Genomic DNA, 56149 nt, shown 5'->3' with positions numbered 1-56149 from the left:
CTGCCTTCCTCGTCATCGCGAATGCCACGATGCCAACCACCCCAGCGAGCGTCAGGACTTCCTTGACTTGCCTGCTTTCCCGGACCCCGGTTGCCACGTACCTCGCAAAATGTTCACAGTTGTTGAACACGAGGTCATAGCAAGGAAGGCCAAGTGCCTGTTGGAGCCTGGCCACGGCACCCGGGACGTCGGTAATTGGCTCGAACATGTCCCAGTGTCCGGTCGTAGAGAGCCATTCCGCACGCACGTGGGGCGACACCATGTGTATCATCACGGGTTCGCGTGCAGCCTCGTATCCAAGGTGGTTGCCAACGTCGAGGATACCGAAATGATGAACCCCCTTTTCACTTGAGTACCGGCGAGCCAGGAAAAGTCCACGAGTTGGATGTGGCATTGAAGCACCCTCCTAGCGGGAGGAATTGCCGAGGCAGTAGGCGCAGTTGTCGTATCCTTCAAGCTTGGCCAACAAGAGCATCGTGAACGGGCGATCATTCCCAGCGCGAATGATTTCGTCGATCTGACATTCCCACGAGCCAGTCTTCTCGTTGTCCAGATCGTGGACCTCGCGCTTCGATGGGCTGGCATTGGCGAGGTACTGCTCGCCGTTCATGTGGGCTGCATAGCGTCGAGCCATAGGACTTCTCCCTGGACCCCTAGTGAATGACATAAACCTCGTGCAGCCCGCTAGTCTCCCCTGAGCTCCCGAAACGACGCGAACTTCACGGTGAACCGATTGGTGGCGAGGACGGCCAGATCGGCGTCGGCCTCGTCTGCGGTGAGCAAGCCTGCCGCGATGAACCTCAAGTAGAGCTCAACTGTCCCGATCAGTCGATCTTCTCCAAGTCGCGCGATAGCTTCCCGCCGGAAGCGGCGTTTCTCGTCGGATGCGACAGTCCAGCCGTTGATGACGGCTGTCGCCAGGCAGGCCAACTCACCGCTGCCGATCACGTCATGGAGCGCGAGTAACAGCTCCGACGAGTTGATCGCGTCGACCGCAACGCGATCGATGACACCAGCCTCGATCGCCAATGCGAGGACGTCCCGGTGCGCTGGCCATGTGAGTTCTTCCACGACCTCGTCCGGGACGACGAATCGGTGGCCATCGAGGCCACCAAGAAGCGCGAGGCGCCCGGTCACGATCAGATTGATCAGAACCGAGGAGTCGGCCACGACGACGGTGACGCAGGGAGCCGACATCGTGTGCCTAGCTGTCCGCTTCCTGGTCCATCGATGCCGCGTCCGCGAGCAGTGCAGCCATCGCGACCTCTCGCAGTTCGATCAAGTGGCCCAGCTCCACCAGCTTGCCGCGAGAGATGATCTCGCGCCGATACGCTTCAAGCGCCGTCGTCCTGAATCGCTGTTGGAAGGCCGTCAGGTCGCTGGAGCTGGCCCGTGGCTGCTGCTTCTCCTGCTCGATCTCTACCTGCCAGCGTAGTTCCTCTGCCGCACGGAGCGCCTCAAGATGCGGTTGCTTGATGAGACCCAACGTCTTGAAACGATAGATCATGGCGATCCTGCTCACGCCGAAGTACCGGGCCGCAAGCTCGGCATCATAGGTCTGCAGGTCCTGACTTCCTGGGGCGGCGCGCCCTTCGACCCGGAGGGGCGACCCCAGTGATTCGTCAAACACCATGGCGGAGTCGCGACTGCCCCGCCCCTTGCCAAGCTCACGGACGAATTCGATCACGCCGTCCGGAGGCATCAGGAATCCGGCAGCGAAGGAGTTCGCCCGCATCTCGATCAACTCGTCGCGATCGCCCGCGCGACTCACGATGCTGCCACGCTCCCGGTCGATCAGTACGTGGGCGTACTCATGCGCGAACGAGAAGCGGTGTCGCGTCGTTGCGTGGCCCGCGTTCACCAGGATCATCAGGTCCTGAGCCCGTTCCTGCAGCGTCAATCCGGAGATGTCATCGGGGAGGGGTACGAGAGCAGTGCGGACTCCCTGCGATTCAAGCAGCATCGGGAGCTCCGGTGCTGGGGCGCGGCCCAATCCCAATCGGGCCCGCTCCTCCTCTGCAAGGCGCTCACCCTGCTGAATCGCATCCCAACGGGACGACAGCGCGTTGCCGGGGTACTGACCGGCGGTGCAGAGTCGACGCGGGAGCTCGAGCTTTGCTTCGAGGTCGGTGAGGGCCCGCGCCCGGTGGCGCCACGCGAGAAGGATTTGACGGAGCTCATCGTTCAGCTCGAGCGACGGCTGCGCCCGGAACAGTGCTCGGAGCGGGTCGGCCTCAGAGAATGCCGGCGCAAGCAACTCAGTCGCCTCCCGTCCATACAGCTGGGCCAACCGGGCGAGCTCCAGGGAGGACACACGACGTCGCCCCGCCTCCAGCTCCGAGATCGCCGGGCGCGATAGCTCTAGGGCGGCGGCGCTCGACTCCTGAGTCAATCCCACCGCCTCTCTGGCGGAGCGAAGGCGCTGTCCGAGGATTTCTGGGCTAATCGGCATTTGGAATCCTAGTGACCAGGTGTTTGGGGTTGCGAACAATGTAATACTATCTTACCTTGATCGGCAAATAGTGGTTTCATTCACAAAAGGAGTCGACGATGTCCAACAAGCCATGCCCCCCGAATGATGATCCCTCGATGTCCGGTTGTCGGGCCCGAAACGACGGGGACGGCCAGCTCCGCCAGAAGCGCGGCGACACCCTGGCTGGTACGATCGAGCAAGCGTACGGGGTTGATCTGGGGGTGCGCAGCGACGCCCGGCTGGACACCCTTCGCGAGCGGACGGGACAGACCTCGGTGGAAGGTGTGATTAACGCGCTCCGGAATGGACGCTAGGGTCGATTCTACTCAAAGGGGGCGATATGCAGGCGCCTGATGTGGTGACCGAGGTCCGGGATCCAGCGCACAACATGCGGTACCGGTTTCTTGGGTACCGCAAATTGACGAAGCGAGAGATTCAGTTCCATCTCGCCGCCTATCTATCGCAACCGAGGATGCGGCGGAGTAAGCGCCCGGAACGGAACAAGGTGGTCATCTTCCAAACGATCCACGGGGTCTCGCCAGGACTCTGACGTGCCTTGGACCACCGGGGGCGCGACCGTCGGCAGCGCTTGATGAGGAGTGATGGGGTGTGTGTCACCCTGAGCGGAGCGGCGGCGCAGCCGAAGCGCAATCGAAGGACCTCTCCCCCGACTGAGGTCCTTCGACTGCGGAGCCCTACGGGCTCCTTCGCTCAGGATGACAGCTTCTTCGCCGTTCGCCGTTCGCCGGTCGCCGATCGCCGATCGCCTTGTCACGGAATCCACCGCTTGGCGGTGGCCGCCGCCGCGTCCAGCTCCCGACGGAGCACCTTGGCGCGATTCAGCGCATCGAGGCCCACCTTCTGGTCGGCGCCCCCGGTCATGCTGCCGAGGTAGGAGATGTGGGCCTGGAGCCCCGGCTTCCCGTAGCGGACGGCCTCGGTGTTCAGGGTGGCGGCCAGCCCCTGGACGGCCTTGAGGGTGTCGGCGGCGGCCGGCCCGGCGGCCTTGAGGCGGGTCTCGGCGGTGCGGACCTTCCCGACCAGCTGGGTGACCTCGGTGTTCATCGCCCGCATCATCTTGTTGTGCCGGTACTGGGCCACCAGGTCGGCCTCGGTGACGCCACCCGCAGCGACCCGCGGGTCGATCCGCAGCCGAAGAGGCGCGGTCCGGACGGCCGGCTCGACTGTGAGCTTCACCTGATAGCGTCCCGGAGGGGCGCCGAGGCCGTCGCTGGTGCGGGCGTCCCAGGTGAAGCGATTCATGCCGGCGTTGGTGGTCGGCCGGCTGGCCGCCCCGCCACCGCCTCGACCACCGCGGCCCGCCATCATGGCGGCGTCCGGGTCGTCCGGGTCGGCGGGGGCGGCTGCCGGTCGCGGCGCGGCTGCCGGCGCGCCACCGGCCGGCCACACGCTGGCATAGGTGTTCACCACGGTGCCGGCGGAGTCGAGGATCTGGATCTGGACGACGCTGCCGGCCTTCGGCAGCCGGTACTCGATCATCGGTCCGAGGACCTCGGCGTTGGTGCGCGTCTTGTAGCCATCGCGCGGCGTGAAGAGGACGACTGAATCGAGCGAGGTCGTCGGCCGGAGCTGCTGCAGCGACGCGAGGTTGTCGAGGATCCACATGGCGCGGCCCTGGGTCGCCACGATCAGGTCCTTGCGGTAGACCTTGATGTCGTTGATCGGAACGTTCGGCAGGTTGAGCTGCAGCGATTGCCAGTGATCGCCGTCATCGAACGAGACGTACATCCCGAATTCGGTGCCGCCGTAGAGGAGTCCCGGCGCGATCCGGGTCCGCGCGCACGACGCGCGTCGGTTCGTCGCCAGGGATGCCGGTGACGATCTTCGTCCAGCTGCGGCCGTAGTTGGCAGTGCGGTAGAAGTACGGCGCGTAGTCGCCGAGCAGGTAGCGGTAGACCGCGGCATACGCGACGCCAGGGCGCGTCGGCGAGGCCTCGATCCACTGCACGCGGCCGCCGGTCGGGAGATCCTTCGGCGTCACGTTGGTCCACGTCTTTCCATTGTCCCGCGTCACGTGAATCGGGCCATCGTTGGCGCCGGTCCAGATCACGCCGCGTTCGATCGGCGACTCGGTGATCGCGTAGAGCGTACTGTAGAACTCCTCGCCCGTCACGTCGCGCGTGATCGGCTCGCCGCTCGCGCCCTGGCAGCAGGCCGGCTTCGCGGTGAGGTCGGGGGAGAGCGTCTCCCACGTCACGCCGAGGTCGCGGGTGCGGTGCAGATACTGCGAGCCGTAGTAGAGCACCGACGGATCGTGTGGCGACAGCGCCATCGGCGAGACGCGCTGCATCCGCCAGATCAGGTCTGACGCGGGGTTGCCGTAGAGCGACTGCCCGCCGATCCAGTAGTTCTTCGACTGCCCCGTGCGCAGGTCCATCACGGCGTACTGCCCCTTGCACGAGCCGTAGACGATGTTCGGGTCGGCCGGATGCGGAATGATCGGGCCGGTCTCGCACCCCGGCATGTTGCCGAGTTCCTCGCGCGGGCCCGGGACCGACTGCGACGAGAGCCGCAGCGTGCTGTTGTCCTGCTGCGCACCGTAGAGGTTGTACGGGAAGGCGTTGTCCATCCAGACGCCGTAGATCTCGGCGGTCGGCTGGTTGAGCTGCGTCGACCAGGTGCGCCCGCCATCGAACGAGACGTTGGCGCCGCCGTCGTTCGACTGGATCATCGTCTGCCCGCTGGTCGGGTTGATCCAGATGTCGTGGTTGTCGCCGTGCGGCGTGCGCATCGTGGTCAGCGTCTTGCCGCCGTCGACCGACTTGTAGAAGCTCTCCGCGCCGGCGTAGACGATGTCCGCATTGGTCGGATCGGCGCCGAGGGTGGTGTAGTAGAACGGGCGCTGCACGAGGCCGGCATTGGCGTTCATCGGCGACCAGGTGAGGCCGGCGTCGTCGGAGCGGTAGAGTCCGCCGCCCGGCTTGGCCTCGATCAGCGCATAGATGCGCTTCGGGTTCGCGGCGGTCACGGCGAGGTTCCCCTTGCCGATCAGGTCGCTGGGCAATCCGGCGGTGATGTGGGTCCAGGTGGTGCCGCCATCGGTGCTGCGATAGAAGCCGCCTTCGCGCGCGCCGGAGATGATGGTCCACGGCTTCCGCTCGATGCGCGAGAGCCAGGCGTAGACCACGTCCGGATTCCCCGGCTGCAGCTCGACGTCCATCGCACCGCTCGAATCAGTGAGGAAGAGGCTGCGCTTCCAGTTCTTCCCGCCGTCGGTGCTCTTGAAGATGCCGCGATTCGGCGAGGGCTTGAAGGCATCACCATTGGCAGCAACCCAGAGCGTATTCGGGTCGCGCGGGTGGACGCGCACGCCACCGATTTGCCCGACGTCATACAGCCCGGCGAATTGCCAGGTGGCCCCCGCGTCGCCGGAGCGGTAGACGCCGCGACCGGTGGAGACATTGCTGCGCAGCCCATCGGAGCCGGTGCCGACATAGACGACTTTCGGGTCGCTCGGCGCGACCTCGATCGCGCCGGTGGAGCCGACCGGCACCTGGCCGTCGGTGACCGGAACCCAGCGCTCGCCGCCATCCGTCGTCTTGAAGACGCCGCCGCTCGCCACGCCCATGTAGAAGGTGCGCGGTTCCGACGCCACGCCGGTCACGGCGGTGACGCGGCCGCCACGCGAGGGGCCCACCAATCGGTAGCGGAGGCCCTCGAGGAGCGCCGGGTTGACCGCGGCCGCTGCGGAGGGACCAGTCTGGGCGACGAGGCTGGCGGGGAGCATGGCAAGCAGGGCGAGGCCTGCTCGGGTGACGGGATGCAGCATGGTGCGGCCTCGGATCGGGGAGGAGAGGAGATCTCCGAAAGCTACCCCCGACCCGACAGACCGGCCACGTTCAGCGCACGATGAACTGCTGTCGCCACCGCGCCGGCGGCTTGAATGCCGCTTCGAGGCTGTAGCGGCCGGCGACGGTCGGGGTGAACTCGAAGTCGTAGGTCTCGCCGGCATCGACTCGCACCAGCGCTGGCCGCGCCGTGCGCCTCACGACCGGCAGGTCGGCGCCGTCCTTCGCGAGCGCGCGCCAACTGCTGGTGGTGGTGTCCTGGCGCATCGTGAACTGGACGATCCCCGCCGGTCCGATGTTGATGATCCGGATGCGGTGGGTCACGCCGAGCGCCAGCGTCCGGGGCGTATCGGAAAGCGAGTCGCCGTTGATGAGCAGGTTCGGCAGATCGTTGGAGTCGTAGTCGACCCCGTTCCAGTGCGCGAGGAAGATGTGGTCGCGGCTCGGGTCGAAACGCTGCCCCGGCTCGAGGACGACGATCGCGCCGACGGCGCCGCCGGTGACCTGCTCGACATCGTTCATGTGGGTGTGGTACATGAACGTGCCAGCCCGCGGCGTCAGCAAGTGCGCGGTGAAGGTGCCACCCGGCACGATCGGCGGGGCCATCGCGGCGCCCTTGCTGCTCCATCCGACCACGCCGTCGGACCAGCTCTCCAGCTCGATCCCGTGCCAGTGGATGCCGCCCGCCTGCTTCGAGCGATTGTGGACCGTGATGTCGGAGCGTTCTCCCCTGGTCAGGAAGAGCGTCGAGCCGATCCGCTGCATCGAGTCCGCGGCCGGTGCCTTGGGGCCGTTCTTCAGGATGTAGCTGAAGGTCGACGGGGCGCGACCGCGCGGGCCGCCCTGATCGACGTAGAGTGCCAGCTTGCGCACGCGGGTCGGGGCCGGTGGCGTCGCGCGACTCGGGGCGACGGTCATCCCGAGCACGAGTCCCGCCATGTGCGCCATCGGATCGGTGGAGTGCGTCTGATGTTCGTCGGTGGGACCGTAATCGAGGCGCGCCTCCGGAACGACGTGAAAGGTGATGTGGCAATGGAAGAGCCAGTTGCCCGCCCGGTCCGGCGACCAGACGACGTCGCGGGTGCTCCACTTGCGGTAGGAGTCGGTCACTTCAAGCGCCTGCTGATCGGACGGAATCGCCGTACTGGCCAGACCGGTGCCGATGGCCGTCGTCCGGAAATAGAAGCCGTGCATGTGCATCGGGTGCCCGCGGGACGTGCCGTTGACCACGCGCCACCGCAGTGAGTCGCCCACCGACATTGTCAGTCGCTCGGTGTGGGGCCACGACTTGCCGTTGATCGCCAGCGCCTCCTTCACCCGCGTGCTGTCGATCTCCTGAAAGGTGATGTTCATCACGAAGATCCGGTCGGGGGGCGAGCCCCCGACCGGGTCCACGACCAGGGCGCCGCCCGCGGTCTCATGCTCCGCCTCGCGCGTGTCGGGGTCGTTGCCGATCACGGCGCGGTAGAGATAGGTCCCCGGCGCACCAGCCAGGAAGGTGACCACGGTGGAGTCACCCGGCTTCACCTTCACGGTGTCGGTCGTCGCAACGGGGTGCGTGCCGAGCCCGATCAGGGAAGCGGTCGAATCGGGCAACGCGTTCCGCACTGTGGCCCGAATCACGGTCCCTTCGCGCACCCGGATGAGTGGCGCAGGGATCCTCGGTGCCTTGCCCGCCTCTCCGAACGCTTCGACCGTCACGTGCGGGCCGTTCTCCGCCTCCGGATACCACTCGGCACGCTGCAGCACCAGCGCGATGTGCAGCGTGTCGCGGACCAGGTTGCCGCCCGGGACGCGATTGTCGTTGGCGACCACTCGCGGCACCTCGTCGGCCATCGGGGGCGATGCGACGACGACGGTGGCCGCGAGGACGAGCGCGAACGCCGGCACTTTCATGCAGCCTCCAGGGAGGGGCGGGGCACCGCCCGGCCGACGATGATGGTGACGTTGTCGGTACCGCCGCCATCGAGGGCCTCCTGCAACAGGGTGTCGCACGCCTGCTTGGAGGAGGTCATGGTGCGCAGGCACTCGGCGATGCGGTCGTCGCTGACGTGCTTGGTGAGGCCATCGCTGCAGAGGAGGTGGATGTTCTCCCAATCCGAGGCGATGCGCGTGACGACCGGTGCGGTTTGCTGGCCGCCGATGGCGCTCGACAGCACGTTGGCCCACCGCGACGCAAACGCGACCGAGCGGGTCATCACGCCCTGGTCCACCAGCTCCTGCGCCATCGTCTGGTCGCGCGTCACCTGGGTCAGGACACCGCGACGATACTGGTAGTAGCGCGAATCACCGACCTGGATCAGGAAGGTCCACGGCCAGACACCGAGCCAGAGCGTCAGCGTGGTGGCCATCCCCTGCAGGTCGCGATCGGCGGCGGCGCGTGCCAGCAACTCCTCATGGCTGCGCATCACCGCGTCCTGCAACAGGTCGACAAAGTCGTCGGCGTGCGCATCGGCGGAGTAGTAGCACTGCAGGCTCTTCGAGACGTAGCGCGTCACGGACTCGAGGGTCACGCGACTGGCTTCCTCCCCGGCCGACCGGCCGCCGACTCCGTCGGCGATCATCGCAAGGAAGGCAAGTCGCTCGTCGGTCCCGGGGAAATGATGCGCCTGCGGCAACGACGTGGAGAGGATGTCGAGATGCTTGTGCAACGAGCCGAGGAGGAAGTGGTCCTCGTTGGTCGGTCGCACCTTGCCGACATGGGTCACGCCCGCGACGTCGAGTTCGTCGTCGAATGGCTTGCGTGGCGGGGGGGTGGCCTCGGCCATCTGGAACTCCCAAGGGGGGTGGGGCGGCGCGGGCAGGCGGAACGGCTGAATATGCGGGTCGGTGGGCGGTCCGGTAAGGGCCGCGGGTGGGTCAGGGCTCGGTGGCGAAGAGCGCCGGGTAGCGCGCCATCTCCGCGGTGAAGCGGCTGCGGAGTGCGGCCGTGTCGGCGCTGGCGTCGTCGGTTGGCTGAAAGAGGGTGCCGATCTCGATCACCCGGCGGCGGTAGTCGATCGCGACCGGGAGGATCGGGACGCCGGCACCGTGGGCCACACGGTGGTAGCCACTCTTCCACTGCGGGATGCGGCGCCTCGTGCCCTCGGGGGAGATGGCGAGCACCCATTGCGGCCGATCACGGAATCGTTCGATCGCCGCACCGACGACGCCGTGCGGGGCGGATCGATCCACCGGTTCGCCACCGAGCCATCGCAACAGGCCGCGGACGGGGAAGCGGAAGAGGGTGTGCTTGCCGAGCCAGGTGAGCTGCAGGCCGACCGCAAACATCGCCAGGATGCCGAGCGGAAAGTCCCAGTTGGAAGTGTGGGGAGCCACGATCAGGACGAAACGCGGCGCGTCAGGCAGGCTCCCTGCCATCCGCCACCCGAAGATCCCGAGGATGCGCCGCGCAACGGCCTGACTCCGCGCGGACCCTCGTCGTGGGCAGCCGAGGGGCACATCGGTGGGTTGTGTCGGGGATGATCGATCATCGATCATCGACAATCGATCATCCCCGATCGTCATCAGTTGACGATGACCGTCTGCACCATCCCCTTCATCACGTGCGGCACGCCGTCGGCCGTATCCGGGACGAAGCAGGTCAGCAGGTAGGTGCCCTTGGTCAGCGTGATGGTCAGGTAGTTCGATCCGCCGGCGGAGATCGCACCGTTACCGCCGACCGGCTTGCCCGGCGGTGGGCCCTTGGCGCCCGGCGCAAGCGCCGCGAGGAACGACTCGGCCGTTGCCCCATCGTCGAGACGGGTCAGCGCAATTTCGTGCGTCTGCTTGCCGTCGTTGATCACCTTGATGGTGTGGGTGCCTGCGGTGAGCGTCGTCGGCGAGAAGGCGAAGTCGCTCAGGTGGATCTCGAGATCGGCCGTGGGCAGCACGGCGCCATTCGGCGTGCCGGCGACGACGATCTCCTTGAGCATCCCCTTCATGATGTGTGGCTTGCCCCCATCGGTCGGGTCCGGGATGAAGCAGAAGGCGACGTACTTGCCCGGCGCAAGCTCGGTGATGGCGCCGGACGAGTCGGCCGGGAGCGCGCCGCCCGCGCCGCCAACCCAGATCAGACCCTTCGGCTCGCCATTCGGATTCGCCTGCATCTCCGCCATGACCGCTTCCAGCGTGGTGCCGCTGGCGAGCTGGCCGAGAATCCGATGATGCTCCTGCTTGCCGGTGTTCACCATACGAATCGTCGTCACGCCCGGCGCGATGGTGTCCGGACCGGCGAAGGCGAAGTCGCTCGCGGTATAGGTCACGACCGGCGGTGCCACCGCCACTTCGGCCGGCGGTGTTTCGGCGGGCTTGCTACAGGCGGCGAGGAGCAGCAGGGCAGGGAAGGCACGGTGAAGCATCGGGGGCTCCGTGGGTTGGGGAAGCAGGAATGATCGCGTCCGGGCGGACGTTGCGAAAGAGGAGGGGCCGCCCGTGGTCAGATTCGCATCGGCTGTCGCTGCCGATAGGTGATGCTGCGCCAGAGCCACTCCATCGGGCCGAAGCGGTAGCGGGCCAGCCACCATTGGCTGCACAGCGTCTGCGCGATCAGGATCAGCAGGGCGAGCGGCGGGAACCAGGTGGCCCCGAGGCGCATCCCGAGTCCGAAGCCGATCCCGTAGAAGAGGGTGATGCCGATCAGCGTCTGCATCAGGTAGTTGGTGAGCGCCATGCGCCCAGTCGGGGCGAGGAGGGCAAGACGTCGCTGCCAGGCCGGGTGGCGCCAGAGGAGGACGAAGCCGGCGGCATATGCCATGGCCAGCGGGACGACGCCGAGCGCGTAGAGGCTGCTGTCAACGACGACGCCCCACCCGGCAAGACTCTCGCCGTCGGGAAGGTTCGCGACCCAGGCCTGGCCGAGGCATGCGGGGATGCCGATCGCGAGCCCCCACGCCAGGACTCGCCGAAGCAGTGGGGCGTGCGCGTCAAGCTGTTCCCAGGCACGGTGCCGTCCGATCAGGAGCCCGAGCAGGAACATCGCCAGCACCTTGAACGGCCGTCCCGAGTCGAGCAGGTCGCCGTAGCGAAACCAGACGCCGACGAGGTTCCCCTTCATCACCGTCGCCAAGTCGCCATGAATGAAAATGTCCGTGATGAGCGTGGGGGAGTTGAGGTCGAAGCCGAATGCTCTGGCGACGAATTCCGCGGGGAGGAAGAACGGCAGGCCGAGCGTCAACATCGGGCTGATCATCTTGGGCAGCGCGAACAGCACCGGCATCAGCAGCAGCACGACGACCCAGCGCAACAACTGGCGGTCCTGGAGTTGTCGCAAGCGCAGCAGCACCATCCCCATCAACGCATAGAAGAGGAGGATGTCGCCGATCCAGAAGAGCGCCAAGTGGAGGAGGCCGATCACCATCAAGATCCGCAGGCGCCGGCGGTAGAGCGTGAGGGCGCCAGCCTCGTCGCTCCGGCGCGTCAACTGCAGCGCGAAGCCGAGCCCGAAGAGGAGCGAGAAGATCGAGTAGAACTTGCCGTCGACAAAGGCATGGATCAGGAGATACGCCGCGTTGTCGCTGGGGAGCTGCAGCGCCGAGGTGACGGGGGCGTGCTCGGTCGGCGTCCACCATGCAAAACCGGTGAGGATATTGCCGAGACAGACGCCGAAGAGCGCGAAGCCGCGGAGGGCGTCGATCAGCATCGTCCGGTCCTCGGGCCGTGCCGGGGCGGCGGGGGTGCTGGCAGCGACGGGATCGATGGCACGCAGGGGGGTGGCCACGGAGTCTCGGGGTTTTTGGGGTGGAATTGCCTTCAATATGTCGGGGGCGCGCCGCCGCAGTAAGGCGGGCGGGGTCGGGCGGTATATTCCCGGGACCATGTTCCCCTACCGCGACGACAACCCCTCGATCCTCACCCCGGTGGTGACGGTGGCGCTGATCGCCGCCAATCTCGCCGTCTGGGTCGTGGTGCAAGGGCTCGGTGCCCCGGAGCGGCTGGCCGCCTCGGTGTGCGAACTGGGGCTGGTGCCAGGGGATCTGTTGGGGCGCCTGCCGGTGGGGTTCGCCTTCCCCGTGGCCGATGGGATTTCCTGTGTGGTCGAGCCAGGCCGACCGTGGCGGACGGTGGTCACGTCGATGTTCCTTCACGGCGGCTGGCTGCACCTGCTGGGCAACTGCTGGTTCCTCTGGATCTTCGGCAACAACGTCGAGGACGCCATGGGACACCGTCGCTTCCTCGGCTTCTACCTCCTCGCCGGAATCGCGGCGGCGTTGGCGCAGGTCGCGGTCGGACCGGGGAGTGCGGTGCCGATGGTCGGGGCGAGCGGCGCGATCTCCGGCGTGATGGGGGCGTACATCGTGCTCTACCCGCAGGTGCGGGTGCACACCGTGGTCCCGCTGCTGATCATCTTCTTCCGATTGACGGTCCCCGCCTGGCTGATGCTGGGGCTCTGGTTCGTGATGCAGGTGGTGAACGCGCAGTTCGACCAGGTGGGCGGCGTCGCCGTCTGGGCCCACATTGGCGGTTTCGTGACCGGCGCCGTGCTGGTCACGCTCTTTCGTGATCCGAAGCTCTGGGCCCGCCGCGAGGAACTCCTCGCCGCCCGGAGCTGGGGGGAGTCGACACGATGACCAGCATCGATCACCGCGCCCGGAGCGGGCGCACCGCGCCGGAGTACGTGCCGCGCGTCGAGCCACCGGCCGGCACCTTCCCCAGGAACCCCGGGGTGCCGCTCGATCTCGATTGGGTGCGCGACCTGCGCGTCAATCGCAGCGCGGTCGAGCGCCGCGCCGCCACGATTCCCACGCGCCGTTCGGTGAAGAGTGCCTGGCAGGCGGGGTGGCTGCTGCGCGCCATCACCTTGATGGACCTCACGACGCTGCAAGGTGACGACACCGACGGGCGCGTCCGGCGGCTCTGTGCCAAGGCGCGTCGACCGGTGCGCGCCGACCTCCTCGACGCCCTCGGCATGGCCGACACCCCTATCCAGGTCGCCGCCGTCTGTGTCTACCATGCCTTCGTCCGCACCGCCGTCGAGGCACTGGCCGGCAGCGGCATCCCAGTCGCGGCGGTCTCGACCGGCTTCCCGGCGGGACTCTCCCCGTTCCGCACGCGGCTGATGGAGATCGAGGCCTCGGTGGCGGATGGCGCGCACGAAATCGACATCGTGATCACCCGCGCCCACGTGCTGACGGGCAATTGGCAGGCCCTGTACGACGAGGTCCGCGCCTTCCGCGAGGCGTGCGGCGATGCCCACCTCAAGGCGATCCTCGCCACCGGTGAACTGGGAACGTTGCGCGATGTTGCCCGCGCGTCCGCCGTGGCGATGATGGCTGGCGCCGACTTCATCAAGACGAGTACCGGCAAGGAGCCGGTGAATGCCACGCTCCCGGTCGGGATCGTGATGGCGCGCCTGATCCGCGACTACCGCGAGCGCACCGGCCACATCGTCGGCTTCAAGCCCGCGGGCGGCATCCGGAAGGCGAAGGAGTCGCTGGATTGGCTGGCGATGATGAAGGAGGAGCTCGGCGATCGCTGGCTCCGCCCGGACCTGTTCCGCTTCGGGGCGAGCTCGCTGCTGACCGACATTGAACGGCAGCTCGAGCACCACGTGACGGGACGGTACTCGGCGAATCATCGGCATCCGCTCGCCTAACGATGATCGATCATCGATGATCGATCATCGATCATCTGTACACCGAACCCTCGGGTCCTTGCGATGACGACTGTACGTGATGCGTTTGAATCGATGGCGTGGAGCCCGGCACCGGAGTCGGCGGCGCTGGCCAACGAGTGGCTGGAGCGGCATGGGCGCCGGTTCGGGCAATTCGTTGGCGGAGCGTGGACGTCGCCGGTCGACACCTTCGCGGTCGCCAATCCGGCCACGGGTGGGGAGTTGGCGCAGGTGAGTCAGGGCGACGACGCGCTGGTGGCGTCGGCCGTGGCCGCGGCGCGCAACGCGTTGCCGGGGTGGCAAGCCCTTGGCGGCCATGGTCGTGCGCGCTGGCTCTACGCACTCGCGCGCGGCGTGCAGCGGCATGCCCGACTCTTCTCCGTGGTCGAGTCGCTCGACAACGGCAAGCCGATCCGCGAATCGCGCGACATCGACATCCCGCTCGTCGCGCGGCACTTCCTGCACCATGCCGGCTGGGCGCAACTGCTCGACCGCGAGTTCCCGGGGATGGGCGCCGTCGGCGTCGTGGGGCAGGTGATTCCGTGGAACTTCCCGCTGCTGATGCTGTCGTGGAAGATCGCGCCGGCCCTCGCCGCCGGAAACACCGTGGTGCTCAAGCCGGCGGAGTTCACGCCGCTGACCGCACTCTGCTTCGCCTCGATGCTCGAGGAGATCGGCTTTCCCGGCCGGCGTCGTGAACATCATCACCGGCGATGGCCGGACCGGTGCGGCGCTGGTGAACCACCCCGACGTCGACAAGGTCGCCTTCACCGGCTCGACCGAGGTCGGCCGCGCGATTCGCGCCGCCACCGCGGGGAGCGGCAAGAAGTTGTCGCTGGAGCTCGGCGGGAAGTCGCCGTTCATCGTCTTCGAGGACGCGGATCTCGACTCAGTGGTGGAAGGCGTGGTCGACGCCATCTGGTTCAACCAGGGGCAGGTCTGTTGCGCCGGGTCGCGCATTCTCGTCGCCGAGGGGATCGCGGAGCGGCTGACGGAGAAGTTGCGCGCCCGGATGGAGCGGTTGCGCGTCGGCTCGCCGCTCGACAAGTCGGTCGACATCGGCGCGATCGTGGCGCCGGTACAGCTCGAACGGATCGGCGCGATGGTGGAGCAGGGAATCGCGGAGGGGGCGCGCTGCTGGCAGCCGTCGTGGCAGGTGCCCACCGAAGGGCTCTTCTATCCGCCGACGCTGTTCACCAATGTGCAGCCTGCGGCGACGATCGCGCAGGAGGAGATCTTCGGTCCGGTGGTGGTGCTGCTGACCTTCCGCACCCACGACGAGGCGGTCGAGATCGCCAACAACAGCCGCTACGGACTCGCTGCGTCGGTCTGGAGCGACAACCTGAATCTGGCGCTCGACGTGGCGCCGCGCCTGAAGGCCGGCACCGTCTGGGTCAACTGCACCAACCTCTTCGACGCCTCGGCCGGCTTCGGTGGCTACCGAGAAAGCGGGTACGGCCGGGAGGGTGGCAGGGAAGGGATGTACGAATATCTGGCGCCGGTGCATGGTGAGCGAGTTGGACGAGAAGCGAGAAGCGAGAAGCGAGAAGCGAGTGGGGATGCGGCGGCGGTCGGGGCCGATGGGATGCCGCCGATCGACCGGACGCCGAAGCTGTACATCGGCGGGAAGCAGGCGCGGCCGGACTCGGGGTATGTGCTGCCGGTGTTCGGGGCCGATGGCCACCGCGTCGGCGAGGTCGGCCGCGGCAACCGGAAGGACATCCGCAACGCCGTCGAGGCGGCGCACGCCGCGCAGGGCAAGTGGGCCTCCGCAACGGCCCACACGCGGGCGCAGGTGCTCTACTTCCTCGGCGAAAACCTCGCGGCGCGGCAGTCCGAATTCGCTGCCCGGCTTACCGCGCTGACCGGGCAGGATGGCGCCCGGGAAGCAGAGGCCGCGGTGCGGCGCTGCTTCACCTGGGCCGCGTGGGCCGACAAGTACGACGGGGCGGTGCACCATACGCCCCTCCGCAATGTCACCCTGGCGATGCCCGAGGCACTCGGCGTCATGGGCATTCGGTGCCCGGACGAAGCGCCGTTGCTCGGCTTGCTCTCGACGGTCCTCCCCGCGATCGCGATGGGCAATGCGGTGGTGGCGATTCCGTCGACCACCTCGCCGCTGCTGGCGACCGACCTCTACCAGGTGCTCGATACCTCGGACGTACCGGGCGGCGTGATCAACCTTGTCACCGGCACGATCGCGGAACTGCTGGCGCCGTTGGCGAGCCATGATGACGTCGACGCGTGCTGGTGCTTCGGCACGCAGGCGGAGGCGGCGGAGGTCGAGCGACTGTCGACCGGCAACCTGAAGCGGACGTGGACGGAGTCGTGGCTGCGCGACTGGGAAGATGCGGCGATGGCGGAAGGGACGGAGTTCCTGCGCCAGGCGACGCAGGTCAAGAACATCTGGGTGCCGTACGGCGCGTGATCCTGGCGTGCCAGCGGGACTCTCGCCGGCGTGGCGCGCATTCGTCATTGCCGGCATCTAGGTCGTAGCCGGCAGTCTCTGGATTCTCTTTTCCGACCAGGCCGTCGCGGCAGTCTCCAGCGATCCGACTGCGTTGACCCGGCTGCAGAATCTCAAGGGCTGGGCGTTCGTCGCGGTGACTGGGGTGCTGGTCTATGCACTGGTCGCGGCGGCCCTGCGTTCCGAGCGACGGTTGCAGGAGGAGCTGCGCCGGCCGAGCGCTGCGCCACTCCCAGAAGCTGCAGGCCATCGGCGAGCTACCAGCGGCGTGGCCCACGATTTCAAGATGTGCTGTCGTGATCAGGCGAACGGGGACTGGTGCGGGCACCCTGCCCCGGATCGGCCCGCCAGGATGAACGACCTGCTGCTGGCATCGGACCATGCCATCAAGGTGGTGCGCACGCTCCTGGGGATCGCCCGGCAGCGCGACCTCGCCCCGGTCCCCACCGACCTGGCCGCGATGCTGGCCCGCTATGCACCGATGCTCCAACGACTCCTCTCCTCGCGATACGATCTTCAGGTGCAGCAGGAAGGGACGGCGAGCGTGGTGGTCGTCGACCAGGATGCGATCGAGCAGGTGATCCTCAACCTGGTGACCAATGCCCGCGACGCTGCGCCTGAGGGCGGGTTGATCGTGCTCCGTTTGCGCGGCCCGGTCACCGATCTGGACGACGCCCCGGCCGGCGCACCGCCGCTGATCCGCTACGGGGCCGACGAGGCAGACCTCCCGGGGCCCTTCGTCATCCTCGAGGTGGCGGATCGCGGGTGCGGAATTACCGATGCGGTCCGTGAGCGGCTCTTCGAACCATTCCACACCACCAAGCCCGTTGGCCTCGGGACCGGCCTCGGCCTGTCGATGGTGCTGGGGCTGGTCCGACAGCAGGGCGGCTTCGTGACCCTGCGCACGCGCCCGGGCCACGGCAGCACCTTCGGGTTGGTCTTTCCGGCATCGACGGGCGTGCCGGCCATCGCACGCGCGCCTGGTGACGTCCCGTCACGACCCCTCAGCGGGGGTGGCGAGACCATTCTCCTGGTCGAGGACCAACCGGAGCTGCGTCGCACCGCGTCCCGCGTGCTGCGCCGTGTCGGCTATGTCGTGCTCGAAGCGGCGGATGCAACCGAGGCCTTCGTGCACTATCAACGGGAGCGCGAGTCGATCGCGCTCGTGCTGACCGACCTGGTGATGCCGGGGATGGATGGCATGGCGATGATTGCCGCGTTGCGCGCTGCGGGCGCCACGATGCCGATGATCCTGACGAGCGGCCGAACGATGACCCCTGCCGACGGGACGAGCGTCGCGCACGGTCCGGATCGAATTCTCCCGAAGCCGTGGACGATTGCGGAACTGACGAGTGGGGTGCGGGAGGCGATTGATGGTCGTGAGTCGTAAGTCGTAGGTCGTAAGTCGTAAGTCGTATGTCCGGAGTCCTCGACTGCGTCTCCCTCAGGACCCTCGCCCCCCCTGACGCCCCACAACCCTGCCGCCAGCACCACCTCGAGGCCCAGTGCCTTTTCCAGCACGTCAGATTTGCGTGAGGCGCCCCAGACTTCCAGTGAAATGTCCGTGCCCTCGACACGCGGGAAGGCGCGGATGACACAGCGGTCGCCGAGCACCGTGGCGGTGACGCGATCGACGGCCGCGGTGTGTCCACGATCGAGGCCATCCGCGACGCGCAGCAGTCCGCTGATGCGGCGCACGATCGCCTGATCTTCCGGCGGCAGCGCGCTGAATTCCTCGTGCTTCCGCTTCGGCCCCGACTTCCGGTGATAGCGTGAGGCCAGGGCGACCAGCTTGCGGTCGCGTGCGCCGAGGCCGATCCGTTCGGCGTGGGTGATGAGCTGGTAGCTGTGGCGATGATGGCGCGCGTAGGAGACCAGCTGGCCGACGTCATGCAGCAGCGCCGCCGCTTCCAGCAGCCAGCGCTCCTCGGGGGTCGAGCCCAGCGCGGGCGCCAGCTGGTCGTGCAACGAGAGCGCGATCAGCCGCACCTGCTCGACATGCCGACGGTCGGTGCGGCAGCGGTCCATGAACTCGCGGATCAGCCGGAGCGGATCGGCCGGGCGTGCCGGCCCTTCGTGTCCGACCATCTCGAGCAGCAGCCCCTCGCGGAGCCCGAACGCCGAGACGGTCACCTTGCGCCCGTCGATCAGCGCCAGCAACTCGGCGGTGACGGCGAGGCCGGCGAGGATGATGTCGGCGCGATTCGGATTGAGGCCGGTGACCTCGGCGCGCTCGGCCGGCGTCTTGGTGCAGAGCCACTCGAGCAGCGCCTCGACTTCGCCGGTATGCACCGTGGTGCCGTGCACCGTCTCGGTCGAGTGCCCTCGGCGGGCAATCGCCATCCGCGCCATGTTGGTGAAGGAGCCACCGGAGCCGATGAGGGTGGCCTGGATCCAGTCGCGCCACGGGAGCGCCTTCCGGAGCACCTGGCGCACATGCCGGCGCAGCGCGGCGACTTCCTTCTGCGGGTCGCGCTTGCCAGGCAGGTGCGACTCGGTGAGCCGGACGGCGCCGAGGGGGAGCGACGTGGTCACCTCGACGAGGCCATCCACGGCGCCGATGAGCTCCAGCGAGCCGCCACCGATGTCGGCCACCAGCGTGCGGGTATCGGTGAGGGTGAAGTGGTGGGCCACCGAGCGCCACGAGAGGCGGGCCTCCCGATCCTCGTCGATGATCTCCAGCGGGATGTCGAGTTCCCTTCGGATCCGGGCGGCGAAGGCGGGGCCGTTGCTGGCGTCGCGCATGGCGGAGGTGGCGACCGCGGCCAGTCGGGTCACCCCACGCCGTTCGGCGACACCCTTCATCCGGCGTAGCGCCTCGAATGCCTGCTCCATCGCATCGGGGTCGAGGGCGCCCGTCGTCCCGACGCCGCGCGCCAGCCGCGGCATCGCCTTTTCCTCGTCGATGACTTCAATGCCGCTGGACGGGTCGTGCTCCGCGACCAGCAGGCGGATCGAATTGGAGCCGACGTCGATGGCGCCGAGCCGCTCACGTCCTGCGATGGGACCGCTCACGTGGGCGCGTCGCCGCGATCCTCGGCGTGGTGCTTGATCGACTTCCCTTCGACGAGAAAGACCACGTCCTCGCCGATGTTCGTGGCGAGGTCGGCCACCCGTTCGAGGTTCCGGCTGACGAGGAAGAGCTCCATCCCCGCGCCGATCATGTGCGGATCCTCCATCATGTGGGTCAGCAGGATCCGGAAGACCGAGCCGTGCAACGCATCGACCTTGTCGTCGCGGCGACAGACCTCTCGCCCGGCCGAGGCGTCGCCGCGGATGAAGGCCTCGAGGGCGTCGGAAAGCATCCCGCGCGCCAACCGCGCCATCTCGATGATCTCCGGCTCCGGCGTGATCGGGCGGCTCTTGGCAAGGCGTTCAGCGGACTGGGCGATGTTCACGGCGTGATCGCCGACGCGCTCGAGGTCGTTGGCGATCTTGAGGGCGGAGGTCAGCATGCGGAGATCGCGGGCCATCGGCTGCTGCAGGGCGAGGAGGTTGATGCACTGCTCCTCGATCTCGACTTCCATGGCATCGATGGTGCGGTCGCCGTGGATGACGCGCTCGGCCTTGCCGGCATCGCGCTCGAGCAGCGCCTCGACCGCCAGGCCGAGCGCCGCTTCGGCCTCGCCCGACATGGTGAGCAGGCGCACCTTCACGTGGCTCAGCTCTTCGTGAAAGTGGCGGTGGGTCTCGACGCTCATCCGAACCTCCCGGTGATGTAGGCTTCCGTCCGTTCGTGACGGGGGTTGGTGAAGATCTGCCGGCTGTCGCCCAGCTCCACCAGCCGCCCCCGATCGAAGAACCCGGTGAAGTCCGAGATGCGTGCGGCCTGCTGCATGTTATGCGTGACGATCACGATCGTGTAGTCCCGCTTCAGTCCGACGATCAGCTCCTCGACCTTCTGGGTGGCGATCGGGTCGAGGGCGGAGCAGGGCTCGTCCATCAGCAGCACCTCGGGGGCGTTGCCGAGGGCCCGGGCGATGCAGAGCCGCTGCTGCTGGCCGCCGGAGAGCGTCAGGGCACTGCGATCGAGCCGATCCTTGACCTCCTCCCAGAGCGCGGCCTGGCGCAACGAACGCTCCACCAGGTCGGGCATCTCCCCCGCAGGGACGAGGCCGTTCAGCCGGGCCCCGTAGGCGACGTTGTCAAAGATGCTCTTCGGGAAGGGATTCGGCTTCTGGAACACCATCCCGACCCGGCGCCGCAGGGCGACGACGTCGGTCCCCGTGGCGTAGATGTCCTGGCCATCAAGCTCGATGGCTCCCACCCGCCGGGCGCCGGGGACGAGATCGTGCATCCGGTTCACGGCGCGGAGGAAGGTGCTCTTGCCGCACCCCGACGGGCCGATCACCGCGGTCACCTGACGCTGACCGACCGTGAAGTCGAGGTCGGCGAGCGCCTGGGTGGCTCCATACCAGAACGAGAAGCCGCGCACGGCGATGGCCACGGCCGGGGCGTCGGTCATCCGAACCGCCCGGTGATGTAGGCCTCGGTCTGGTCGTGGTTCGGCGCCGTGAACATCTGCTTGGTCGCCCCGCTCTCGATCAGGCGGCCCATGAAGAAGAAGGAGGTCGTGTCCGACGCGCGCGCCGCCTGCTGCAGGTTGTGGGTCACGATCACGATGGTGAACTCCTGCTTCAGCTCGAAGAGCAGCTCCTCGATGTGCTGCGTCGCCTGCGGATCGAGCGCGCTGGTGGGCTCGTCGAGGAGGATCACCTCGGGCCGAGCGGCAATGGTCCGGGCAATGCAGAGCCGCTGCTGTTGCCCGCCGGAGAGGCCCAGGGCGCTCTCGTGCAGCCGATCCTTCACCTCGTCCCAGAGGGCGGCCTGATGCAGTGCCTTCTCGACGATCTCGTCCATCTCGGCCTTGCTGTGCCGCGCGCCGACGCGCAAGCCGGCGGCGACGTTGTCGCGGACCGAGAGCATCGGGAACGGCGTCGGCTTCTGGAAGACCATGCCGACCCGGCGGCGCAGCGCGACCACGTCGACGTCGTCGCTGTAGATGTTCACGCCGTCGAGGAGGACCTTGCCGGCGATCCAGCCGCCACCGCTGATCTCGTGCAGCCGGTTGAGCGTGCGCAGGAAGGTGCTCTTGCCGCACCCCGACGGGCCGATCAGCGCGTGCACCTGATTCGCGGCGAACTGCAGCGAGATGTCGTGCACGGCGGTGAACTTGCCGTACATCGCGGTGAGCTTGTCGGTGGCGATGCGCGCCGGGGTAGCGTCAGCCACGGGTGTCGAACCGCGAACGGGTGGCCCAGCGGGCCAGCAGCGAGAGCACCAGCACCACGAGGATCAGCACCAGCGCCGTGGCCCACGCCAGCGCGTGCCATTCCTCGTAGGGGCCGGTGGCGTAGGAGAAGACCACCAGCGGCAGCGCCGCCATCGGCTGGCTCATGTCCGTGGAGACGAACTGATTGCCGAGCGCGGTGAAGAGCAGCGGCGCCGTCTCGCCGGCGATGCGCGCGACGGCCAGCAGCGAGCCCGTCACGATGCCGGGGAGGCAGGTGCGCAGCACGATCGTGAGCGAGGTGCGCCACCGCGGGTAACCGAGCGCCAGTGCCGCCTCACGCAGGGCATTGGGCACCAGCTTGATCATCTCCTCGGTGGTGCGCATCACCATCGGGATCATCAGCATGCCGAGCGCCGCGCTGCCGGCGAGGGCGGAGAAGTGGCCCTGCTTCGCCACGATCCACGTCCACGCAAAGACGCCGACCACGATCGACGGTGTGCCGTTCATCACGTCCGCCACGAAGCGCGCCACCGTGCTGAGCTTGCTGTGCGGGTACTCGGCGCAATGGATGCCGGCCCCGATGCCGATCGGCAGCCCCGCGAGGCAGGCGACGCCCACCATCATCAGCGTCCCGACCAGGCCGTGCAGCACGCCGCCCCCGACGGAGCCGATCGGCCCGGGCGGCTTGGTGAAGAACGCCAGCGAGAGCGAGCCGGCGCCCTTGGCGATCAGCGTCGCCAGAATCAGCAGCAACGGCAGCACGGCGACCACGACGGCGGCCACGGTCAGGGCGACCATGACATTGCTCACTGCAAAGCGAAGCGTCTGCCGATTCATGCCGTCGTTCCTCCGGCCTTCCGCGAGACGCGCCAGATGAGCAGCCGGGCCGCGGCGTTCACCAACACGGTGACGGCGAAGAGCACCAGCGCCACGTAGGTGAGTGCGGCGAAGTGCAGGTCGGTCGACGCCTCGGTGAATTCATTGGCGATCACCGACGCCATCGTATAGCCGGGCGCAAAGAGCGACATTGAAATCTCGTGCCGGTTGCCGATCAGCATGGTGACCGCCATCGTCTCGCCGAGTGCGCGGCCGAGCCCCAGGATGATCGCGCCGATGATGCCGGAGCGGGCGAAGGGCAGCACCGCCCCCGTCACCGCTTCCCAGCGCGTGGCCCCCAACGCCAGCGCCGCCTCGCGCTGCGCCACCGGCACCGCGAGCAGCACCTCCCGCGAGACCGACATGATGTAGGGCATCACCATGATCGCGAGGATCATCGCCGCGGTCAGCATCGAGGGGCCGTAGATCGGCCCCTGGAAGAACGGCAGGAAGCCGAGCGTCGAGCGGAGGAAGGGGAAGAGCGTGGCCCGGAGCAGCGGAATCAGGAAGAAGATGCCCCAGAGGCCGTAGACCACCGACGGGATGGCCGCGAGCAGTTCGATGACGAAGCCGATCGGTCCGCGGATCGCCTTCGGCGCGAACTCGACCAGGAAGATCGCCACGCCGAGCGAGAGCGGCACGGCGATCAGCAGCGCCAGGAAGGCGGAGAGCAGCGTGCCGACGATCAGCGGCCAGGCGCCGAACTCCCCGGCGACCGGGTCCCAGATGTCGCTGGTGAGGAAGCCGAGGCCGAAGCGGTCGATGGCAGGGGCCGCGCCGACGTAGAGCTCGTAGACGAGGAAGGCCAGGAGAATCGGCACCGACAACGCGGCCAGGGTGACGAAGCCGCGGAAGAGGCGGTCGCCCCAGACCCCGGTCGACGAGTGCGCGCTGCTCACGGGATCGGCCGGCCGTTGGCTCGCAGGGTCGGGAGGCGTGCGGCGACCAGGTCGACTACCACCTTCGGCAACGGCGCATAGTGCAGCCGCGCCGCTTGCGCCTGCGCCGCCGGTGTCAGCATCCAGCGTAGGAAGTCGCGCAGCTGCCGCGCCGTCGCCGGCGACTTGCTGTCGCGGTAGATCAGCAGCCAGGTGAACGAGGAAATCGGATAGGCATCCTTCCCGGGGGCGTTGGTGATCGACACCCGGAAATCAGTGCTCGCGGTCCAGTCGAGCGACGCCGCGGCCGCCTGCGCCGACTGCAGCGTCGGGATCACCCACGCCCCCGCCTGATTCTGCACTTCGGCGAAGGCGAGCTTGTTCGCCAGCGCGTAGCCCATCTCGACGTAGCCGATGCTCCCTTCCAGCAGCTTCACCTGCGCGGTGACGCCCTCGTTGCCCTTGCCGCCGAGGCCCGCCGGCCAGCGCACCGCGGTGCCGCGGCCGACGCGGCGCAGCCACTCGGGGGAAACCTTCGCGAGGTAGTCGGTGAAGACGAAGGTGGTGCCGGAGCCGTCCGAGCGGCCGACCACCACGATGTCGAGCTTGGGGAAGACCATTCCGGGGTTCAGCGCCTTGAGCCGCGGATCCTGCCACGACGTGATCCGTCCGAGGTAGATGTCGGCGATCGTCGGGGCATCAAGCCGCAGGCGCCGCGCGCCGAGCCCCTTCAGGTTGTACGTCAGCACGACCGAGCCGATCACCGTCGGGATCTGCACCACGTTGCCTTGCACGGCGGCGATCTGCTCGTCCTTCATGCTGGCGTCCGATGCACCGAAGTCGACCGTCCCCTTGATGAACTGCCGGATGCCGCCGCCCGATCCGATCGACTGGTAGTTGATGCGCACGCCTGTGAGCTGCTGGTAGGTCGCGAACCAGTTGGAGTAGAGCGGATAGGGGAAGGTCGCTCCCGCCCCGGTCAGGATCTGCTGGGCGGAAGCCCCGCCGGGGAGCAGGAGGGCAAGGGCGGCGAGGAGGCCCCGGAGGCGGCGAGGATGCATCCCCCAAAATTAGCGCCCTCCCGAGGGCGCCGTCACTATCTTCGTCACGATTCCGTCACAACTCGGCCGTCACCTTGGAGCGTACCACGATGCCAACCCGCCTGCGCCTGGTTTTGCTGGCGTCGTTCATCCTTTCGATCCCTCACGCGGCCGCCGCCCAGACCACGCCGGGGGTCGTCGTGGACGGGCGGGGCGTCACCTGGGCCTCGCCCGATGGCGTGAACCGGGTCACCATGCGCTTCCGCATTCAGGAACTGATGACGGTGAGCTCCTCCGAGGACGAGCCATTCAACCCGGAACAGGTGCTCTTTCAGGTCCGTCGGACGCGGCTCCGCTTCGGCGGCACGCTCCTCGACCCCCGGCTCGGCTTCAACCTCCAGCTCTCCTTCACGCGCGGCGACCAGGACTTTGCCGACACCGGCTTTCCCAACGTGCTCCGCGACGCCACGGTCACCTGGCGCTTCACGCCCCACCTGCAGGGGATCGTTGGGCAGACCAAGCTCCCGGGCAACCGGCAGCGGGTGATCTCGTCAAGTGATCTGGAATTCCCGGAGCGGTCGATCGTCAACAATCGCTTCACCTTTGATCGCGACGTGGGGGTGCAACTCTGGTGGGCCGACACGCTCGGTGGCACGCCGGTCCACCTGCGCACCGCGCTCAGCGGTGGCGAGGGCCGCAACCCTGCCGGCAACGACGACGGCGTGGCGTGGACGGCTCGCGCCGAGGTCCAGCCGCTCGGCGCGTTCGCGGATGGCAGCGATGATTTCGAGGGCGACCTGACGCGCCAGCCGGCGCCGCGACTCGCGCTGGCCGTCTCGGCCCAGCAGAACAACCACACCACGAAGGTCGGCGGGCAGTTGGGGCTTCCCCTGCATGCCGCGCGCACGATGCGCACCCTCGAGGCCGACGTGCTCTTCAAGCACCGCGGCGTCGCGTTGTACGGTGAATTCGCCAAGCGCACCGCCGAGGACCCGATCACGACGCACGCAGGGTCGGCCAACCGCTACGTCTACACCGGCACGGGGCGCCTGCTGCAGGCGAGTTACGCGCTCGCGAGCGGCTGGTCCCCGCAACTGCGCTGGGCCGTGGTGACGCCGGACGAGGAGATCGCCGATGAAGTCGGCGCGGCGCGGCAGGAGCAGCTGTCGGTGGGCCTCACGCGCTACTTCAAGCGGCACCGGATCAAGAGCACTGGCGAGCTGTTGCACGACAACGTCGCCGCGAATGCGGCGGGGGCGGCGCGGAAGAGCTGGATTCTGCGGTGGGCGGTGGAGTTGGGGATCTGAGGGGAGTCGTTAGTCGTTGGTCGTTAGTCGTTAGTTCGCAATTCTGTCATCCCGAGCAACGCGAGGGATCTGCGTGAAGGTGTATACGCAGGTCCCTCACTTCGTTCGGGATGACGGGCAGGGCGACCTAACGACCAACGACTAACGACTAACGACCAACGACCAACGACCAACGACTTACGACGCCGTTCCCTCGGGCCACCAACTCCGCACCGCCGTCCCCTCGCCCAGCGCACTCTCCGCCCAGACCCGACCGCCGTGTGCCTCGACCATGTGCTTGATGATCGCGAGGCCGAGGCCGGTGCCGCCTTCGTCGCGGGAGCGGGAGGGGTCGACGCGGTAGAAGCGTTCGAAGATCCGGGGCAGGTGGTCGCTGCTGATGCCGCTGCCGTTGTCCTCGACGCTCAGCACGATGCCACCGTCGGCGCGCTCGCTCCGGCAGGTGATGGTGCCGCCTTCCGGCACGTAGCGGAGGGCGTTGTCGACCAGGTTCTGCAACAGTTGGCGGATCGCGTGGGGGTCGGCCGTGATGGTGGTCGCGTCGGGCGCGAAGGCCCGGGTGAAGGTCACCCGCCGCGCCGCCGCGCGGTCGGCGAACATCGCCCAGCATTCGTTCGCCGCGCTCTCGAGGGGCACCGCCACCGGCTCGGGGACCCAGCGCCCCGCCTCGATCCGCGACAGATCGAGGAGGTCGTCGACCAGCCGCTGCATCCGTGCCGCGTTGCTGACGATCGTCGCGAGGAATCGCTTGGTGGTCGCCGGGTCGACGTCACCATCGGCGAGCGTCTCGGCGTAACCGGAGATCGAGGTGAGTGGCGTCTTGAGCTCGTGCGAGACGTTCGCGACGAAGTCACGACGGACCGCCTCGAGCCGGCGGACCTCCGTCAGGTCGTGCAGCACCAGGACCGCGCCGCCGGTCGGCAGGGCGCGCGCGTTGAGGGTCAGCGTCACGCCGTCGAATTCCACTTCGCGGTCTTGCACCACCTCGCCCTCGAGCACTGCATCGACGGCGGCGCGCGCCGCCTTGACGCGAAAGAGGGTGCGCAGGTCCGGGAGGTCGGCCTCGTGCGAGTAGCCGAGCAGGCGCCGTGCGGCCGGATTGGCCGTGACGATGCGCCCACGCGGGTCGGTGGCAATGACACCCTCGACCATCGCGTTGACGATCGCCGCCGCCTCCGCCTTCTCACGCTGCACATCCTCGAAACGATCGGCGAGCTGCCGGTTCATCTGCCGCAGCGCCTGGACCAGCGCATCGACTTCGGGAATGCCCGAGCGTGGGAAGGCGGGGAGGAGGCCGGAGGCGATGTCACGCGCGGCCTTGGAGAGCGCCACGAGTGGCTGCGCGACCGCGCGCCCGGTCAGCGTCGCGAGCCCGAGCGCCACCACCAACGCGAAAAGCGCGGCCGCGGTCATCGACCATCGTTCCGCGCCCCACAGCATCAGCAGGAGCGTGAAGGCCACCACCGTGATCGTGCCCCACACGAGACGGCTCGTCAGGCTCACGCTGGGCGGCTTCCCCGCTCGGGGGACTTGAAGCGATAGCCGAAGCCGCGGACCGTCTCGATCATGTCGCCGACCGCGCCGAGCTTGGAGCGGAGCCGCTGCACATGCATGTCGACGGTGCGGGTCTGGATGTCGGGCTGCGCATCCCAGACGGTCTCGAGCAACTGCGGCCGGGACTGCACCCGCCCGCGCCGCTCCAGCAACATGACGAGCAGCTTGTATTCGGTGGCGGTGAGGTTCAGCTCCTCGTTCTCCAGCAGCACCTTGTGCGCGGCCCGATCGACCACGAGCCCCTCGGCCACCAGCGTCGACCCCTTGGCGACCGCCGGCGCGGCGAGGCGGCGGAGCAGCGCCTGGACGCGCAGGGCAAGCTCGGCCGGCGAGAATGGCTTGGTGAGGTAGTCGTCGGCGCCGAGGGAGAGGCCGCGGATCCGGTCAGGCTCGTCGCGGCGGGCGGTCAGCAGGATCACGCCGACGTCACGGGTCTCTTCGCGCTTCCGGAGCTCGGCCAGGACGTCGTAGCCCGAGAGGCCCGGGAGCATCAGGTCGAGCACCACCACGTCGGGGCGCTCCTCCTTGGCGGCCTTGAGGGCATCGGGGCCGTTGGTCGCCGTCGAGACCCGGAATCCTGCCTTGGCCAGATGATAGGCCACCAGCGCGGTAATGTCGGGTTCGTCGTCCACCACCAGAATGCGATGCGTCATCAGGGCTCCAGGCCGGTCGACTGGCGGGTCGGGTGGCCCCCGGGGAGGGCTCCCACGCCATTCTGGGCGTAAACGAACTCTCCCGACGGCGGGGGGGCAAGCGCTGCGGCGTTGCAGGAAGGGGACTTGTGACCGGATATTTACCGACGTGACTCCAAATCTCATCCCAATCTTCGTCAACGGCCGCCCGCTCCGCGTGACCTCTGGCCGTTCCCTCGCCCAGTCCCTGGGCGACCACGACCCCGACCTCCTGGCCCTCTTGCTGGGGGGCTCAATCGCCACCGACGCCCGCGGGCTCCCTGTTGATGCCGATGCGCCGGTGACGGCGGGTGCCATCTACCGAGTGCAGCGCACGGCCCGCACCGAGGAGTCGACGGATGCGTGAGGCACTCCGGCGGATGCCGAAGGCCGAACTCCATGTCCACCTCGACGGCTCCCTCCGCCCTGCCACGATGCTCGAGCTGGCCGCAACCTACGGCACCGCGCTGCCGGCCACCGACGCCGAGTCGCTGCGCCGGTGGATGCTGGTGGACGATGCTCGCAACCTCGAGGACTACCTCGCGCGCTTCGACGTCACCATCGCGCTGTTGCAGCAACCCGAGGCGATCGAGCGCGTGGCGTACGAGATGGTCGAGGACGCCGCGGCTGACGGGCTCCGCTACCTCGAGATCCGCTACTGTCCGCAGCTGAGCACCCGCGAGGGGCTGTCCCTCGACGAGGTCATCGAGGCGGAGTGGCGCGGTTTGCAGCGCGGCTTCACCGACTTCGGGGTGCCGGCGCGGATCATCAACTGCTCGCTCAGGCACTACGACCCCGAACTCTCGCTGGTGATCGCCGAGCACTCGGTGCGGATGCGGAGTCACGGCGTGGTCGGCTTCGACCTGGCCGGTGGCGAGGCCGGGCGGCCGCCCGAGCTGCATCGCGAGGCGTTCGACCTCGCCGCGCGTGGCGGCCTCGGGATCACGGTGCACGCCGGCGAGGCGGCTGGTTGGGAGAGCATCTTCGAGGCGATCCACAGCTGCCGCGCGGTGCGCCTCGGCCACGGGACGCGGCTGTACGAGAACCCGGCGCTGCTTGAGTATGTGCGCGATCGCCGCATCTGCATCGAGGTGAACATCACCTCGAACCTGCAGACCCGCGTGGTGGCGACCGCTGCCGAGCATCCGGTGCGCCAGTATTTCGATGCGGGCATCCCGGTCACGCTCTGCACCGATTCGTGGCTGATGAGCGGCGTGGTCCTGACCGACGAGTATCTTCTGGCGCAGCAGGCACTCGGCTTCACCCCCTCCGAGCTCGAGACGATGGCCCTCACCGCCTTCGAGCATGCCTTCCTCCCCTGGCCCGAGCGACTCGCCCTCCGCGAACACGCCCTGGCCGCCCTCGCGAGCCCCTCGTGACCCTCCTTCATCTCGCCATGCAGACGCAGACCGCCGCCGAACGGTTCGGGGCGCTCAAGAACGGCCTCGACATTCCGTTCACCGACCGCCTGATGGGCATCGTCGGGATGGTGACGATGATCGGGCTCGCGGTGCTCATGAGCTATGACCGGAAGCGCATCAACTGGCGCCTCGTCGGCAGCGGCGTCGCGCTGCAGGTCGGCTTCGGCCTCGTGGTGCTCAAGACCGATGTCGGCCGGGCCTTCTTCCAGACCGTCGGCGGCTGGATCACCTCGCTGCTCGGCTTCCAGGAACAGGGGGCGCGCTTCGTCTTCGGCAACCTGGTGCAGAGCAACGTCCCGGTCGGCATCCCGGGCGCGACGGGCGCGCTCGACACCACCGGGGGGATGATGGCGAACACCGGGGCGTTCTTCGCCTTCTCGGTACTGCCAACCATCATCTTCTTCTCCGCGCTGATGTCGGTGCTCTACTACCTCGGTGTGATGCAGTACATCGTGAAGGGGCTCGCCTGGGGAATGCAGAAGACGCTCGGCACGTCGGGCGCCGAGACGCTCTCTGCTTCGGGCAACATCTTCCTCGGCCAGACCGAGGCGCCGCTGCTCATCAAGCCGTTCGTCGCGAAGATGACGCAATCGGAGCTGGTCACGGTGATGGTCGGCGGCTTCGCGACGGTCGCCGGTGGCGTCCTCGCCGCGTACGTGGGGATGCTCTCGGGGATGCTGCCGGGGATCGCCTCGCACCTGCTCGCGGCGAGCGTGATGAATGCCCCGGCCGGACTCTACCTGGCCAAGATCCTCAAGCCGGAGACGGAAGTGCCGGTGACGGCGGGGTCGCTCGACCTCGACATCGCGGAGACCAGGGCCGAAGCGCCCCAACTCGAGACGCCGCGCCGCTTCACCTTCCGCAAGAAGTCCACGTCCGCGGAGTCGAGCGTGATTGAGGCGGCGGCGAACGGCGCGGCGCAGGGCGTCCAGCTGGCGATCAACGTCGCCGCGATGCTGATGGCGTTCGTCGCGCTGATGGCGATGCTCAACGCCGGCCTCGGCTGGGTCGGTGGGCTGGTCGGCGTCGAGAACCTCTCGCTGCAGTTGATCCTCGGCACGCTGCTGCGCCCGTTGGCGTTCGTGATGGGCGTCCCCTGGGCCGACACGGCCTACGTCGGTGGGCTCATCGGCCTCAAGACGTCGCTCAACGAGTTCGTCGCGTACGCACAATTCGCGGGTGACCTCGGCAGCGGGATGCCGCTCTCGCCGCGCTCCGCCGTCATCTGCACGTACGCGCTGCTCGGCTTCGCCAACTTCTCCTCGATCGCGATCCAGATCGGCGGCATCGGTGGCCTCGCGCCGGAACGCCGCGGCGAGATCGCCAAGTTCGGCCTCAAGGCGATGATCGCCGGCAACCTCGCCGCCTTCATCTCGGCCTCACTCGCGGGGATGCTCGCATGACGATCAAGCAACAAGAGGACATGGTCGCCATCGCGGCGCAGACGATCCAGACCACGCTGGGTGGCCGGCTCCCCAAGATCGCGATCGTACTCGGGTCAGGCCTCGGCGGCCTCGCCGATCATGTCGAGCAACCGGTTCGGATGCCCTACGGACCGCTGCCGGGATTTCACCCGACGTCGGTCGTGGGCCACAGCGGCGAACTGGTCGCCGGGCGACTCGGTGGGACGGAGGTGATCCTGCAGAGCGGCCGCTTCCACATGTATGAGGGGCACAGTGCAGCCGCGGCCGCATTTCCGGTGCGCGTCTTTGGCGCGCTCGGGGTGGAAATCTTGATCGTCACCAATGCCGCGGGCGGAATTCGCCGGTCCTTCCACCCCGGCACGCTGATGCTGATCAGCGACCACCTAAATCTCACCGGCCGCAATCCCCTCGAAGGCGACGTCTTTCATGGCGAGACCCGCTTCCCCGACATGACCGTCGCCTACGATGCTGCGCTTCGGGCGCGCACCAAGCAGGTGGCGGCCGGCCTCGGCGTCACGATGGAAGAGGGCGTGTATGCGGGGCTCCTCGGCCCGACCTACGAGACCCCCGCCGAAGTCCGCATGCTCGAGCGCCTCGGCGCCGACGCGGTCGGGATGAGCACCGTGGTCGAGGTGATCGCCGCGCGCGCGCGCGGGATGCGCTGCCTCGGGATCTCGCTGATCACCAACCCCGCCGCCGGCACCTTCGCCGGCGTGCTGGACCACAGCGAGGTGATGGACGTGGCGGGGAAGGCGGGGGAGACGCTGGCGAAGATTGTGGCAGGGGTAGTGAAGCGGGATGATGGATGATGGATGATGGATGATGGATGATGGATGATTGTGGCCCAATCGGCCGGATCTCCCAATCGGGCGGAGCCCATCCATCATCCATCATCCATCATCCATCATCTCTTTGCTCCATGCCACACCGGCCCATTCCCCCCACCCAGCCCCGGCGCCGCGTGAATGGCGGCCTGCAGGTAGGTGAGGGCGGTGGGGACGGCGTGCTCGAGGTCGTTGCCGAGGGCGAGTGAGGCGGTAATGGCGGCCGAGAGGGTGCAGCCGGTGCCGTGGGTGGCGCGGGTGTGCTGGCGGGGGCGGGTATAGCGCTCGACGCCGCTTGCCGTGACCAGGACGTCGACGAGGATGTCGCTCTCGAGGTGACCGCCCTTCACGAGTGCGGCGCGGGCGCCGAGGTCGAGGAGCGCCTTGCCGGCATCGGCCATCGCGTCGGGGGTGCGGACGGCGCGGCCGGTGAGGATTTCGGCTTCGTCGAGGTTGGGCGTGACGCAGGCGGCGAGCGGGAGGAGGCGGTCGCGCACGGCCGAGACGGCATCGAAGTCGAGGAGCCGGTCGCCCGAGGTCGCCACCATCACCGGGTCGCAGATGTAGTGGTGCCAGCCGCGCGCGCCGATCGAGGTGGCCACCAGTTCGACCAGTTCGCGGGTGGCGAGCATCCCGCTCTTGCAGGCGTCGGGGGGGAGGTCGTCGGCGACGGCCATCAGCTGCGCGGCGATCACTTCGCCGGGGACCGGATGGACGGCGGTCACGCCGAGGGTATTTTGCGCGGTGACCGCGACGATCACCGAGGTGCCGTAGACCTCCCAGGCGGCGAACGTCTTCAGGTCGGCCTGGATGCCGGCGCCGCCCCCCGAGTCCGACCCGGCTATCGTCAACGCGATCCGCCGCGAACTGTTCATCACCCGACCTCCGAGCCCATGGCCCTGCTGAGCACGATCCGCGACCTGCACCGCCGCAAGGCCCGCGAGCGCCGAGGATTGGCGCTGGCGGAAGGGGTGCGCCTGGTGGAAGAAATGCTCGCCGCGGGGGTCACGTGCAAGGGCGCGGTGGTCGGGCCGACGCTCGAGGCGACGCCACGCGGCGCGGCGCTGCTCCAGGCGCTGCAGACGGCGGGCGTGGTGGTCGAGCAGCTGAGTGACGAACAGCTCGACGACGTCGCCGCCACGGAGCAACCGCAGGGGATCGTCGCGGTGTACGAACCGCGGAGCTGGACCCTCGATGCGATGGTGGTCGCGCCGAAGAAGCCAGTCGTCATTCTCGATGGCGTGCAGGACCCGGGCAACGTCGGCACCATTGCCCGGACGGCACTGGCCTTTGGCGCGTCGGGGATCGTGGCGCTGCCCGGCACCGTCGACCTGACCAACCCGAAGGTGGTGCGCGCCGCGATGGGGGCGCTCTTCCTGGTGCCGCATCTCCACGCCGACGACGTCGCCACCTTCGCGTGGCTCAAGCAGCACCACGTGACGCCGTGGGCCACCACGATGGACGGCGAACCGCTCGGCGGCGCGCCCGAGGTGTCGATCGCGCTGCTGCTCGGCAACGAGGGCGCGGGGCTCCGCCCCGAGCTGGTGGCACGCGCGGAGCGGTGTGTCGCGATTCCGATCGCGCCCGAGGCCGAGTCCTTGAACGTGGCCATTGCGGCCGGCATCCTCCTCTATCAGGTGACGCGGTGAGCCTCATTCCTCCCGGTGGCGATCCGTGGTGGCCGCTGGTGGCCTTCGCGGGGGCGTTCGGCCTGCTGCTCGGCTCCTTCCTGAATGTCTGCATCACGCGCTGGCCGGCGGAACTTTCGGTGGTGGCGCCGAGGTCGCGCTGCCCGCGCTGCGGCTACCAGATCACCTGGTACGACAACATCCCGGTGGTGTCGTGGCTCATGCTCCGCGCCAAGTGTCGGCATTGCGCACTGCCGATTCCGATCATGTATCCGCTGATCGAGCTGGCGACCGGCATCATCTGGGCGCTGGCGGTGGCATGGTACGGCCTCGACGTCGAAGCCGCCCGCGCGGCGGTGTTTGGCACGCTGCTGCTCGGCATCGCGATGACCGATGCGCGCGAGTACATCATTCCCGACGAGTTCTCGATCGGCGGGACGGTGATCGGCCTCGGCTTCGCCTTCCTCGGCGGCGCACTCGGCTGGCCAGCGGCGCTGATCGGCGCGGTCTTCGGGTACGTGCTGCTCTACCTGATTGCGGTCGTTGGGCAGAAGATCTTCGGCCAGGAGGCGATGGGCGGCGGCGACATCAAGATGATGGCGATGCTCGGTGCCTTCCTGGGCTGGCAGGGGGTGCTGCTGACGCTCTTCCTCGGCGCGCTGATCGGCACGCTGATCTTCCTCCCCATGAAGCTGATGGGGAAGGAGAAGCTCGTGCCGTTCGGGATCTTCCTCGCGATCGGCGGCGCGGCCTACTGGGTGGTCGGCGACGCGATGGTCACCTGGTACCGCGTGAGCGTGCTGGGGCTTTAGGGGAGCTGGGCCTGCTACACTTCCGGCGACTCATTATCGGATGGGGTATTTGGTGATGCTAACGCGCGTCCTGCTCTCGGGTCTGATCCTGGTCGCCAGCGCCTGCCGCGGCGAACCGGCGGCCGACGCCCAGTCGCTCGACCAGAAGGAGCTGGCGGCGATGGTGGACTCGTTGATGCCCGCGGTCTCGAAGGCCACCGGCCTCACGTTCAAGAGCACCCCGGTCACCGCCGTCCGGAGCCGCGACCAGGTCCGCGCCTACCTCCTCGCCAAGCTGGCCAAGGAGATCCCCACGGCGCGCCTCGACGGCGTCGTCACCACCTACCGCCTCCTCGGCCTGATTTCCGACACGCTCGACGTGAAGAAGCTCTTCATCGACCTCTACAGCGAGCAGGTCGCCGGCTTCTACGATCCCGATTCGACCAAACTCTTTGCCGTGGCGGGTGGCGACAAGGCCGAGCTGAGGCTGGTGCTCGCGCACGAGTTGGTGCATGCACTGCAGGACCAGTACATCGCGCTCGACAGTATCCTGACCGACACCAGTGATGCCGATCGGCTTGCGGCGGCGCAGGCGGTGCTCGAAGGGCAGGCGACGCTCGTATCCCTGATCGCGATCCTCCCCGCGCAGAACGTCGCGACCGACGACGCCTTCTGGGAGAACTTCCGGACCCAGGTGCGCACGCAGCAGACCGGGATGAAGGTCTTCGCGAGTGCGCCGTTGATCCTGCGCGAGGGGCTGACCTTTCCGTATCTGCAGGGCTCCGAGTGGATGCGCTGGTTCCGGAAGAACCACGCCGATCAGCAGCCGTTCGGGGTCAACTTGCCGACCTCGACGGAGCAGATTCTCCACCCCGATCGCTACGCGCGGAAGGACATGCCGCTCACGGTGCGCTTCGTCGACGACACCGCCGGCGTGATGCACGACGACACCTTCGGCGAATTCGAGATCGCGGTGCTGCGCTCGTCCTTGGTGGGCATCAACGAAGTGCCGACCGATATCGCGCTCGGCTGGGGCGGTGACCGGATGCGCCTCTTCCGGAGTGCCACCGGCGCGGCGCTCGTCTGGGTGACGGTGTGGGATGAGTCGCGACTCGCCGAGCGCTTCAAGACGCAGATCGCCGACCGGCTCACCAAGCTGCCGCGCGCCGGCTATCGGACCACTGCCGAGCTGCTCGATGTCGGCGGGAAGCCGGGGGTGCGGGTCGTGGTGGCGCCGACGGCGTGGGAGCGGTGGAATGCGCTCCCCGCAGTGACGCTCCGCTAGAGGAAGCGACTCAGGGTGTAGATCACCAGCCCCGCCGCACCACCCACCAGCGTGCCGTTGAGCCGCACGAACTGGAGGTCGCGGCCGACGGCGAGCTCGATCCGTCCCGCGGCGACTTCCGGGTCCCATTCCGCCACCGTCGTCGCGATCAGGTCGGCGATCTCCTGCCGATGCTGCTCGAGCAACGAGGTGATCACCTCGCTGGTGAATCGGTCGACCTCGCCGCGCAGCTCCTCACTCTCCGACAGCGACTCGCTGAGCCCCGCGAGGATCTCCTCGAGCGGCTCGAGCGACGTCCCTTCCGGATCGGCACGGTAGCCCGCCGCGGCGAGGCGCGTCTTGTCCCAGACGCTCGACACCATCTCCTCGACGATCGGATGGCCGAGGAGGTCCTGCTTCATCCCCTCAATGCGCGCGATCAGCTCGGGCGAGGTCTTGATCCGGTTGATGAAGTCGGCGACGATCCCGTCGAACTTCTTCCGGAGCGGATGCAGCGGATCATTCAACATCTCGCCAATCAGCCGCTCGACCGCGCCAATCAGCCGGTCGGCCACCGCATCGCGTAGCCCCACGGGCACCCAGCGCGGGCTCTCCTGGCGGACCCGCTCGCGGATCGAGTCGTGGCCATCCTTGAGCGCACCACCCACCAGCTTCATCACCTCGTTGAGCAACTCCTGCGGGCGGCCACCCGCGGCGGCGACGGTCATCACCTCGCTCACCAGCGGGGCGAGCTTGACCCCTTCAAGTCGGCTGACCGCGCTGCGCTGGACGAACTCGCGCACCTCGACCTCGGGGAGCGCCTCGACCGCGCGGGCCAGCCCACCGGCCAGCTGCTTGGCGAGCCGGCGGCGGTTGGCCTCCTGCTGCATCCAGTCGGCGGCCCGCTGGGCGGGGTGGATCCCGGCCAGCCGTGCCTCGAGCACCGTCCGCGACAGGAAGTGGTTCTGGACGAAGTTGCCCAGGATCTTGCCGACCCGGTCCTTCTGCTTCTGCATGATCGCGGTGTGGGGGATCGGGATCCCCAACGGGTGCCGGAAGAGCGCCGTCACCGCGAACCAGTCCGCGATCCCGCCCACCAGCGACGCCTCGGCTGTGGCCCGGACATAGGCCAGCCAGGGATAGACGTCCTCGTTCATCTTGGCCACGACGAAGACGACCAGGGCCACCACGAGGAGCCCGGTGGCCGCCATCTTCATCCGCTCGAGGGCGGCTCGGCGGGTGGCTTCGTCGGGCAACGGGGTAGGGATCATATGCGAGGGAATCTACGGAGGGCCGATGGGGGATGGTTTCATAGGTGGAACAAATCGGGATGATGGATGATCGATGATGGATGATTGATTTTGAAAAGGCCCGTGTTGTTGATAAAGAATTCTCTCGTAAGTCGATCGATCATCGACCATCGATCATCGATCATCGTCTCTTCTCTTCCCTTTTCCACACCCGCAACGCTATTTTGCCGGGCTATGTTCGATGAGCTCTCCTCCAAGTTGACCGATACCCTGCGGCGCCTCACGGGCCGCGGGGCGCTCAGCGAGGAAGCCGTTCGGGAAGGATTGCGGGAAATCCGTCGCATTCTTCTCGAGGCCGACGTGTCGTTCGAGCTCACCGGCGAGTTCCTCGCGCGGGTGCAGGCGGCGGCGGTCGGGCAGGAGATCATCAAGTCGGTCCGGCCAGGGCAGATGCTGGTCAAGATCGTCTACGACGAGCTGGTCACGCTCCTCGGCGAGAAGCAGGCGCCGTTGGCCTTCGTGTCGGTGCCGCCGACGATCCTGCTGATGGTCGGGTTGCAGGGCAGCGGCAAGACGACGACGGCGGGCAAGCTCGCCAAGCGGCTCAAGGCGGAGCAGAAGGCGCCGTTCCTGATCGCGGCCGACGTCTATCGTCCCGCCGCCATCGATCAGCTGCGGACGCTGAGCGAGCAGGTGCAGGTCGGCTTCCATGGCGAGCCGGGCGTGACGGACGTGGTGGCGATCGTGAAGCGCGGTATCGAAGCGGCCTCCAAGGCGCGCGCCCGCTCCGTGATCGTGGACACCGCCGGCCGGTTGCAGCTCGACGAGACGCTGATGGACGAGCTGGTCCGGCTCAAGGCGGCGATCAAGCCGCACGAGATCCTGCTGGTGGCCGACGGCATGACCGGCCAGGACGCGGTCCGGATCGCGAAGGGGTTCCACGACGCCCTCGGCATCACCGGCGTCGTGCTGACCAAGATGGACGGCGACTCCCGCGGTGGCGCGGCGCTCTCGATCTACGGCGTGACCAAGGCGCCGATCAAGTTCGTCGGCACCGGCGAGCAGCTCGATGCGCTGGAGCCCTTCCATCCGGACCGGATGGCCGGGCGGATCCTCCAGCAGGGCGACGTCCTGACGCTGGTCGAGAAGGCGCAGCAGAATGTTGACGAAGAGGACGCCAAGCGGCTGGCGCGGAAGGCGACGTCGAAGAAGGGACTCGACCTCGACGACTTCCTCTCCGCCATGCGGCAGATGCAGAAGCTCGGTCCGTTGAAGAACGTGCTCGGCATGCTCCCCGGGGTGAACCCGGCCATGCTCAAGAACGCCAACGTGGACGAGAACCGGATTCGGCATGTCGAGGCGATCGTGCTCTCGATGACGAAGGCCGAGCGGAGTGACCCGGACGTGATGAACGGGTCGCGCAGGATGCGAGTCGCCCGCGGGTCGGGGCGAACCGTGCAGGAAGTGAATCAGTTGCTGAACCAGTTCAAGCAGATGCAGAAGTTCATGAAGGTCGCGGGCAAGCCGGGGGCGAAGATGCCTTTCGGTGGACGTTCGTTCCCCCCGCGCTGAACCGCTCCACAGGAGTTCGAGATGGCCGTTCGTATCCGCCTGCGCCGCGAAGGGCGCAAGAAGTTGCCGATGTACCGTATCGTGGTTGCCGACAAGGAAGCACCGCGCGACGGTCGCTTCATCGCGACCATCGGCTCGTATCGCCCGAAGGAAGAGGCGAATCTCTTCTCGGTGGACGTCGACAAGGCGCGCGAGTGGATCGCGAAGGGCGCCGTGCCGAGCGACACCGTGGCGGCGCTGTTCAAGAAGGCTGGCGTCTGACCTGATGACCGAACCGGCCGCGCCCCCGATCGTGGTAGGGCGGGTGCGCAAGCCGCATGGGTTGAAGGGCGAGCTGGCGATCTTCCCGCTGACCGATGACCCCGAAGGGGTCTTCGTCGCCGGACAGGTGATGTCCCTGCTCGACCTCCGGGGCGACCCGGTCGGCGAGATCGCGATCGAGCAGGCCCGCGTCTATCACCGCGAGGTGTTGATGCGGATCGCCGGGCATCCCGATCGCGATGCGGTCGAGGGATACCGGGGCCTCTTCCTGGCGGTGCCGCGTGACATCCTCACGCCGCTTGCCGAGGGCGAGGTCTACCAGCAGGAGCTGGTCGGTTGGGCGGTGCGGGACCTGGCCGACGAGCCGCTCGGGATCGTCTCCGCGGTGTACGACATGCCGCAGGGACTCTTGATCGAGGTGCAGGGTCCGAAGCGGGAGTTTCTCCTCCCCTTCCGGAGCGAGACGGTGAAGGTGACGGACCGCGCGAACCGCCGCTTGGTGGTCGAGGTTCCGCCCGAACTGATGGGGTGATGGTGCTGACGGTCAATGTGGTGACGCTCTTTCCCGAGGCGATGGCGCCGTTCCTGGCGGCGAGCATTCCGGGCAGGGCACAGTCGGCGGGACTGGCCGAGTATCGGTTGGTGCAGCTGCGCGACTTCACCCATGACAAGCACAAGACGGTGGATGATGCCCCCTTCGGTGGGGGCGCGGGGATGGTGCTGAAGGCGGAGCCCTTCCTCGAGGCGGTGGAGTCGGTGGGACCGACCGGTCCCGTGGTGGTGATGTCGGCCCGAGGCCGGAAGTTCACCCACGATGACGCGGTCCGGTGGTCGCTCGGCAGTGCGCTGACGATCCTCTGCGGGCACTACAAGGACATCGACCAGCGCGTGGTCGACCTCCTCGGCGCCGAAGAGATCTCGCTCGGCGACTTCGTCCTCTCGGGGGGCGAGCCGGCGGCCCTCTGCGTGATCGATGCGGTGGTCCGGCTGCTGCCGGGGGCCATCGGCGACCACGAGTCGGCGAGCAGCGATTCGCACTACGACGGACTCCTGAGTCCGCCGAGCTACACGAGGCCCGCCGAGGTGCGCGGGCAGAAGATTCCCGAGGTGCTGCTCTCGGGCAACCATGCGGCCATCGCCACGTGGAAGCAGCAGGAAGCGGAACGCATCACGCAGGCGAGGCGCCCAGATCTCTGGGAGGCCCACATGGCAACGGAGCGCCAGGACACCGGCGCGAAGTCCTGACAATACCACCGGCGCGACTCGCGCCAGGAGCACGACATGGGAATGGAAATTCTCGACCAGATTTCGCGCGAAGGGTTGCGCACCGACCTCCCGAAGTTCGACGCCGGTGACACCGTCAAGGTGATGGTCCGCGTCCGTGAAGGCGAGAAGGAGCGCCTCCAGGCGTTCGAGGGCGTCTGCATCGCGAAGAAGGGTGGCGGGATCAACGAGACCTTCACGGTCCGGAAGATCTCGGCCGGCGTCGGCGTCGAGCGCGTCTTCCCGCTCCACTCCCCGATGTTCGCGACGCTCGAGGTGGTCCGCCGTGGCCGCGTTCGCCGCGCCAAGCTGTACTACCTCCGCGCGCTGTCGGGCAAGGCGGCCCGGATCAAGGAAAAGCGCGATCGGTAGTCGTTAGGCGTTGGTCGTTAGAGGGGCCCCGATGAAGAGTCGGGGCCTCTTTGCGTTAGCCGTGAATTGCGCGCGCCACCGCACCAACTCCTCCGCCCCCATCGCCTCGATCGGCAGCGCCAGCAACCTGGTGATCCGCGCGTCGAGCGCCTGGTACGTCGCCTCAAACGCACGCAGTGCGGCGTCCCGCTCGGTCTCGTCGGCCGGGTCGGGGAGGCCCCAATGCACCTGCGCCGCCGCCCCCGGAAAGTAGGGACACGCCTCGGCGGCATTGTCGCAGACGGTGATCACCAGGTCATACGCGACGCCCTCGACCTCGTCGAGCCGCTTCGGCACGCGGTCGTACCATTCAATGCCGTGCGCGGCGAGGGTCTCGACCGCGTACGGATTCACGCGCGGCGCCGGGTGCGATCCGGCGCTCGCGGCAATCACGCGGCCCGCGCCACGCGTGGCGAACAGCGCCTCCGCGATCTGGCTGCGCGCGCTGTTGCCGGTACAGAGGACAAGGATCTGGAATCGGGACGCGCTCATGCGGTGACACCCTCGGCAGGGAAGTAGCGGCGGCGCGCCCAGAGGGCCACGTACACCAGGCCAACGAGCGCGGGGACTTCGATCAGCGGCCCGACGACGGCGGCAAGGGCCTCGCCCGAGCCGATGCCGAAGGTGGCAACCGCGACCGCGATGGCCAGCTCGAAATTGTTGCCGGCGGCGGTAAAGGAGATGGCGGAGGTCGTCTCGTAGCTGAAGCCCATCTTCCATGATGCCCAGAAGGCGAAGCCGAACATCAGGGCGAAGTAGATCAGCATCGGGATGGCGATCCGCACGACGTCGAAGGGCGCTTCGATCAGGCGATTCCCCTGCATCGCGAACATCAGCACGATCGTGTACAGCAGGCCGAGCAGGGCGGTGGGGCCGATCTTCGGCAGGAAGACCGACTCGTACCAGACCGCGCCGCGGCGAGCCACCAGCGTCTTCCGGGTGAGGTAGCCGGCGACCAGCGGCACGCCGAGGAAGATCAGGACGCTCATGGCGATCTGCGCCATCGACACGTCGAGCACGGCGGTGTCGGCGCCAAACCAGCCGGGCACCACCGTCAGGTAGAGCCAGCCGAGGACGGAGTAGGTGACGATCTGGAAGACCGAATTGAGCGCGACCAGCACCGCGGCCAGTTCGCCCGATCCGCACGCCAGTGAGTTCCAGATCAGCACCATGGCGATGCAGCGTGCCAACCCGATCAGCACGAGGCCGTTGCGGTAGTGCGGCAAGTCGGGGAGGAAAATCCAGGCGAGCGCGAGCATCAACAACGGACCGACGACCCAGTTGAGCACGAGCGACGTACCGATGAGCCGCCGGTCCTTGGTGTGCTGGCCTATGGTCTCGTAGCGGACCTTGGCAAGCACGGGGTACATCATCCACAGCAATCCGAGCGCGATCGGCACCGAGACGCCCTGGATCTTGATGCGGTCGAGCACCGCGCCGAGGTCGGGAAAGAGCCGCCCCAGCAGGAGCCCGGCCGCCATCGCGGCGACGATCCAGACCGGGAGGAAGCGGTCGAGCGTCGAGAGACGCTTGAGGATCGGCGCGTCGATGGCGTCGGCGGTGCTGGTCACGAACAGCAGCCCGGCGCGCAGCACGCCGCGGCCTTCGGCTTCGTGGCGCGGACGAATCCTGCCATGAACTTCCCGTCGATCTCGGCGACGTTGGCCGCGTCGAGTCCCGCGCCGGTGAGGAAGGTCGCGGCGTCCTCGGCCTTGTAGATCCGCGTCGGCTCGATCGAGGGCGACTCGAAGCCGACCTCGGTGAGCAGGTTCAGGAATTCCTGCTCCTCCAATGCGCCCGCCACGCAGCCGACCCAGAGCTCCATGCTGCGCCGCACGGCCGGCGGCACGTCGCCGCGCACGATCACGTCGCTCACCGCGAAGCGCCCGCCCGGCTTGAGGACGCGGAACGCCTCGGCGAGGACGGCGCGCTTGTCGCCCGAGAGGTTGATCACGCAGTTCGAGATGATCACGTCGACGGAGTTGTCGGGGAGCGGAATGTGCTCGATCTCGCCCTTGAGAAACTCGACGTTGGTCGCGTTGGCTTCGGCGGCGTTCTTCCGCGCGAGGGCGAGCATGTCGTCGGTCATGTCGAGGCCGTACGCCTTGCCGGTCGGCCCGACGCGGCGCGCCGAGAGGAGCACGTCGATGCCGCCCCCGGAGCCGAGGTCGAGGACCACTTCACCGGGGTGCAGTTCGGCGAGGGCGGTCGGATTGCCGCAGCCGAGCGAGGCGAGGACGGCGGCGTCGGGGAGGACGTCGGTCTGACCGGTGAGGTAGAGGTTCGAGGTGATCGGGTCGACGGTGCCGTCGAAGGCGGCGCCGCCGCAACACGACGACGTCGGGCCGCAGGTGGCGGGCTGGGCGACTTCGAGGACGCGGCGTGCGGCGGCGCCGTACTTCTCGCGGACGGTGTCGCGCAGCTCGGTGGCGTTCGGTTCCGGGGTCATGATCTATTCCTCACGTGGCAGTATTGTGCACCAAGAAATCTTGATATGTTCAACCCGACAACGGACTCATTTGCAGCAGGCCCACCACTCCTTGCGGCGTGGCGAGGTCGGTGTGGCCAGCTCACCCAGCGCGGCCTGGACCATCTCGAGGGCATCGGGGGCCAGCGTGTAGTAGACCCAGCGTCCCTCGCGCCGGTCGGTCACCATCCCGGCGTCCTTCAGGGTCTTCAGATGGAACGAGAGGCGCGACTGCGCGGCGTCCAATGTGCCCGTCAGTTCGCAGACACAGCGCTCGCCGCCACGCAGCGCCTCGAGGATGCCCAGGCGGGTCTCGTCGGAGAGCGCGTGGAACATGCGGGCGAGGGCGGCTTGGGGGGCCAGAGTGGTCATGGGATTGATCATATCAAGATTTGTTGTTGTGTCAAGGAGCCGGTGAGGGGTGAGGGGTGAGGGGTGAGGGGGATGTCATCCCGAGCAACGCGAGGGATCTGCGTGATCGCGACTACGCAGGTCCCTCACTTCGTTCGGGATGACGGTGTTCCCCCCTCACCCCTCACCCCTCACCCCTCACCCCTTAGCTTTTGCAGATGCCCCCACCGCTCCTCTCGACCACGAACTCGCCGCCTGGGCCACTGACCATCTCCTGATCGGTGTCGACGAGGTGGGCCGCGGGCCGTTGGCGGGTCCGGTGGTGGCGGGGGCGTGCTGCTTTGTCATCGGGCACGCCGGAATCTCCGGCGTGCGCGACTCGAAGGCGGTGAAGAAGGCAACGGAACGTGAGTCACTTGCCGCGTCGATTCGGGCGGAGGCGTTGGGGTGGGGGCTCGGTGCCGCCAGTGTGGCCGAGATCGAGCGGCTCAACATCCGTGTGGCGACGGCGCTGGCGATGCGGCGCGCGCTGGCACAGTGTCGACGGATGCTTGATGTGAATGCGCACGTGCTCGTGCTGGTCGATGGCATGCCGGTGCCCGAGCTCGGCACGCCACACCGCGCCCTCGTGAAGGGCGATGCCAACTGCCACGCGATCGCCGCGGCGGCGCTGCTCGCGAAGGTCGCCCGCGATCGCCTGATGCGCTCACTGGGTGCGCGCCGCCCCGGCTATGGCTGGGAGAGCAACATGGGGTACGGCTCGGCCGGCCACATGAGCGCGCTCCGCACCCAGGGGATGACACCGCACCATCGGAAGTTGTTCTGCCGCGGAATCGTGGAGCAGGGGGAGATCTTCGGCTAGTCGAGCTACCGCTCCCGCGCGATCGCCCGGAAGACCAGGTCCGTCAGGAAGGCGGTCGTGGCCTCGTCGGCGTCGCCGCGGGTGACCTCGGTCAGCGACGGCAGATGCTCGGCGAAGTACTTCTGCATGTGGGAGCTCTCCACGACGGTGGAGACCAGCGCCACCGGGTACGGGTACGCCGGATTGACCTCGAGGATCAGGTCGCCGACCGCGCGGCAGAGCCGCTTGTAGCTCCGGAAGCACCCCTCGCGATTGTCGGCGTCGACATCCGCGTGGAGATACACCTTCGACGACTCGGCCACCACGACCCGATAAAGCGCCTCTTCATCAATCCGTGGGGTGGAGTAGTCCTGGCAGATCCGCTGTGTCAGCTCGCGGAGCGCGAGCCGCAGCCGCTCCTCGGCCGAGGTCACATTGGCCGTGGCGAGCTCCAGCCGGTACTCCATCCAGCTCCAGTACCAGGCCGTGAGGTACAGCAGCAGTCGATGCTTGCTCTTGAAGTAGCGGTAGACCGAGGCCTCGGTCGTCCCGATCCGCTCGGCGAGCTTGCGGAAGGTGAACGCCTCGTAGCCGATCGCGTCGAGCATCAGGATGCCGTGCTCGACGATGCTCTCCCCCAGGTCGCTCGACATGGGATCCTTGAGGTACAGCGTCTCGTCGAGCTGGAGCGCGATCCGCTGGCTCACGCCGCCCCGAGCAGCATGCGCGAGTCGTAGAACTCCACGGCGCCGGACTCGACGTCGTACATCCCGCCCACGAGGGCGATCTCGCTGTTGCGCACCATCTCGGCGAGCAACGGGCTGCGCTCCATGATCTGCTCCTTGACCAGCATCACGTTGAGCTCGGCCACCCGCTCCACGAACGCGGCGTTGGCGGAGGTGCGGTGGTCGAGCGTTTCCGTCTCCAGCGCGATGGCCTCCTCGACCTTCTGCAGCAGCGTGGTAAGGTTGCCGAGTCGGACACCGTCACAGGCACCCTTGATCGCCCCGCAGCGGGTGTGCCCCAGGACCACGACGGCCTTCGCGCCCGCGACCTTGCAGGCGAATTCCATGCTGCCGAGGATGTCGTCGTTGAGGATATTGCCGGCGATCCGGCAGGAAAAAATGTCGCCGAGTCCCTGGTCGAAGATCAGCTCCGCCGACGTGCGCGAGTCGATGCAGCTGAGGATGATCGCCAGCGGATGCTGGCCGTCGCTGGTCTCGTTGACTTGCTGCAGCAGGTTGCGGTTGGCCTTCAGATTGTTGACGAAGCGCTCGTTGCCCTTGCGCAGGACGTCGAGGGCCGTGAGCGGGGTCAGGGCGTCGCGCAGTTCGCGGGTCAGGGTACGCATGGGGCCGTCCGGTCGAGAGGGGAGGGGGTCGACAGTGGCAGGATCGTGATTTAGCGTGCAAAGCTTCGATTGATGATAGTAATACTATTGCTCCTCGAGGCCGTCAAGCGCGCCGTGCTCAGCCCCTTCCAGCGGGGCGATGCCCGCCCTACCCTTCCGCGATGCCCACCCCCATGCCGATCGCCGCCGAGGCGTCCCCCCGACGCCTGCTCCTGCTGCTGCCGCTCTTTGTGGCCAGTGGTGCCGCCGCCCTGATCTACGAGATCGTCTGGTTCCAGCTGCTCGGCCTCGTGATCGGCGCATCTGCCGTCTCGATCGCGGTGCTCTTGGCGACCTTCATGGGCGGGATGTGCATTGGGTCGCTCTTCCTGGCCCGGCGCGTCTCCGCGGCGCGCTCGCCGCTCAAGGTCTACGCGGCACTCGAGGCCGGGATCGGTGTCTGCGGCATCCTGGTGCTCTTGATCCTCCCGTATGCCGGCGGACTCTACGCCGCCGTCGGCGGGTCGGGGCCGTTCGGCCTGCTGCTCCGCGCGCTGCTGGCCGCGCTCTGCCTGCTGCCCCCGACAATCCTGATGGGGGCCACCCTCCCGGCGATTTCGCGCGAGGTGCGCGCCACGCCAGAAGGGATGAGCTACCTCGGCATCCTCTATGGCGGCAACACCCTCGGCGCCGTGGTCGGCTGTCTCGTCGCGGGGTTCGTCCTGCTTCGCAACTTCGATGTCGTCACCGCGACGGGCGTCGCCGTCTGTCTCAACCTGCTGATCGCCGGCGCGGCCTGGTTCATGGCCGGATCGCGCGCGGCTTCGCCGGAAGTCGCCAGCGAGCGCGCCACCGCGTCGTTGCCCCCGGGCAGCTGGCCGGTGTTGCTGACCCTGGCGCTCTCCGGCCTCACCGCGCTCGGCGCCGAAGTCGTCTGGACCCGCATCCTCTCACTGTTGCTCGGCCCCACGACCTACACCTTCTCACTGATTCTCGGCGGCTTCCTCGCCGGACTCGGGATCGGGTCGTCGGTGGGGGCGTTCCTAGGACGCTTCATCGCGAATCCGCGCGCCGCCCTCGGCTGGTGCCAGTTCCTGCTCGTGCTCGCCCTCGGCTGGGCGGCGTGGTCCCTGACGGCGGCGCTGCCGTACTGGCCGATCAATCCGTCGCTCTCGTCGGCGCCGGCGTACACCTTCCAGATCGACATCATTCGCGCGCTTTGGGTGGTGCTCCCCGGCGCGCTGCTCTGGGGCGCCTCGTTCCCGCTCGGCCTCGCCGCGCTCGCCTCGAAGGACGACGACCCGGCGCGCCTCGTCGGCGTGGCCTACGCCGCGAACACGCTGGGCGCCATCATCGGGTCGCTGGTCACCTCGCTGGTGTTGATCGGGACCATTGGCACGCAGAGCACGCAGCGGGTACTGATTGGAATGGCGGCGCTGTCCGCGCTGCTCACACTGGCGCTCGTCGTCGGGGAGCAGGGACGTCTCAAACTCGCACCGCGCGCGCTGCTCGCCGGTGGCGCTGCGGCACTGCTCGGACTCTGGGTGATGTCGACCGTCGGCGCGATTCCGCCGCTGCTCGTGGGGTACGGCCGCTTCATGGCCTACCGGATGAATGCGCACGGCGACTTCATCTATGTTGGCGAAGGGACCAACTCGACGGTGGCGGTGTCGCAGCTCGAGAACGGCGTGCGCAACTATCACAATGCCGGCAAGGTGCAGGCCTCGAGCGAGCCGCAAGACATGCGGCTGCAGCGGATGCTCGGCCACTTCACGACGTTGCTCTCGCCGAAGCCGAGCGAGGTGCTGGTGATCGGCTTCGGGGCGGGGGTGACGGCGGGTGCGGTGAGCATCGATCCGATGGTACAGCACGTGACCATCGCCGAGCTCGAGCCGCTGGTGCCGAAGGTGGCGGGCGAATACTTCCGCGAATCGAATCACGGCGTGGCGCAGAATCCGAAGGTGTCGGTGCACATCGATGATGGCCGCCATTTCCTGCTCACCAGCAACACGATGTATGACGCGATCACCGCCGACCCGTTCGATCCGTGGACGCGCGGGGCGGCGTCGCTCTCGACGCTGGAGTTCTACCAGTTGGCGCGCAAGCACCTGAAGCCGGGCGGCGTGATCACCGTCTGGCTGCCGCTCTACGAGAACACGATGGCGTCGGTGCAGAGCGAGATCGCGACCTTCCTCGAAGCGTTTCCGAACGGCGTCGTGTGGGGCAACACCAACATGGGGCAGGGTTACGACCTGGTCCTCTCGGGGACTGTCGGCGAGGCGCCGATCGACGTCGATGCGCTCTCGGCTCGTCTAGGGCGGCCGGAGTACGCCGCGGTGAGCCAGTCGCTCGGCGAGATCGGCTTCCCGACCCTGGAATCGTTCCTCGGCACCTTCGCCGGCCGAGGGCCGGAGCTGAAGCCGTGGGTGGCGGGTGCCGACCTGAATCGAGATCGCAACCTGCGGCTCCAGTACCTGGCCGGGCTCGGGCTCAACAGTTACGACCAGAATCTCATTTACCAGGCGATCCTCGGCTATCGCCGGTGGCCCGAAGGCTTCTTCACCGGCGACCCGGTCCGATTGGCGGCCATCATGGCCCAGTTGACCGGGGTTTCCCCGTGACCCGCCCCTCCCGGGGGCCACACGGCCCCGCTATTCTCCCGCGATGCTGACACTTCTCCTTGCCCTCGCCGTGACCGCGCCGGCCGACACCACCCCGGCGCTCTGGACCCCGCACCGGGTCTACGACGCCAAGCACAAGCGCTATGCCGACCTCGAGCAGATGGCCGCCGAGGCCGCATCGAGCGACGTGATCTTCTTCGGCGAGCAGCACGACGACGGCAACGCGCACCGCCTGGAGCGGAGCCTGCTCGAAGCGGTCTCGCGGCGCCGGAGCGACGTGATCCTCTCGCTCGAGATGTTCGAGCGCGACGTGCAGGGACTGCTCGACGACTATCTCGCCGGCAAGATCGACGAGCCGACCTTCCTGAAGACGGCGCGCCCGTGGCCGAACTACAACGTCGACTATCGTCCGCTGGTCGAGTTCGCCAAGGCGAAGGGATGGCGCGTGATCGCGGCGAACGTGCCGCGGCCGATCGCGAGTGCGGTGTCGAAGCAGGGACTCGCTGCGGCGATCGCCGCGCTGCCGGACTCGAGCCGTCGCTGGGCCGCCGCCGACTTCGGCTGCCCGAAGGACGACTACTTCGAGCGCTTCGGGCAGTCGATGGGCGGCCACGGGCCGAGCACGCCCGAGGGGATGATGCGCTTCTACGAGGCGCAATGCGTCAAGGACGAGACGATGGCGGAGTCGATCGTGCGCGCGCGCTCGGCGGGCGGTTCGCCGCTGGTGATCCACATGAACGGCGCCTTCCACTCTGACTATCGCGATGGCACCGCCGAGCGCGTGGCGCGCCGCGGAGTGAAGAAGATCACCGTCCTCTCGGCGATCCCGGTGCCGAACCTCGACACCATCGAGCCGAAGCCGGAGCGGAAGAAGGGCGAGTGGCTGTTCTTCACCTTGCGCGTGCCGAAGGAGCCGGCGGCGGCAGCGCCGTCGGCGAAGTAGGGTCGACTGCCGCACCACCAAGGATGACGCGATGCCCTGCGACCCCGTGCCGCAGGGTTTTGCGTTTGGGAGTGTCGCGATGACCCCGGGGCGGCCCTATCTTTCCCCGGATTGGGGGGTGTAGCTCAGTTGGTAGAGCATCCGGCTTTTAACCGGCAGGTCGTGGGTTCGAAACCCACCGCCCCCATCTTGTATCGAATCCGACCCTCACCAGGCGACACCCCTCGATGGCCACCACGATCTGGATCGATGGACAGTACTACGATCGCGACACCGCCAAGGTCTCCGTCTTCGACCACGGCTTGCTGTACGGCGACGGGGTCTTCGAGGGAATCCGCGCCTACGATGGGAAGATCTTCCGGCTCCGCGAGCACCTGGAACGGTTGTACGACTCGGCGAAGTCGATCGCGCTGACGATCCCCATGACGATCGATGAGATGACGACGATGACCGAGGAGGCGTTGAAGCACTCCGGCATCGGCAACGCCTACCTCCGGCACATTGTCACCCGCGGCGTCGGCGACCTCGGTCTCGATCCGCGCAACTGCCCCAAGCCCACGGTCATCCTCATTGTCGACACCATCAAGCTCTTCAAGGCCGATGTGGTCGCGCGCGGGCTGACGGTGGTGACGGCCGGCACGCCAATTCCGAATCGTGAGGCGCTCTCGCCGCGGGTGAAGTCGTTGAACTACCTCGCGCACATCATGGCGAAGCTCGAGGGGATCAACGCCGGTGCCGATGAGGTGATCATGCTCGACGCCGGCGGCACGGTCGCCGAGGGGTCGGGGCAGAACCTCTTCATCATCAAGAAGGGCGTGCTCAAGACCACGCCGCCCTGGGCGGGCATCCTCCAGGGCGTGACGCGCGACGCCGTGCTCGAATTGGCGCATGCCATGGCGATGCCGGTGCAGGAGACGATGCTCAATCGGTACGACATCTACACGGCGGACGAGGCCTTCTTCACCGGAACCGCGAGTGAACTGGTCGCGATTCGCACGGTCGACAACCGCCAGATCGGCACGGTCTGGCCCGGTACCCAGACCAAGCGGTTGCAGGAGGCGTTTGCGGCGCTCGTGCGGGCCTGAGGTCCCGCACTGCAACGCAACCTTGGCTCCCGGTCGCGCGTCCTATTACAGATGGGGTCGCGCGACCGATGCTTTGTGGTTGTCGAGGGGCGCGCCCCGCCGTACCTTTGCTGGATTGCCCCTCGCCGGAGGATTCCCGATGCGCCGTGCCCTGCTCGTTGTTGTTGCGCTGACCGGCGCCGGATGTGCCCGTGCCGCCGTCGAGTCGCGTCCCGCGAGCAGTCCGGCCATCACCCCGGAGCAAACCCCAGTCGCCGCACCCGCAGCAATCCCGGTCACTCCGGTCACCACGCCGGCGGCGATCGCCCGACGTGACCTCACGGTGGCCCGCGACTCCGCTGCCGATGCCGCCGCGCTCGATTCCCTGCAGGTGGCGGTCCCCGATTCCCTCCCCGAACTGAATCTCGATACGCCGACCTTCGACCTGAACGTCGCGGCGTATGCCGAGCATCCGCGGGTGCAGTACTACGTCGATTACTTCAGCGGTCGGGGCCGCGAGCGCTTCCAGATCTGGCTCGATCGGATGCCGCGCTACGAGACGCTGGCCCGCGATCGCCTGAGCGAACGTGGCTTGCCTGGCGACCTCGTCTACCTCGCGCTGATTGAATCGGGTTTCTCCTCCTCGGCGGTGAGCCGAGCCAAGGCCGTCGGGATGTGGCAGTTCATGCCGGCGACCGGCAAGGGCTATGGCCTCCGGATCGATGGCTGGGTGGATGAGCGCCGCGATCCGATCAAGGCGACCGACGCCGCCGCGCGGCACCTCCGCGACCTCACCGAGCGCTTCGGCTCCTACTATCTCGCCGCCGCCGCGTACAACGCCGGGGCCGGCAAGGTCGGACGCTCGCTGGATCGGATGGGTGCGACGATGGGGCAGGGCGACGAGCCGCTCGACCTGAGCAGCGACGACGCCTTCTTCTCGCTGGCCGACACGCGACTGATCGTGCAGGAGACCCGCGACTACGTGCCGAAGCTGATCGCGGCGGCGCTGATCGCGAAGTCGCCGACGCGCTACGGCTTCGAGGCTCCCGATCCGATCGAGCCGTTCCCGCTTGACTCGGTGGTGCTGAGCGGCGGTACCGGACTCGACCTGGTGGCCCGTCTCGCCGATGTCTCGTTGGAGTCGATGCGCGAGCTGAATCCGCACCTGCTGCGATTGGTGACGCCGCCGGGTGAGTCGTATGCCGTGCGCGTGCCGGCGGGGACCGCCGAGATCGTGCGGGCTCGGTATGCCGATGTGCCGCTCGCCGAACGCTCGGCAGTGGCGACGCACAAGGTGAAGGCAGGGGAGACGGTGGCCACCGTCGCGAAGAAGTACGGCGTCACCGCCGCGCTGGTTCGCTCGGCCAACCGCCTCTCGACACGGGCGCGCGTCAAGAGCGGCTCGACGCTTTTCATCCCCGTTTCACGGACGTTGCCGGCCTCGGTCTTCCGTGCACCGGAACCGATCGTGACGGCGGCCGCCACGACCCGCACGCACATCGTCCGAAAGGGCGAGACGCTCAGTGGCATCGCGGCGCGCTACGGCGTGTCGGTGTCTTCGCTGCGCTCGACCAACCGCCTTTCGTCGAAGGCGACGATCCGGAGCGGGCAGAAGCTGCTGGTCCGGCGGAGCGGCGGAACCGCGGCGCCGGCCGCGCGCCGGAGCACCGCGACGACCACGCGGTCCGCGGCGCCGGCCGCACGCGCCACGAGCCGCACGCATGTCGTCAAGTCCGGTGAGACGATCGGCGGGATCGCGAGCCGGTACGGTGTCGGACAGTCGGCATTGCTGCGGGTCAACGGGCTCAGTCAGCGCAGCACGATCAAGGTCGGCCAGAAGATCCGCGTCCCGTAGTGGCGGCCTTGGTGATACACAAAGGGCCGGACTCGAGAGAGTCCGGCCCTTCGTTGTTGGGGGTGCCACCGTGGTTCAGGACTTCCGCTTGACCCGCGCCAGCACGGCATTGGAGTACTTGCCGACGATCTCCTCGCCCATCTCCTGCTGGGCGGCGACGAGCGTCGGGCCCTTGTTGTACGCTTCGAGGGCGAGCGGGACGTCGTTGTCGAACCGCTTCATCAAATCCTTCAGGTAGCGGAAGCCGATCCGCAGGTTGGTGTCGCGGTTCATCAGGTCGCTGTGGTCCAGCTTCGGGTCGTAGGCCCGCGCGGTCCGCAACTGCAGCTGCGTGAGGCCGACGGCGGCCTGACCGCTCTGTGCGGTCGTCTTGAAGTCGCTTTCCAGGCGGACCAATTCGAAGCCGACGCCGGGCTGGATGCCCTCGGCGACGGCGTTGTCATAGATCGCCGCGGAGAGATCCGCGGGAATTCCATAGCGGCCCGAGAACTCGAGCACCTGGTGGGCACGTTCAAGTTCCTTGCGCGTTGCCTTCAGCTGGCCCTGCAGGGTCATCATCGTGGACGCACTGTCTTCCGCCACGAGCGGTGTCACCAGCGGGTCACGCCCTGCAATGGCATTCGACGCCGCACCCAATCCCAGCAGGGCGAGGGCACCGACGCCAAGCACGGCAGTCTGCGCTACGAGTCGCTTCATCATGTGTGCATTCCTCCTTTCGGGTCCATCGAGTCGGGAGCGTGCCAGTCACCGCGCGCGCCCCCGGCCTTCTCCAGCAACCGAATCTGTTCGATCCGGGCCCCACGGTCGGCCGCCTTGATCATGTCGTACACGGTCAGGGCAGCGACACTCACGGCCACGAGGGCCTCCATCTCGATCCCGGTGCGGGCTGTGGCCGTCGCCGTGGCGACGATCCGCACGCCGGGCCACTCGGGCACCAGCTCGGTGGTGACGGTCACCCGGTCGAGCGGCACCGGATGGCAGAGCGGGATGAGCGCGGCCGTCTGCTTGGCGCCCATCACGCCGGCCACTTCGGCCACCGTGAGCACATCGCCCTTGGTGGCGGTGGCATCGCGCACCAGCGCGAAGGCCACCTCGCTCATCAGGACATTCCCTTCGGCGACGGCGATGCGGCGGGTGACGGCCTTTTCGCCGACGTCCACCATTCGGGCCCGTCCCTTCGCATCCAGATGCGTCAGGCTCATGCTGCCTCCAGCATCGCGAGCTCGTCGGCGAGCACGGCCAGGAGGAGCTGCGGATTCACGTTGCCTTGCGCCTGCTCCCGCGCCGCCATGACCCGCTCGACACCGGCGAGTTTCGCGGTCGGGTCCGACATCGCGGCGCGCCCCTGCCCGGTGAGGGCGCTCCGGGCATGTGCCGCCAGCGTTTCGGCCAGTGCATCGAGCAGGGCGGTGAAGTCACCGCGTGCCTGCCAGGGCGCCTGTCGGAGCGCGCGCTCCGTGGCCGAGGCCGTACCATCTGCCACCGCCGCGAGGAACTCCTGCGCTGCTCGGAGGGCCTTGGCGCGGCTGTCATCGCCCGTCGCGAGTGCCAGTCCGATCGACCCGCGGGCTGCCGTCACCACCTGATCCGTCGCAAGCTCCGGCTTCTGCGCCTTCAGGAAGCCGCGGACCGCGTCGTCGTCGAGCCGGCTGAGCCGGAGCGGGACCGCCCGCGAGCGGATCGTCGGGAGAACCAGGCCGGGTTCGGCGGTCGTCAGGACGAAGAGCGTCCGGACCGGCGGCTCCTCGAGCAGCTTGAGGAGGGCGTTGGCGGCCTCGGGACTCGACTCCTGCGGCACCAGCCGCTCGGCGCGCCCGATGATGAAGACTCGCCAGCCACCCTCGGCGGCCGTGAGGCTCGCCCGACGCTGAACCAATCGTGCCGACGCAATCCCGTGCGAGGCCATCCCATCCGGTGCGCCCCAGAGCGGCTGCGTGCGCCGCTCGGCGATCACCGCGCCGAGCATCTCGGCGGTCTCGTCGATCTGCTTTTCCTGCTCACCGGCCTTCGGGCGCGGGACCGGCACGAACCAATGGACGTCCGGGTGCGCCAACCCCTGCACGCGGAGGCAGCCGCTGCACTGGCCGCATGGTTCGCCGGCCGAGGCGCTGCACATCAGTCGCTGGGCGAGCCACAAGGCGAAGCGCTGCTTGCCGACACCCTGCGGCCCCGTGAGGAGGAGGACCTGGGGGAGGGCATCGGACGCGATGGCTCGGAGGACATCGAGTCGAGCGGCGTTGTGACCGACCAGCGGGGTCAAAGACATGGTGCGGAAGGTAGTCAGCGGACGGCAAAACGGTAGTGCTAAAAATGGCGTAACAGTATTTTCCACAACGACTTACGACGTTGGAGTCCTGCCACAATTCGGCCTTTTCGGCGCACCTGACCGCTCAGGTGCAAGAGTGAGTGCTCGCATTTGAGTTGCAGGTGTGAGTGTTCGCTCATTGGCGTGTCTAAGTCGTTGAGCGGCAACGTTTCGGACGTGGTGGCCGGAAATAGGGCCAGATCGGCGGGTGGACTGCCGGAACGGCGGAAGAGGCAGGATGATGGATCATGGATGATGGATGATGGATCACGAGGCTTGGGGCGGATTGTCATCCTGAGCGGAGCGGCGGCGAGGCCGACGCGGAGTCGAAGGACCTGGGAGGCCGCCGGGGGTCGCCCTCACCCCAATCCATCATCCATCATCCATCATCCATCATCCATCATCCCATTTCTGGTTCTCTTGCCGCCTTTCCCTCCATTCGCTACTTTGCCGTCCCGTCGAAGCACCATCTTGGCGGTCACAGTCCCGAGTAGCTCAGTTGGTAGAGCAGCTGACTGTTAATCAGCGGGTCGGGGGTTCAAGTCCCTCCTCGGGAGCTAATGGACGGGTCTACTTCGGTGGACCCGTCTTTTTTCATTCGAGCAGCGAGCCACAAGCCCCGCGACGGGCGCCCCGGCCCCACCTCTCGACACCTGCGCCCTCCTCCGATACTCTCCACACCATGACCCTCCCACCCGCCTCCCGCCTCGCACCCTTCCTGGCCGCGACGCTTCTCCTCCTCGGCGCGTGCCGTGGCACCTTCGAGCCGGATGTCACCGGCCCCGTCACGCCGCCCCCTCCGCCCGCCGTGGTGCCGAACCTGCCGTTCCGGGTGGGCGCCTTCGGACCGGACTTCGCGACTGGTGTCGCGATCGACGGCTTCAACAGCGCCATCGTCGTCGGCTACTTCCAGGGCTCGGTGGACTTCGATCCAGGCAGCACCGCGGTCGTGCGCAACGCGATCGGGCCTGCCGATGGCGCGGTCGCGAAGTACCGCGACGATGGCTCGCTGGCCTGGGCCACCAACTTCGGTGGCACCGGTGCCGATCTGCCATCCGACCTCGCCCTCACCGCCGATGGTGGCGTCGTCGTCACCGGCACGATCACGTCGGGGACGCTCTGCAGCGGCCGCCCGGTCACGATCGTCGGCGCGCGCGACGCCTTCGTGATGAAGTTCTCCGCCACGGGGAGCTGCATCTGGGCCATCGCGATCGGCGGCGCGAGCGATGTCGACGAGGGACGCGACGTCCTGGTCGAGCCCACCGGCGACATCCTCGTCACCGGCGCATTTGCCGGCACGGTGGACTTCGATCAAGGGACCGGCGCGGCGCTGCTCACCTCGCGCGGCGGCACGGACGCATACGTCGCCCGCTACTCGAGCGACGGGATCTTCAAGCAGGTCGCGCAATTCGGCGGCCTCGACAACGACGCGGGCTCCGCACTGACGCGCACCGCCACGGGTGACGTGATCGTCGGTGGTGAGTTCAGCGGCACTGCGACCTTCGGCAACGGCGGCTCGCCGTTGCTGCTGATCTCGGCCGGCGAGACCGACTTCTTCCTGGCCCAGCTCGCGCCCTCGCTGGGCGTCCAGTGGGCCGTGCGCGGCGGCGGCAGTGGCGCGGAATACCTCTCGCACAACAGCCTCTTGATTGAACCAGGCGGCACGCTGGTCGTGGCGGGGATGTTCTCCGGTACCGCCGATCTCGATGGCGGTCCCGGCAGCGCGCTGGTCGTCTCGCAGGGTGGCACCGACGTCTTCCTGGCGCGCTTCGGCGTCGCGGGACAGTATGTCGGATCGGGTCGACGCTTCGGTGGGGCAGGGAGCGACGGCGTGCAGGGGCTGATGGTCGACGGGGAGAACAACTTCTACCTCTCCGGCTGGTTCTCGGAGAGCGTCGATTTCGATCCCGGCGCCGGCGTCATCCTCAAGACGGCGCTCGGCACCAGCGGGGCGGCCGATGCCTACCTCCTCTCGGTGACACCGGCGGGCGACCTGCGCTGGGTCAACACCCTCGGCGCCGTCGTGGGTGGCGACGCCAACGTCTCGATCGGGTCCGGGATGGGGCAGACGAGCGATGGTGCCCTCTGGGCCGTGGGTCGCTTCTTCGGCCGGGCCGACCTCGACCCGGGGACCGAGGCGGTCTTTGCCCAGAGCCTGGGTGACGCCGACCAGTTCGTGGTCCGTGTCGAACGGGCCACCGGCGCCCTCCGCCGGGACTGAGCCCGGTCGGGGTCCCCTCTCAAGCACCCGGTCCGGGGGGACCCCCTTCCCTAAAGCCCACCCCGCCCCCATTTTAGGGGGCTGATTACGGATCCAGCCACGGTGGGGCGGCGCCCCGCCCGTCGGTTGGGTGTTGTCGGGAG

53 protein-coding genes, 2 tRNA genes and 3 pseudogenes (1 of these 58 running past the window's edge) are annotated in these 56149 nt (G+C 67.8%); 26 read left to right on the top strand and 32 right to left on the bottom strand.

All coding sequences use genetic code 11. From position 1 onward, the window contains the following. The 11 genes from IPP98_07360 to IPP98_07310 all read right to left on the bottom strand — a co-directional run. A protein-coding gene (locus IPP98_07360) for a lecithin retinol acyltransferase family protein (GenBank protein ID MBL0178926.1) crosses the window boundary here: on the bottom strand, positions 1–271 show its 5' portion. Its footprint begins 5 nt before the window's first position; only the first 271 of its 276 coding nucleotides appear in the window; its start codon is at positions 269–271; its stop codon lies beyond the left edge, outside the window. Between the two features lie 135 nt (positions 272–406). Then, positions 407–634 (bottom strand): hypothetical protein, encoded by a 228-nt coding sequence (locus tag IPP98_07355; GenBank protein MBL0178925.1) that lies wholly within the window; start codon positions 632–634, stop codon positions 407–409. Positions 635–684: 50 nt separating this feature from the next. Further along, positions 685–1170, bottom strand: coding sequence for a hypothetical protein (locus IPP98_07350; protein MBL0178924.1), 486 nt, complete (start codon positions 1168–1170; stop codon positions 685–687). A 34-nt stretch (positions 1171–1204) separates the two neighbouring features. Next, on the bottom strand, positions 1205–2452 hold the full coding sequence (locus IPP98_07345; GenBank protein MBL0178923.1) for an ImmA/IrrE family metallo-endopeptidase: 1248 nt from the start codon (positions 2450–2452) through the stop codon (positions 1205–1207). A 792-nt stretch (positions 2453–3244) separates the two neighbouring features. After that, positions 3245–4222, bottom strand: a complete 978-nt coding sequence (locus tag IPP98_07340; protein MBL0178922.1) for a hypothetical protein — start codon at positions 4220–4222, stop codon at positions 3245–3247. Next, a complete protein-coding gene (locus IPP98_07335) occupies positions 4203–6263 on the bottom strand; it encodes a hypothetical protein (protein MBL0178921.1) in 2061 nt (686 codons plus the stop codon). The genes IPP98_07340 and IPP98_07335 overlap by 20 nt, the downstream gene beginning before the upstream one ends. A 70-nt stretch (positions 6264–6333) precedes the next feature. Continuing rightward, a complete protein-coding gene (locus tag IPP98_07330; protein ID MBL0178920.1) occupies positions 6334–8178 on the bottom strand; it encodes a multicopper oxidase domain-containing protein in 1845 nt (614 codons plus the stop codon). Further along, positions 8175–9050: a serine/threonine-protein phosphatase gene (locus IPP98_07325; protein MBL0178919.1), complete on the bottom strand. Its 876-nt coding sequence runs from the start codon at positions 9048–9050 to the stop codon at positions 8175–8177. The genes IPP98_07330 and IPP98_07325 overlap by 4 nt, the downstream gene beginning before the upstream one ends. 91 nt (positions 9051–9141) lie before the next feature. Then, entirely contained in the window at positions 9142–9789 is a 648-nt protein-coding gene (locus IPP98_07320) for a lysophospholipid acyltransferase family protein (GenBank protein ID MBL0178918.1), read from the bottom strand. Next, complete coding sequence (locus IPP98_07315; protein ID MBL0178917.1) at positions 9789–10622, bottom strand: hypothetical protein; 834 nt, start codon at positions 10620–10622, stop codon at positions 9789–9791. Before IPP98_07315 ends, IPP98_07320 begins: the two co-directional genes overlap by 1 nt. Positions 10623–10699: 77 nt before the next feature. Next, entirely contained in the window at positions 10700–11980 is a 1281-nt protein-coding gene (locus IPP98_07310; GenBank protein ID MBL0178916.1) for a DUF418 domain-containing protein, read from the bottom strand. A gap of 97 nt (positions 11981–12077) precedes the next feature. Between IPP98_07310 and IPP98_07305 the strand changes: the two genes are divergently transcribed. The 4 genes and pseudogenes from IPP98_07305 to IPP98_07290 all read left to right on the top strand — a co-directional run bounded on the left by IPP98_07305 (position 12078) and on the right by IPP98_07290 (position 17730). Then, positions 12078–12830, top strand: a complete 753-nt coding sequence (locus IPP98_07305) for a rhomboid family intramembrane serine protease (GenBank protein ID MBL0178915.1) — start codon at positions 12078–12080, stop codon at positions 12828–12830. Next, entirely contained in the window at positions 12827–13855 is a 1029-nt protein-coding gene (gene deoC / locus IPP98_07300; protein MBL0178914.1) for a deoxyribose-phosphate aldolase, read from the top strand. Before IPP98_07305 ends, deoC begins: the two co-directional genes overlap by 4 nt. 93 nt (positions 13856–13948) lie before the next feature. Then, positions 13949–16301 (top strand): annotated as a pseudogene (locus IPP98_07295) (aldehyde dehydrogenase family protein). A 133-nt stretch (positions 16302–16434) separates the two neighbouring features. Then, on the top strand, positions 16435–17730 hold the full coding sequence (locus IPP98_07290) for a response regulator (protein MBL0178913.1): 1296 nt from the start codon (positions 16435–16437) through the stop codon (positions 17728–17730). A gap of 260 nt (positions 17731–17990) precedes the next feature. Here the strand turns inward: IPP98_07290 and IPP98_07285 are convergent. The 8 genes and pseudogenes from IPP98_07285 to pstS all read right to left on the bottom strand — a co-directional run bounded on the left by IPP98_07285 (position 17991) and on the right by pstS (position 24388). Then, positions 17991–18428 (bottom strand): annotated as a pseudogene (locus IPP98_07285) (HD domain-containing protein). Then, positions 18420–19355: pseudogene (locus IPP98_07280) on the bottom strand (Ppx/GppA family phosphatase). The pseudogenes IPP98_07285 and IPP98_07280 overlap by 9 nt, the downstream one beginning before the upstream one ends. Next, entirely contained in the window at positions 19352–20041 is a 690-nt protein-coding gene (gene phoU, locus IPP98_07275; GenBank protein ID MBL0178912.1) for a phosphate signaling complex protein PhoU, read from the bottom strand. Before phoU ends, IPP98_07280 begins: the two are co-directional and overlap by 4 nt. Beyond that, entirely contained in the window at positions 20038–20805 is a 768-nt protein-coding gene (gene pstB / locus IPP98_07270) for a phosphate ABC transporter ATP-binding protein (GenBank protein ID MBL0178911.1), read from the bottom strand. The genes phoU and pstB (IPP98_07270) overlap by 4 nt, the downstream gene beginning before the upstream one ends. Beyond that, the gene (pstB, locus tag IPP98_07265) at positions 20802–21524 is read right to left on the bottom strand and encodes a phosphate ABC transporter ATP-binding protein (GenBank protein MBL0178910.1); all 723 of its coding nucleotides are present in this window, start codon (positions 21522–21524) and stop codon (positions 20802–20804) included. Before pstB (IPP98_07265) ends, pstB (IPP98_07270) begins: the two co-directional genes overlap by 4 nt. A 40-nt stretch (positions 21525–21564) precedes the next feature. Beyond that, positions 21565–22410 carry a phosphate ABC transporter permease PstA gene (gene pstA, locus IPP98_07260; GenBank protein ID MBL0178909.1) on the bottom strand — a complete coding sequence of 282 codons (846 nt, stop codon included), beginning with the start codon at positions 22408–22410 and terminating at the stop codon, positions 21565–21567. Continuing rightward, positions 22407–23348 (bottom strand): phosphate ABC transporter permease subunit PstC, encoded by a 942-nt coding sequence (gene pstC, locus IPP98_07255; protein ID MBL0178908.1) that lies wholly within the window; start codon positions 23346–23348, stop codon positions 22407–22409. The genes pstA and pstC overlap by 4 nt, the downstream gene beginning before the upstream one ends. Further along, positions 23345–24388, bottom strand: coding sequence for a phosphate ABC transporter substrate-binding protein PstS (pstS, locus tag IPP98_07250; protein MBL0178907.1), 1044 nt, complete (start codon positions 24386–24388; stop codon positions 23345–23347). Before pstS ends, pstC begins: the two co-directional genes overlap by 4 nt. Before the next feature lie 89 nt (positions 24389–24477). Between pstS and IPP98_07245 the strand changes: the two genes are divergently transcribed. After that, positions 24478–25674, top strand: a complete 1197-nt coding sequence (locus tag IPP98_07245; protein ID MBL0178906.1) for a hypothetical protein — start codon at positions 24478–24480, stop codon at positions 25672–25674. A gap of 177 nt (positions 25675–25851) precedes the next feature. Here IPP98_07245 and IPP98_07240 read toward each other — a convergent pair whose 3' ends face one another. Beyond that, complete coding sequence (locus IPP98_07240; protein MBL0178905.1) at positions 25852–27177, bottom strand: PAS domain-containing protein; 1326 nt, start codon at positions 27175–27177, stop codon at positions 25852–25854. Further along, the gene (locus tag IPP98_07235; GenBank protein MBL0178904.1) at positions 27174–27881 is read right to left on the bottom strand and encodes a response regulator; all 708 of its coding nucleotides are present in this window, start codon (positions 27879–27881) and stop codon (positions 27174–27176) included. Before IPP98_07235 ends, IPP98_07240 begins: the two co-directional genes overlap by 4 nt. A gap of 148 nt (positions 27882–28029) precedes the next feature. On the opposite strand from IPP98_07235, the gene IPP98_07230 reads away from it, so the two are divergent. The 4 genes from IPP98_07230 to IPP98_07215 are packed head-to-tail and all read left to right on the top strand — an operon-like array spanning position 28030 to position 31553. Then, positions 28030–28266 carry a hypothetical protein gene (locus tag IPP98_07230; protein ID MBL0178903.1) on the top strand — a complete coding sequence of 79 codons (237 nt, stop codon included), beginning with the start codon at positions 28030–28032 and terminating at the stop codon, positions 28264–28266. Further along, the gene (gene add / locus IPP98_07225; protein ID MBL0178902.1) at positions 28259–29278 is read left to right on the top strand and encodes an adenosine deaminase; all 1020 of its coding nucleotides are present in this window, start codon (positions 28259–28261) and stop codon (positions 29276–29278) included. The genes IPP98_07230 and add overlap by 8 nt, the downstream gene beginning before the upstream one ends. Before the next feature lie 17 nt (positions 29279–29295). Beyond that, positions 29296–30723 (top strand): NupC/NupG family nucleoside CNT transporter, encoded by a 1428-nt coding sequence (locus tag IPP98_07220; GenBank protein MBL0178901.1) that lies wholly within the window; start codon positions 29296–29298, stop codon positions 30721–30723. Positions 30724–30743: 20 nt separating this feature from the next. Next, on the top strand, positions 30744–31553 hold the full coding sequence (locus IPP98_07215) for a purine-nucleoside phosphorylase (protein ID MBL0178900.1): 810 nt from the start codon (positions 30744–30746) through the stop codon (positions 31551–31553). 95 nt (positions 31554–31648) lie between these two features. Here IPP98_07215 and thiD read toward each other — a convergent pair whose 3' ends face one another. Continuing rightward, entirely contained in the window at positions 31649–32443 is a 795-nt protein-coding gene (thiD, locus tag IPP98_07210; protein MBL0178899.1) for a bifunctional hydroxymethylpyrimidine kinase/phosphomethylpyrimidine kinase, read from the bottom strand. 18 nt (positions 32444–32461) lie between these two features. Between thiD and IPP98_07205 the strand changes: the two genes are divergently transcribed. From IPP98_07205 to IPP98_07195, 3 genes are read left to right on the top strand one after another with little or no spacing between them, the layout of a single operon-like run. Beyond that, on the top strand, positions 32462–33217 hold the full coding sequence (locus IPP98_07205) for an RNA methyltransferase (GenBank protein ID MBL0178898.1): 756 nt from the start codon (positions 32462–32464) through the stop codon (positions 33215–33217). After that, positions 33214–34008, top strand: a complete 795-nt coding sequence (locus tag IPP98_07200) for a prepilin peptidase (protein ID MBL0178897.1) — start codon at positions 33214–33216, stop codon at positions 34006–34008. The genes IPP98_07205 and IPP98_07200 overlap by 4 nt, the downstream gene beginning before the upstream one ends. 55 nt (positions 34009–34063) lie before the next feature. Next, positions 34064–35272: a hypothetical protein gene (locus IPP98_07195; protein MBL0178896.1), complete on the top strand. Its 1209-nt coding sequence runs from the start codon at positions 34064–34066 to the stop codon at positions 35270–35272. On the opposite strand, the gene IPP98_07190 is transcribed toward IPP98_07195, so the two are convergent. Then, the gene (locus IPP98_07190; GenBank protein MBL0178895.1) at positions 35269–36522 is read right to left on the bottom strand and encodes a DUF445 domain-containing protein; all 1254 of its coding nucleotides are present in this window, start codon (positions 36520–36522) and stop codon (positions 35269–35271) included. The genes IPP98_07195 and IPP98_07190 overlap by 4 nt on opposite strands. Before the next feature lie 80 nt (positions 36523–36602). On the opposite strand from IPP98_07190, the gene IPP98_07185 reads away from it, so the two are divergent. The 6 genes from IPP98_07185 to rplS are packed head-to-tail and all read left to right on the top strand — an operon-like array spanning position 36603 to position 39969. Then, the gene (locus IPP98_07185; protein MBL0178894.1) at positions 36603–36746 is read left to right on the top strand and encodes a hypothetical protein; all 144 of its coding nucleotides are present in this window, start codon (positions 36603–36605) and stop codon (positions 36744–36746) included. Then, a complete protein-coding gene (ffh, locus tag IPP98_07180) occupies positions 36736–38073 on the top strand; it encodes a signal recognition particle protein (protein ID MBL0178893.1) in 1338 nt (445 codons plus the stop codon). The genes IPP98_07185 and ffh overlap by 11 nt, the downstream gene beginning before the upstream one ends. Positions 38074–38094: 21 nt before the next feature. Further along, positions 38095–38334, top strand: coding sequence for a 30S ribosomal protein S16 (gene rpsP / locus IPP98_07175; GenBank protein MBL0178892.1), 240 nt, complete (start codon positions 38095–38097; stop codon positions 38332–38334). A 4-nt stretch (positions 38335–38338) separates the two neighbouring features. Then, entirely contained in the window at positions 38339–38866 is a 528-nt protein-coding gene (rimM, locus tag IPP98_07170; protein ID MBL0178891.1) for a 16S rRNA processing protein RimM, read from the top strand. Then, positions 38866–39579 carry a tRNA (guanosine(37)-N1)-methyltransferase TrmD gene (trmD, locus tag IPP98_07165; protein MBL0178890.1) on the top strand — a complete coding sequence of 238 codons (714 nt, stop codon included), beginning with the start codon at positions 38866–38868 and terminating at the stop codon, positions 39577–39579. The genes rimM and trmD overlap by 1 nt, the downstream gene beginning before the upstream one ends. Positions 39580–39615: 36 nt before the next feature. Next, a complete protein-coding gene (rplS, locus tag IPP98_07160; GenBank protein ID MBL0178889.1) occupies positions 39616–39969 on the top strand; it encodes a 50S ribosomal protein L19 in 354 nt (117 codons plus the stop codon). 3 nt (positions 39970–39972) lie between these two features. Here rplS and IPP98_07155 read toward each other — a convergent pair whose 3' ends face one another. The 4 genes from IPP98_07155 to IPP98_07140 all read right to left on the bottom strand — a co-directional run bounded on the left by IPP98_07155 (position 39973) and on the right by IPP98_07140 (position 42859). After that, positions 39973–40500, bottom strand: coding sequence for an arsenate reductase ArsC (locus tag IPP98_07155; GenBank protein MBL0178888.1), 528 nt, complete (start codon positions 40498–40500; stop codon positions 39973–39975). Beyond that, positions 40497–41579, bottom strand: a complete 1083-nt coding sequence (gene arsB, locus IPP98_07150; GenBank protein ID MBL0178887.1) for an ACR3 family arsenite efflux transporter — start codon at positions 41577–41579, stop codon at positions 40497–40499. The genes IPP98_07155 and arsB overlap by 4 nt, the downstream gene beginning before the upstream one ends. Next, positions 41576–42457, bottom strand: a complete 882-nt coding sequence (locus IPP98_07145) for an arsenite methyltransferase (protein ID MBL0178886.1) — start codon at positions 42455–42457, stop codon at positions 41576–41578. The genes arsB and IPP98_07145 overlap by 4 nt, the downstream gene beginning before the upstream one ends. A 66-nt stretch (positions 42458–42523) precedes the next feature. Then, positions 42524–42859: a winged helix-turn-helix transcriptional regulator gene (locus IPP98_07140; GenBank protein ID MBL0178885.1), complete on the bottom strand. Its 336-nt coding sequence runs from the start codon at positions 42857–42859 to the stop codon at positions 42524–42526. 127 nt (positions 42860–42986) lie between these two features. Between IPP98_07140 and IPP98_07135 the strand changes: the two genes are divergently transcribed. Further along, positions 42987–43688, top strand: a complete 702-nt coding sequence (locus tag IPP98_07135) for a ribonuclease HII (GenBank protein ID MBL0178884.1) — start codon at positions 42987–42989, stop codon at positions 43686–43688. Between the two features lie 5 nt (positions 43689–43693). Here the strand turns inward: IPP98_07135 and IPP98_07130 are convergent, their stop codons facing one another. Further along, a complete protein-coding gene (locus IPP98_07130; protein ID MBL0178883.1) occupies positions 43694–44320 on the bottom strand; it encodes a TetR/AcrR family transcriptional regulator in 627 nt (208 codons plus the stop codon). Positions 44321–44370: 50 nt separating this feature from the next. Further along, entirely contained in the window at positions 44371–45018 is a 648-nt protein-coding gene (locus tag IPP98_07125) for a carbonic anhydrase (protein MBL0178882.1), read from the bottom strand. Between the two features lie 161 nt (positions 45019–45179). On the opposite strand from IPP98_07125, the gene IPP98_07120 reads away from it, so the two are divergent. The 5 genes from IPP98_07120 (at position 45180) to IPP98_07100 (ending at position 51480) form a co-directional block, all read left to right on the top strand. After that, a complete protein-coding gene (locus IPP98_07120; protein ID MBL0178881.1) occupies positions 45180–47618 on the top strand; it encodes a fused MFS/spermidine synthase in 2439 nt (812 codons plus the stop codon). A gap of 43 nt (positions 47619–47661) precedes the next feature. Next, a complete protein-coding gene (locus IPP98_07115) occupies positions 47662–48561 on the top strand; it encodes a ChaN family lipoprotein (protein ID MBL0178880.1) in 900 nt (299 codons plus the stop codon). A 114-nt stretch (positions 48562–48675) separates the two neighbouring features. Then, positions 48676–48748, top strand: a tRNA-Lys gene (locus IPP98_07110). A gap of 40 nt (positions 48749–48788) precedes the next feature. Further along, complete coding sequence (gene ilvE, locus IPP98_07105) at positions 48789–49646, top strand: branched-chain-amino-acid transaminase (protein MBL0178879.1); 858 nt, start codon at positions 48789–48791, stop codon at positions 49644–49646. A gap of 139 nt (positions 49647–49785) precedes the next feature. Continuing rightward, positions 49786–51480: a LysM peptidoglycan-binding domain-containing protein gene (locus IPP98_07100; protein ID MBL0178878.1), complete on the top strand. Its 1695-nt coding sequence runs from the start codon at positions 49786–49788 to the stop codon at positions 51478–51480. 75 nt (positions 51481–51555) lie between these two features. Here the strand turns inward: IPP98_07100 and IPP98_07095 are convergent, their stop codons facing one another. Genes IPP98_07095 through IPP98_07085 form a run of 3 tightly spaced genes read right to left on the bottom strand, consistent with a single transcriptional unit; the run spans position 51556 to position 53746 of the window. Next, complete coding sequence (locus IPP98_07095; GenBank protein ID MBL0178877.1) at positions 51556–52179, bottom strand: transglycosylase SLT domain-containing protein; 624 nt, start codon at positions 52177–52179, stop codon at positions 51556–51558. Then, the gene (moaC, locus tag IPP98_07090) at positions 52176–52682 is read right to left on the bottom strand and encodes a cyclic pyranopterin monophosphate synthase MoaC (GenBank protein ID MBL0178876.1); all 507 of its coding nucleotides are present in this window, start codon (positions 52680–52682) and stop codon (positions 52176–52178) included. Before moaC ends, IPP98_07095 begins: the two co-directional genes overlap by 4 nt. Beyond that, positions 52679–53746, bottom strand: coding sequence for a hypothetical protein (locus IPP98_07085; GenBank protein ID MBL0178875.1), 1068 nt, complete (start codon positions 53744–53746; stop codon positions 52679–52681). The genes moaC and IPP98_07085 overlap by 4 nt, the downstream gene beginning before the upstream one ends. 523 nt (positions 53747–54269) lie before the next feature. Here IPP98_07085 and IPP98_07080 point away from each other — a divergent pair. Next, positions 54270–54342 (top strand) — tRNA-Asn (locus IPP98_07080). Positions 54343–54467: 125 nt separating this feature from the next. Further along, positions 54468–56006, top strand: coding sequence for a hypothetical protein (locus IPP98_07075; protein ID MBL0178874.1), 1539 nt, complete (start codon positions 54468–54470; stop codon positions 56004–56006). Positions 56007–56149: the final 143 nt, after the last annotated feature.

The organism is Gemmatimonadota bacterium, from assembly GCA_016720805.1.
Taxonomy (GTDB): Bacteria; Gemmatimonadota; Gemmatimonadetes; order Gemmatimonadales; family GWC2-71-9; genus Palsa-1233.
This window is presented reverse-complemented; position numbering and strand designations above follow the sequence as displayed.

Coding starts and splice junctions, on each gene's coding strand:
- pstB (MBL0178910.1), bottom strand. CDS start 21,524: ATGTACGGCAAGTTCACCGCCGTGCACGACATCTCGCTGCAGTTCGCC.
- IPP98_07085 (MBL0178875.1), bottom strand. CDS start 53,746: ATGTCTTTGACCCCGCTGGTCGGTCACAACGCCGCTCGACTCGATGTC.
- IPP98_07345 (MBL0178923.1), bottom strand. CDS start 2,452: ATGCCGATTAGCCCAGAAATCCTCGGACAGCGCCTTCGCTCCGCCAGA.
- IPP98_07205 (MBL0178898.1), top strand. CDS start 32,462: ATGGCCCTGCTGAGCACGATCCGCGACCTGCACCGCCGCAAGGCCCGC.
- IPP98_07320 (MBL0178918.1), bottom strand. CDS start 9,789: ATGACGATCGGGGATGATCGATTGTCGATGATCGATGATCGATCATCC.
- trmD (MBL0178890.1), top strand. CDS start 38,866: ATGGTGCTGACGGTCAATGTGGTGACGCTCTTTCCCGAGGCGATGGCG.
- IPP98_07245 (MBL0178906.1), top strand. CDS start 24,478: ATGCCAACCCGCCTGCGCCTGGTTTTGCTGGCGTCGTTCATCCTTTCG.
- moaC (MBL0178876.1), bottom strand. CDS start 52,682: ATGAGCCTGACGCATCTGGATGCGAAGGGACGGGCCCGAATGGTGGAC.
- IPP98_07120 (MBL0178881.1), top strand. CDS start 45,180: ATGCCCACCCCCATGCCGATCGCCGCCGAGGCGTCCCCCCGACGCCTG.
- add (MBL0178902.1), top strand. CDS start 28,259: ATGCGTGAGGCACTCCGGCGGATGCCGAAGGCCGAACTCCATGTCCAC.
- ffh (MBL0178893.1), top strand. CDS start 36,736: ATGTTCGATGAGCTCTCCTCCAAGTTGACCGATACCCTGCGGCGCCTC.
- IPP98_07100 (MBL0178878.1), top strand. CDS start 49,786: ATGCGCCGTGCCCTGCTCGTTGTTGTTGCGCTGACCGGCGCCGGATGT.
- IPP98_07220 (MBL0178901.1), top strand. CDS start 29,296: ATGCAGACGCAGACCGCCGCCGAACGGTTCGGGGCGCTCAAGAACGGC.
- pstS (MBL0178907.1), bottom strand. CDS start 24,388: ATGCATCCTCGCCGCCTCCGGGGCCTCCTCGCCGCCCTTGCCCTCCTG.
- deoC (MBL0178914.1), top strand. CDS start 12,827: ATGACCAGCATCGATCACCGCGCCCGGAGCGGGCGCACCGCGCCGGAG.
- IPP98_07130 (MBL0178883.1), bottom strand. CDS start 44,320: ATGTCGAGCGACCTGGGGGAGAGCATCGTCGAGCACGGCATCCTGATG.
- IPP98_07325 (MBL0178919.1), bottom strand. CDS start 9,050: ATGGCCGAGGCCACCCCCCCGCCACGCAAGCCATTCGACGACGAACTC.
- pstB (MBL0178911.1), bottom strand. CDS start 20,805: ATGACCGACGCCCCGGCCGTGGCCATCGCCGTGCGCGGCTTCTCGTTC.
- rimM (MBL0178891.1), top strand. CDS start 38,339: ATGACCGAACCGGCCGCGCCCCCGATCGTGGTAGGGCGGGTGCGCAAG.
- IPP98_07145 (MBL0178886.1), bottom strand. CDS start 42,457: ATGACCCCGGAACCGAACGCCACCGAGCTGCGCGACACCGTCCGCGAG.
- IPP98_07315 (MBL0178917.1), bottom strand. CDS start 10,622: ATGCTTCACCGTGCCTTCCCTGCCCTGCTGCTCCTCGCCGCCTGTAGC.
- pstA (MBL0178909.1), bottom strand. CDS start 22,410: ATGAATCGGCAGACGCTTCGCTTTGCAGTGAGCAATGTCATGGTCGCC.
- IPP98_07340 (MBL0178922.1), bottom strand. CDS start 4,222: ATGTACGTCTCGTTCGATGACGGCGATCACTGGCAATCGCTGCAGCTC.
- IPP98_07125 (MBL0178882.1), bottom strand. CDS start 45,018: ATGCGTACCCTGACCCGCGAACTGCGCGACGCCCTGACCCCGCTCACG.
- IPP98_07135 (MBL0178884.1), top strand. CDS start 42,987: ATGACGGTGTTCCCCCCTCACCCCTCACCCCTCACCCCTCACCCCTTA.
- ilvE (MBL0178879.1), top strand. CDS start 48,789: ATGGCCACCACGATCTGGATCGATGGACAGTACTACGATCGCGACACC.
- phoU (MBL0178912.1), bottom strand. CDS start 20,041: ATGAGCGTCGAGACCCACCGCCACTTTCACGAAGAGCTGAGCCACGTG.
- rplS (MBL0178889.1), top strand. CDS start 39,616: ATGGGAATGGAAATTCTCGACCAGATTTCGCGCGAAGGGTTGCGCACC.
- IPP98_07305 (MBL0178915.1), top strand. CDS start 12,078: ATGTTCCCCTACCGCGACGACAACCCCTCGATCCTCACCCCGGTGGTG.
- IPP98_07155 (MBL0178888.1), bottom strand. CDS start 40,500: ATGAGCGCGTCCCGATTCCAGATCCTTGTCCTCTGTACCGGCAACAGC.
- IPP98_07140 (MBL0178885.1), bottom strand. CDS start 42,859: ATGATCAATCCCATGACCACTCTGGCCCCCCAAGCCGCCCTCGCCCGC.
- IPP98_07115 (MBL0178880.1), top strand. CDS start 47,662: ATGCTGACACTTCTCCTTGCCCTCGCCGTGACCGCGCCGGCCGACACC.
- IPP98_07095 (MBL0178877.1), bottom strand. CDS start 52,179: ATGATGAAGCGACTCGTAGCGCAGACTGCCGTGCTTGGCGTCGGTGCC.
- thiD (MBL0178899.1), bottom strand. CDS start 32,443: ATGAACAGTTCGCGGCGGATCGCGTTGACGATAGCCGGGTCGGACTCG.
- rpsP (MBL0178892.1), top strand. CDS start 38,095: ATGGCCGTTCGTATCCGCCTGCGCCGCGAAGGGCGCAAGAAGTTGCCG.
- IPP98_07075 (MBL0178874.1), top strand. CDS start 54,468: ATGACCCTCCCACCCGCCTCCCGCCTCGCACCCTTCCTGGCCGCGACG.
- IPP98_07185 (MBL0178894.1), top strand. CDS start 36,603: ATGATTGATTTTGAAAAGGCCCGTGTTGTTGATAAAGAATTCTCTCGT.
- IPP98_07190 (MBL0178895.1), bottom strand. CDS start 36,522: ATGATCCCTACCCCGTTGCCCGACGAAGCCACCCGCCGAGCCGCCCTC.
- IPP98_07330 (MBL0178920.1), bottom strand. CDS start 8,178: ATGAAAGTGCCGGCGTTCGCGCTCGTCCTCGCGGCCACCGTCGTCGTC.
- IPP98_07215 (MBL0178900.1), top strand. CDS start 30,744: ATGGTCGCCATCGCGGCGCAGACGATCCAGACCACGCTGGGTGGCCGG.
- IPP98_07355 (MBL0178925.1), bottom strand. CDS start 634: ATGGCTCGACGCTATGCAGCCCACATGAACGGCGAGCAGTACCTCGCC.
- IPP98_07235 (MBL0178904.1), bottom strand. CDS start 27,881: ATGACGCATCGCATTCTGGTGGTGGACGACGAACCCGACATTACCGCG.
- IPP98_07195 (MBL0178896.1), top strand. CDS start 34,064: ATGCTAACGCGCGTCCTGCTCTCGGGTCTGATCCTGGTCGCCAGCGCC.
- IPP98_07335 (MBL0178921.1), bottom strand. CDS start 6,263: ATGCTGCATCCCGTCACCCGAGCAGGCCTCGCCCTGCTTGCCATGCTC.